At 66.6% G+C, this 54185-nt stretch carries 59 protein-coding genes (2 of these 59 cut by a window edge); 31 read left to right on the forward strand and 28 right to left on the reverse strand.

The window, feature by feature from the left end:
• Together ACP69V_RS14350 and ACP69V_RS14355 are read right to left on the reverse strand one after the other, a co-directional pair.
• On the reverse strand, nucleotides 1-943 hold the beginning of the coding sequence (locus ACP69V_RS14350) for a transglycosylase domain-containing protein (RefSeq protein WP_426024461.1). Its footprint begins 1154 nt before the window's first position; the window shows 943 of its 2097 coding nt (coding positions 1-943); its start codon is at nucleotides 941-943; the stop codon falls past the left edge of the window.
• Between the two features lie 106 nt (nucleotides 944-1049).
• Complete coding sequence (locus ACP69V_RS14355) at nucleotides 1050-2000, reverse strand: alpha/beta fold hydrolase (protein ID WP_426024462.1); 951 nt, start codon at nucleotides 1998-2000, stop codon at nucleotides 1050-1052.
• Between the two features lie 152 nt (nucleotides 2001-2152).
• Between ACP69V_RS14355 and ACP69V_RS14360 the strand changes: the two genes are divergently transcribed.
• Nucleotides 2153-3247, forward strand: coding sequence for a Rieske 2Fe-2S domain-containing protein (locus tag ACP69V_RS14360; protein WP_426024463.1), 1095 nt, complete (start codon nucleotides 2153-2155; stop codon nucleotides 3245-3247).
• A 158-nt stretch (nucleotides 3248-3405) separates the two neighbouring features.
• Here ACP69V_RS14360 and ACP69V_RS14365 read toward each other — a convergent pair whose 3' ends face one another.
• Complete coding sequence (locus tag ACP69V_RS14365) at nucleotides 3406-4422, reverse strand: adenosine kinase (RefSeq protein WP_426024464.1); 1017 nt, start codon at nucleotides 4420-4422, stop codon at nucleotides 3406-3408.
• 92 nt (nucleotides 4423-4514) lie between these two features.
• Here ACP69V_RS14365 and ACP69V_RS14370 point away from each other — a divergent pair, with 92 nt between their 5' ends.
• The gene (locus ACP69V_RS14370) at nucleotides 4515-5381 is read left to right on the forward strand and encodes an ATP-grasp domain-containing protein (RefSeq protein WP_426024465.1); all 867 of its coding nucleotides are present in this window, start codon (nucleotides 4515-4517) and stop codon (nucleotides 5379-5381) included.
• Here the strand turns inward: ACP69V_RS14370 and ACP69V_RS14375 are convergent.
• Nucleotides 5378-6850, reverse strand: a complete 1473-nt coding sequence (locus ACP69V_RS14375; RefSeq protein ID WP_426024466.1) for a methyl-accepting chemotaxis protein — start codon at nucleotides 6848-6850, stop codon at nucleotides 5378-5380. The genes ACP69V_RS14370 and ACP69V_RS14375 overlap by 4 nt on opposite strands.
• A gap of 147 nt (nucleotides 6851-6997) precedes the next feature.
• Here ACP69V_RS14375 and ACP69V_RS14380 point away from each other — a divergent pair, with 147 nt between their 5' ends.
• Nucleotides 6998-7465: a MarR family winged helix-turn-helix transcriptional regulator gene (locus ACP69V_RS14380; RefSeq protein ID WP_426024467.1), complete on the forward strand. Its 468-nt coding sequence runs from the start codon at nucleotides 6998-7000 to the stop codon at nucleotides 7463-7465.
• Nucleotides 7466-7502: 37 nt separating this feature from the next.
• On the opposite strand, the gene nth is transcribed toward ACP69V_RS14380, so the two are convergent.
• The gene (gene nth, locus ACP69V_RS14385) at nucleotides 7503-8246 is read right to left on the reverse strand and encodes an endonuclease III (protein WP_426024468.1); all 744 of its coding nucleotides are present in this window, start codon (nucleotides 8244-8246) and stop codon (nucleotides 7503-7505) included.
• A complete protein-coding gene (locus tag ACP69V_RS14390; protein WP_426024469.1) occupies nucleotides 8243-9544 on the reverse strand; it encodes a flavin monoamine oxidase family protein in 1302 nt (433 codons plus the stop codon). The genes nth and ACP69V_RS14390 overlap by 4 nt, the downstream gene beginning before the upstream one ends.
• A gap of 134 nt (nucleotides 9545-9678) precedes the next feature.
• Between ACP69V_RS14390 and ACP69V_RS14395 the strand changes: the two genes are divergently transcribed.
• The 5 genes from ACP69V_RS14395 (at nucleotide 9679) to ACP69V_RS14415 (ending at nucleotide 14315) form a co-directional block, all read left to right on the forward strand.
• Complete coding sequence (locus ACP69V_RS14395) at nucleotides 9679-10785, forward strand: HlyD family secretion protein (RefSeq protein ID WP_426024470.1); 1107 nt, start codon at nucleotides 9679-9681, stop codon at nucleotides 10783-10785.
• Nucleotides 10782-12404 (forward strand): DHA2 family efflux MFS transporter permease subunit, encoded by a 1623-nt coding sequence (locus ACP69V_RS14400; protein WP_426024471.1) that lies wholly within the window; start codon nucleotides 10782-10784, stop codon nucleotides 12402-12404. The genes ACP69V_RS14395 and ACP69V_RS14400 overlap by 4 nt, the downstream gene beginning before the upstream one ends.
• The gene (locus ACP69V_RS14405; protein WP_426024472.1) at nucleotides 12404-13024 is read left to right on the forward strand and encodes a TetR/AcrR family transcriptional regulator; all 621 of its coding nucleotides are present in this window, start codon (nucleotides 12404-12406) and stop codon (nucleotides 13022-13024) included. The genes ACP69V_RS14400 and ACP69V_RS14405 overlap by 1 nt, the downstream gene beginning before the upstream one ends.
• 50 nt (nucleotides 13025-13074) lie before the next feature.
• Nucleotides 13075-13848: a creatininase family protein gene (locus tag ACP69V_RS14410; RefSeq protein WP_426024473.1), complete on the forward strand. Its 774-nt coding sequence runs from the start codon at nucleotides 13075-13077 to the stop codon at nucleotides 13846-13848.
• 68 nt (nucleotides 13849-13916) lie between these two features.
• Nucleotides 13917-14315 (forward strand): phasin family protein, encoded by a 399-nt coding sequence (locus tag ACP69V_RS14415; protein WP_426024474.1) that lies wholly within the window; start codon nucleotides 13917-13919, stop codon nucleotides 14313-14315.
• Between the two features lie 68 nt (nucleotides 14316-14383).
• Here the strand turns inward: ACP69V_RS14415 and ACP69V_RS14420 are convergent, their stop codons facing one another.
• The 3 genes from ACP69V_RS14420 to ftsY form a co-directional block, all read right to left on the reverse strand.
• Complete coding sequence (locus tag ACP69V_RS14420) at nucleotides 14384-14998, reverse strand: MarR family winged helix-turn-helix transcriptional regulator (RefSeq protein WP_426024475.1); 615 nt, start codon at nucleotides 14996-14998, stop codon at nucleotides 14384-14386.
• Between the two features lie 95 nt (nucleotides 14999-15093).
• The gene (locus ACP69V_RS14425; RefSeq protein ID WP_426024476.1) at nucleotides 15094-15714 is read right to left on the reverse strand and encodes an inner membrane-spanning protein YciB; all 621 of its coding nucleotides are present in this window, start codon (nucleotides 15712-15714) and stop codon (nucleotides 15094-15096) included.
• Nucleotide 15715: 1 nt separating this feature from the next.
• Nucleotides 15716-16651, reverse strand: a complete 936-nt coding sequence (gene ftsY, locus ACP69V_RS14430; protein WP_426024477.1) for a signal recognition particle-docking protein FtsY — start codon at nucleotides 16649-16651, stop codon at nucleotides 15716-15718.
• 502 nt (nucleotides 16652-17153) lie between these two features.
• On the opposite strand from ftsY, the gene ACP69V_RS14435 reads away from it, so the two are divergent.
• Entirely contained in the window at nucleotides 17154-17366 is a 213-nt protein-coding gene (locus ACP69V_RS14435) for a ParD-like family protein (protein WP_372691386.1), read from the forward strand.
• Nucleotides 17363-18130, forward strand: a complete 768-nt coding sequence (map, locus tag ACP69V_RS14440) for a type I methionyl aminopeptidase (RefSeq protein WP_426024478.1) — start codon at nucleotides 17363-17365, stop codon at nucleotides 18128-18130. Before ACP69V_RS14435 ends, map begins: the two co-directional genes overlap by 4 nt.
• 164 nt (nucleotides 18131-18294) lie before the next feature.
• Here map and pelA read toward each other — a convergent pair whose 3' ends face one another.
• Entirely contained in the window at nucleotides 18295-19593 is a 1299-nt protein-coding gene (pelA, locus tag ACP69V_RS14445) for a pectate lyase (protein WP_426024479.1), read from the reverse strand.
• Nucleotides 19594-19814: 221 nt separating this feature from the next.
• Between pelA and ACP69V_RS14450 the strand changes: the two genes are divergently transcribed.
• From ACP69V_RS14450 to ACP69V_RS14465, 4 genes are all read left to right on the forward strand, one after another.
• Nucleotides 19815-21857, forward strand: a complete 2043-nt coding sequence (locus ACP69V_RS14450) for an NAD(+) synthase (protein ID WP_426024480.1) — start codon at nucleotides 19815-19817, stop codon at nucleotides 21855-21857.
• Nucleotides 21858-22067: 210 nt separating this feature from the next.
• On the forward strand, nucleotides 22068-22292 hold the full coding sequence (locus tag ACP69V_RS14455; protein ID WP_159846931.1) for an alkylphosphonate utilization protein: 225 nt from the start codon (nucleotides 22068-22070) through the stop codon (nucleotides 22290-22292).
• A gap of 45 nt (nucleotides 22293-22337) precedes the next feature.
• A complete protein-coding gene (locus tag ACP69V_RS14460) occupies nucleotides 22338-23459 on the forward strand; it encodes a CobW family GTP-binding protein (protein ID WP_426024481.1) in 1122 nt (373 codons plus the stop codon).
• 148 nt (nucleotides 23460-23607) lie between these two features.
• On the forward strand, nucleotides 23608-23943 hold the full coding sequence (locus ACP69V_RS14465; RefSeq protein ID WP_426024715.1) for an endonuclease domain-containing protein: 336 nt from the start codon (nucleotides 23608-23610) through the stop codon (nucleotides 23941-23943).
• A gap of 1 nt (nucleotide 23944) precedes the next feature.
• Here ACP69V_RS14465 and ACP69V_RS14470 read toward each other — a convergent pair whose 3' ends face one another.
• The 3 genes from ACP69V_RS14470 to ACP69V_RS14480 are packed head-to-tail and all read right to left on the reverse strand — an operon-like array spanning nucleotide 23945 to nucleotide 26703.
• On the reverse strand, nucleotides 23945-24985 hold the full coding sequence (locus ACP69V_RS14470; RefSeq protein WP_426024482.1) for a 1,9-bis(guanidino)-5-aza-nonane synthase: 1041 nt from the start codon (nucleotides 24983-24985) through the stop codon (nucleotides 23945-23947).
• 41 nt (nucleotides 24986-25026) lie between these two features.
• Nucleotides 25027-25401, reverse strand: a complete 375-nt coding sequence (locus ACP69V_RS14475) for a four helix bundle protein (RefSeq protein WP_426024483.1) — start codon at nucleotides 25399-25401, stop codon at nucleotides 25027-25029.
• A 36-nt stretch (nucleotides 25402-25437) separates the two neighbouring features.
• Complete coding sequence (locus ACP69V_RS14480; protein WP_426024484.1) at nucleotides 25438-26703, reverse strand: type III PLP-dependent enzyme; 1266 nt, start codon at nucleotides 26701-26703, stop codon at nucleotides 25438-25440.
• 241 nt (nucleotides 26704-26944) lie between these two features.
• On the opposite strand from ACP69V_RS14480, the gene ACP69V_RS14485 reads away from it, so the two are divergent.
• The 8 genes from ACP69V_RS14485 to ACP69V_RS14520 all read left to right on the forward strand — a co-directional run bounded on the left by ACP69V_RS14485 (nucleotide 26945) and on the right by ACP69V_RS14520 (nucleotide 35327).
• A complete protein-coding gene (locus ACP69V_RS14485) occupies nucleotides 26945-28174 on the forward strand; it encodes a DUF2254 domain-containing protein (protein WP_426024485.1) in 1230 nt (409 codons plus the stop codon).
• Between the two features lie 107 nt (nucleotides 28175-28281).
• Nucleotides 28282-29091 carry a phosphonate ABC transporter ATP-binding protein gene (phnC, locus tag ACP69V_RS14490; protein ID WP_135194523.1) on the forward strand — a complete coding sequence of 270 codons (810 nt, stop codon included), beginning with the start codon at nucleotides 28282-28284 and terminating at the stop codon, nucleotides 29089-29091.
• Nucleotides 29088-30101, forward strand: a complete 1014-nt coding sequence (gene phnD, locus ACP69V_RS14495; protein ID WP_426024486.1) for a phosphate/phosphite/phosphonate ABC transporter substrate-binding protein — start codon at nucleotides 29088-29090, stop codon at nucleotides 30099-30101. The genes phnC and phnD overlap by 4 nt, the downstream gene beginning before the upstream one ends.
• A complete protein-coding gene (phnE, locus tag ACP69V_RS14500) occupies nucleotides 30098-30910 on the forward strand; it encodes a phosphonate ABC transporter, permease protein PhnE (protein WP_409716790.1) in 813 nt (270 codons plus the stop codon). The genes phnD and phnE overlap by 4 nt, the downstream gene beginning before the upstream one ends.
• A gap of 78 nt (nucleotides 30911-30988) precedes the next feature.
• Nucleotides 30989-32059, forward strand: coding sequence for a substrate-binding domain-containing protein (locus tag ACP69V_RS14505; RefSeq protein ID WP_346494539.1), 1071 nt, complete (start codon nucleotides 30989-30991; stop codon nucleotides 32057-32059).
• Nucleotides 32060-32142: 83 nt separating this feature from the next.
• Nucleotides 32143-33021, forward strand: a complete 879-nt coding sequence (gene galU, locus ACP69V_RS14510; RefSeq protein WP_135194519.1) for a UTP--glucose-1-phosphate uridylyltransferase GalU — start codon at nucleotides 32143-32145, stop codon at nucleotides 33019-33021.
• A 266-nt stretch (nucleotides 33022-33287) separates the two neighbouring features.
• Entirely contained in the window at nucleotides 33288-34085 is a 798-nt protein-coding gene (locus ACP69V_RS14515; RefSeq protein WP_409716945.1) for an enoyl-ACP reductase FabI, read from the forward strand.
• Nucleotides 34086-34142: 57 nt separating this feature from the next.
• Complete coding sequence (locus tag ACP69V_RS14520) at nucleotides 34143-35327, forward strand: benzoate/H(+) symporter BenE family transporter (protein WP_426024487.1); 1185 nt, start codon at nucleotides 34143-34145, stop codon at nucleotides 35325-35327.
• Nucleotides 35328-35375: 48 nt separating this feature from the next.
• Here ACP69V_RS14520 and ACP69V_RS14525 read toward each other — a convergent pair whose 3' ends face one another.
• On the reverse strand, nucleotides 35376-35771 hold the full coding sequence (locus tag ACP69V_RS14525) for a DUF3597 family protein (protein ID WP_426024488.1): 396 nt from the start codon (nucleotides 35769-35771) through the stop codon (nucleotides 35376-35378).
• A gap of 51 nt (nucleotides 35772-35822) precedes the next feature.
• Nucleotides 35823-36539 (reverse strand): glutathione S-transferase N-terminal domain-containing protein, encoded by a 717-nt coding sequence (locus tag ACP69V_RS14530; RefSeq protein WP_426024489.1) that lies wholly within the window; start codon nucleotides 36537-36539, stop codon nucleotides 35823-35825.
• Nucleotides 36540-36697: 158 nt separating this feature from the next.
• Between ACP69V_RS14530 and ACP69V_RS14535 the strand changes: the two genes are divergently transcribed.
• On the forward strand, nucleotides 36698-36871 hold the full coding sequence (locus ACP69V_RS14535; RefSeq protein WP_426020544.1) for a YegP family protein: 174 nt from the start codon (nucleotides 36698-36700) through the stop codon (nucleotides 36869-36871).
• On the opposite strand, the gene rimM is transcribed toward ACP69V_RS14535, so the two are convergent.
• From rimM to ffh, 3 genes are all read right to left on the reverse strand, one after another.
• Nucleotides 36868-37395 (reverse strand): ribosome maturation factor RimM, encoded by a 528-nt coding sequence (gene rimM / locus ACP69V_RS14540; RefSeq protein WP_426024490.1) that lies wholly within the window; start codon nucleotides 37393-37395, stop codon nucleotides 36868-36870. The genes ACP69V_RS14535 and rimM overlap by 4 nt on opposite strands.
• Nucleotides 37396-37464: 69 nt before the next feature.
• Nucleotides 37465-38007, reverse strand: coding sequence for a 30S ribosomal protein S16 (rpsP, locus tag ACP69V_RS14545; protein ID WP_426024491.1), 543 nt, complete (start codon nucleotides 38005-38007; stop codon nucleotides 37465-37467).
• 24 nt (nucleotides 38008-38031) lie between these two features.
• Nucleotides 38032-39573: a signal recognition particle protein gene (gene ffh, locus ACP69V_RS14550; RefSeq protein ID WP_426024492.1), complete on the reverse strand. Its 1542-nt coding sequence runs from the start codon at nucleotides 39571-39573 to the stop codon at nucleotides 38032-38034.
• A 390-nt stretch (nucleotides 39574-39963) separates the two neighbouring features.
• On the opposite strand from ffh, the gene ACP69V_RS14555 reads away from it, so the two are divergent.
• From ACP69V_RS14555 to ACP69V_RS14570, 4 genes are all read left to right on the forward strand, one after another.
• Nucleotides 39964-41169, forward strand: a complete 1206-nt coding sequence (locus ACP69V_RS14555) for a saccharopine dehydrogenase family protein (protein ID WP_426024493.1) — start codon at nucleotides 39964-39966, stop codon at nucleotides 41167-41169.
• Between the two features lie 10 nt (nucleotides 41170-41179).
• Nucleotides 41180-42358 carry a carboxynorspermidine decarboxylase gene (locus tag ACP69V_RS14560; protein ID WP_426024494.1) on the forward strand — a complete coding sequence of 393 codons (1179 nt, stop codon included), beginning with the start codon at nucleotides 41180-41182 and terminating at the stop codon, nucleotides 42356-42358.
• A 249-nt stretch (nucleotides 42359-42607) separates the two neighbouring features.
• Nucleotides 42608-42973, forward strand: a complete 366-nt coding sequence (locus tag ACP69V_RS14565) for a hypothetical protein (RefSeq protein ID WP_426024495.1) — start codon at nucleotides 42608-42610, stop codon at nucleotides 42971-42973.
• Entirely contained in the window at nucleotides 42970-43653 is a 684-nt protein-coding gene (locus tag ACP69V_RS14570; protein WP_426024496.1) for a hypothetical protein, read from the forward strand. The genes ACP69V_RS14565 and ACP69V_RS14570 overlap by 4 nt, the downstream gene beginning before the upstream one ends.
• A 49-nt stretch (nucleotides 43654-43702) precedes the next feature.
• Here ACP69V_RS14570 and ACP69V_RS14575 read toward each other — a convergent pair whose 3' ends face one another.
• The 7 genes from ACP69V_RS14575 to ACP69V_RS14605 all read right to left on the reverse strand — a co-directional run bounded on the left by ACP69V_RS14575 (nucleotide 43703) and on the right by ACP69V_RS14605 (nucleotide 49485).
• Nucleotides 43703-45079, reverse strand: coding sequence for a S41 family peptidase (locus ACP69V_RS14575; RefSeq protein WP_426024497.1), 1377 nt, complete (start codon nucleotides 45077-45079; stop codon nucleotides 43703-43705).
• A gap of 139 nt (nucleotides 45080-45218) precedes the next feature.
• Nucleotides 45219-46298: a murein hydrolase activator EnvC family protein gene (locus ACP69V_RS14580; RefSeq protein ID WP_426024498.1), complete on the reverse strand. Its 1080-nt coding sequence runs from the start codon at nucleotides 46296-46298 to the stop codon at nucleotides 45219-45221.
• A gap of 1 nt (nucleotide 46299) precedes the next feature.
• On the reverse strand, nucleotides 46300-46764 hold the full coding sequence (gene rlmH, locus ACP69V_RS14585; protein ID WP_135194509.1) for a 23S rRNA (pseudouridine(1915)-N(3))-methyltransferase RlmH: 465 nt from the start codon (nucleotides 46762-46764) through the stop codon (nucleotides 46300-46302).
• Between the two features lie 4 nt (nucleotides 46765-46768).
• Nucleotides 46769-47203, reverse strand: a complete 435-nt coding sequence (rsfS, locus tag ACP69V_RS14590; protein ID WP_135194508.1) for a ribosome silencing factor — start codon at nucleotides 47201-47203, stop codon at nucleotides 46769-46771.
• 144 nt (nucleotides 47204-47347) lie between these two features.
• The gene (locus ACP69V_RS14595) at nucleotides 47348-48013 is read right to left on the reverse strand and encodes a nicotinate-nucleotide adenylyltransferase (RefSeq protein ID WP_426024499.1); all 666 of its coding nucleotides are present in this window, start codon (nucleotides 48011-48013) and stop codon (nucleotides 47348-47350) included.
• 78 nt (nucleotides 48014-48091) lie between these two features.
• On the reverse strand, nucleotides 48092-48979 hold the full coding sequence (locus ACP69V_RS14600; RefSeq protein WP_426024500.1) for an alpha/beta fold hydrolase: 888 nt from the start codon (nucleotides 48977-48979) through the stop codon (nucleotides 48092-48094).
• A gap of 17 nt (nucleotides 48980-48996) precedes the next feature.
• Nucleotides 48997-49485, reverse strand: a complete 489-nt coding sequence (locus ACP69V_RS14605; protein WP_135194507.1) for a Fur family transcriptional regulator — start codon at nucleotides 49483-49485, stop codon at nucleotides 48997-48999.
• Nucleotides 49486-49602: 117 nt separating this feature from the next.
• Here ACP69V_RS14605 and ACP69V_RS14610 point away from each other — a divergent pair, with 117 nt between their 5' ends.
• Nucleotides 49603-50385: a SapC family protein gene (locus tag ACP69V_RS14610; protein ID WP_426024501.1), complete on the forward strand. Its 783-nt coding sequence runs from the start codon at nucleotides 49603-49605 to the stop codon at nucleotides 50383-50385.
• Nucleotides 50386-50445: 60 nt separating this feature from the next.
• Here ACP69V_RS14610 and ACP69V_RS14615 read toward each other — a convergent pair whose 3' ends face one another.
• From ACP69V_RS14615 to ACP69V_RS14625, 3 genes are all read right to left on the reverse strand, one after another.
• Entirely contained in the window at nucleotides 50446-50853 is a 408-nt protein-coding gene (locus tag ACP69V_RS14615; protein WP_135194505.1) for an acyl dehydratase, read from the reverse strand.
• Nucleotides 50854-50876: 23 nt separating this feature from the next.
• On the reverse strand, nucleotides 50877-51908 hold the full coding sequence (locus ACP69V_RS14620) for an NADP-dependent oxidoreductase (RefSeq protein ID WP_426024502.1): 1032 nt from the start codon (nucleotides 51906-51908) through the stop codon (nucleotides 50877-50879).
• Between the two features lie 305 nt (nucleotides 51909-52213).
• The gene (locus ACP69V_RS14625) at nucleotides 52214-53008 is read right to left on the reverse strand and encodes a response regulator (protein ID WP_135194503.1); all 795 of its coding nucleotides are present in this window, start codon (nucleotides 53006-53008) and stop codon (nucleotides 52214-52216) included.
• 198 nt (nucleotides 53009-53206) lie between these two features.
• Between ACP69V_RS14625 and ACP69V_RS14630 the strand changes: the two genes are divergently transcribed.
• From ACP69V_RS14630 to ACP69V_RS14640, 3 genes are all read left to right on the forward strand, one after another.
• Nucleotides 53207-53410: a NepR family anti-sigma factor gene (locus ACP69V_RS14630; protein WP_135194502.1), complete on the forward strand. Its 204-nt coding sequence runs from the start codon at nucleotides 53207-53209 to the stop codon at nucleotides 53408-53410.
• A complete protein-coding gene (locus ACP69V_RS14635) occupies nucleotides 53407-54018 on the forward strand; it encodes a sigma-70 family RNA polymerase sigma factor (RefSeq protein WP_135194501.1) in 612 nt (203 codons plus the stop codon). The genes ACP69V_RS14630 and ACP69V_RS14635 overlap by 4 nt, the downstream gene beginning before the upstream one ends.
• Nucleotides 54019-54120: 102 nt before the next feature.
• Nucleotides 54121-54185 carry the start of a sensor histidine kinase gene (locus ACP69V_RS14640; RefSeq protein WP_426024503.1) on the forward strand. The gene runs 1636 nt beyond the window's last position, so 65 of the gene's 1701 nt are visible here — the first part of the coding sequence; it begins with the start codon at nucleotides 54121-54123; its stop codon lies beyond the right edge, outside the window.

Below are 54185 nucleotides of genomic sequence, written 5' to 3' on the forward strand. Positions count from 1 at the left end.
ACCGCTCGGCTGAGGTCTGCAGCGTCAGGTCCAGCGTCGTCTCGACCACCATGTCCTCGGTCGGTTCGCCGACCAGGCTGCGGATCGACTTGTCCAGCCAGTCGATGAAATACTGGGCGTGCTGGGTCGCAAGCGTCCGCGAGACGATGACCGGCTGGGTCACGGCCTGTTCGCGTTGGGCGGCGGTGATGACGCCGGACTCTTCCATCTCGTTCAGGACGACGGTGGCGCGGGCGGCGGCGCGCTCGCTCTCGGACACCGGGGAATAGCGCGACGGCGCCTTCAGCAGGCCGGCCAGCAGCGCGGCCTCGCCCACGGTCAGGTTCTTGGCCGACTTGTCGAAATAGCGTTGCGACGCCGCCTCGATCCCATAGGCGCCGGCGCCGAAATAGACCCGGTTCAGATACAGGGCCAGGATCTCCTGCTTGGAGAATTTCATCTCCAGCCAGACGGCCAGCATCAGCTCCTGCACCTTGCGGCGCATGTTCTGGTCGGGCGTCAGGAACAGGTTCTTGGCCAGTTGCTGCGTCAGGGTCGAACCGCCCTGAACCACGCGGCCGGCGCGCATGTTCGTCACCATGGCGCGGGCCATGCCGATCGGGTCGAAACCAGGGTGATTGTAGAAGCGACGGTCCTCGATGGCGATGAAGGCCGCCGGCACATAGTCGGGCAGGCTGTCGAGATCGGCGGGCGGCGCCATCTGCGTCCCGCGCGTGGCGATCAGGGCGCCGTTGCGGTCCAGATAGGTGATCGAGGGCTGGCGATCGACCTGGTACAGGCTCGACGTGTCCGGCAGACCGCGCGCGAAGACGGCGAAGAAGACGACCAGGAAGATCAGCCCCCAGACCGCCAGCACCGCGCTCCAGTAGAACAGCCGTTGCCAGGCCGACCGGCGGGGCCTGCCCTGCGCCTGTTGTCCGCCCCCGTTACCTGGACCCGCCATGACTATCCTTCAGATGCCGCTCTGGGCGGGTTTTCGTTCAGAGGCTGTGTATCGCGTATGAACGACCGCCGAAACGGTCCCACCGACTTCACGGGATCGTGAGCGGCTATTTCGCCGAAAGAAAGGCGTCCAGGTCGGCGTAGAAGGCCTGCGGCTGGTCGAACATGATGAAGTGGGCGCTGTCGTCGATGCGCTTCAGTTCGACGCCTTTCAGATTGGCGAACGAGGCCTGATAAATGGCGTCGGTGATCTGGGGCGTCATGCGCGCATCGTTGAACTTGACGTACAGCACCTCGGTCGGGGCGGTGATCTTCGACAGTTCGGGACGCAGGTCGGTGGCGACCAGTTCGCGGAAGGCGGCGGCGGAGACCTTCTGGTCGCTGGTCCGCATGTCCTCCAGCGCCTCTGCGCGGCGGCTTTCGGTGTTGATCATGCCGTTGATGCTGGTCGTGGCCTGGGCGACATAGGTCTCGCGCGGGCTGTTCGCCTGTGCGGCCCATATCTGGTCGGCGACCGGGGTCACGCTCTCGGCCGTCGCGCCGGGCGCTGCGAACATCGCCCCCATGAAGGGGATCATGTCCACGACCATCAGCTTGCCCACGCTGTCGGGATGGCGTGCGGCCAGCATCAGGCCGATCGTCCCGCCCATCGAATGTCCGACCACGGCCGGCTTGATCAGCCCGTTCTCGCGAATGTAGCGGGCGATTTCCTCGGCGACTGGCGCCGCCACGGGACTGGGCGTCGCGCCCTGGGCGTTGCCCTCGGCCGGCGCGCCGGCGAAGCCCTGGACGTGGATGCGGTGAACGCGCCAGCCCACGCCGTCCTGCGCCGTCAGATGATCCACCGTCCCCTGCCAGATCTCGGGCGAGGAGCTGAGGCCGGGGATCAGGATGATATCGCGCCCGTCGGTGTCGCCATCGACGCGGACATGGATCCGGTCGGAGGCGAAAGCCGCATGGCTGTGGCCATGTTCGGGGTGCGTCCCGTGGCCGTCCTGGGCCGAGACGATAGCCGGCGCGCCCAACATGGCGGCGGCGATGGCGAGGATGCGGAACATGGCGAAACTCCCTTGGACGACCTGAGCGGCGTTCTTCGGACAAGACATAACCTCGCCGAGACAGACAGGGGAAGGGTCTATGGCGGCGACGCCCGCGCTGTTAAACAGCGCAGATGACCGCCGCTCCCGTTCAGCCTACTCAAGCCCCCTCTATGGCCGAAGCCGCCCCGTCCAAGGCGGGCGTCAGTCCGTTCGGCAAGGGGTTCGTCACAGACGCCTGGTATTTCGTCGCCCTTGGCCGCGACGTCGCGGCCGCCAGCCTGAAACGCTACGAGATCATGGGCGAGCCGGTGCTGGTCGGCCGCACCCGCGCGGGCCAGGTCTATGCGATGCGCGACATCTGTCCCCACCGCGCGGCGCCCCTGTCGGCGGGGAAACTGGTCGACAAGCCCGGCGAGGGCGAGACGGTCGAATGCCCCTATCACGGCTGGCGGTTCCGCACTGACGGGGTCTGCGCCGCCATTCCGTCCCTGGTCGAGGATCAGGCGTTCGAGGCGAACCGTATCCGCGTGCGGTCCTATCCGGTGCGCGAGAGCCAGGGAATCGTCTTCGTCTGGATGGCGTCGGACGCGCGCAATCCGATGGCGCCGGACCACGAGCCGCCGGTCTTCCCCGGCGTGGTCGGCGGCGAGGCCAAACTGGTCGAGGCGATGGATTTCGACAGCCATATCGACCACGCCGTCGTCGGCCTGATGGACCCGGCCCACGGCCCCTACGTCCACCAGCAATGGTGGTGGCGGTCAGAGCATTCGATGCACGAGAAGGCCAAGGCGTTCGCGCCGACCGAGTTCGGCTGGGCCATGGTGCGCCATGCGCCGTCGTCGAACAGCCGCCTCTACAAGATCCTGGGCGGAGCGCCGGCGACCGAGATCACCTTCCGCCTGCCCGGCTTCCGCTGGGAGCATATTCAGGTGGGCGAAAAACAGGTCCTGGCCCTGACCTGTTTGACGCCGATCACGGACACCAAGACCCGGATCACCCAGATCTTCTGGTCCGACCACTGGGTGTTCGACCTGGCCAAACCCTTCCTGCGGATGGGGGTGGTGGCCTTCCTGAAACAGGATGGCGGCATGGTGAACCTGCAGAACGAGGGCTTGCGCTACGACCCCGCCCTGATCTGGATCGACGACGCCGACAGACAGGCGAAATGGTACCAGCAGCTGAAACGCGAATGGGCCAAGAGCCGCGCCGAGGGGCGGGCGTTCCAGAACCCGATCCAGCCGGTGACGCTGAGGTGGAAGAGCTGAAAGCCATGTCCTTCTCCCCTCGGGGGAGAAGGTGGCCGAGCGTAGCGAGGTCGGATGAGGGGGCTGGTTCCGCAGCCCGGATCTAACCATCACGAGGCGGATAGATACCCCTCATCCGAGGCCTTCGGCCCCACCTTCTCCCCCAAGGGGAGAAGGGGTTAAATCTTCAACCCGGCGTCACCGGCCAGATCGGCCAGTTTCACCATCGGGCGCGGGCCCCAGTGGGCGATGACTTCGGACGCGGCCAGCGAGCCCAGCTTGCCCGCCTCTTCCAGCGTCAGGCCGCGCGCGACGCCCAGCAGGAAGCCAGCGGCGTACTGGTCGCCGGCGCCGGTGGTGTCGATCACCTTGGCGACGGGATAGGCGGCGACCACGACGCGCTCGTCGCCCTTGATCACCACCGAGCCGTGTTCGCCGCGCGTCACGGCGGCGATCTCGACGATGGCGGCCAGTTTGGCGGCGGCGGCGTCGAAGTCATCGGTCTCGAACAGGGCGCCCAGCTCCGCCTCATTGGCCAGGACGATATCAGCCGACTGTTCGATGAAGCTCAGCAGCTCGGCGCGCCAGCGGGCGACGACGAAGGTGTCGGACAGGGTGATGGCGACCTTGCGGCCCGCCTTGTGGGCGGCGGCAGCGGCGCGTTCGAAGGCGGCGCGGGCCGGGGCCGGGTCGAACAGATAGCCTTCCAGATAGACGATCTGGCTGGCGCCGATCAGGGCCTCGTCGATGTCGTCGGCGTACAGCTGGTTGGCGGCGCCCAGGAAGGTGGCCATGGTGCGCGCCCCGTCCGACAGGACGTTGATCAGGCAGCGGCCGGTGCCGAAGCCGCGCTCGGCCCCGCCGGTCAGGACCGGGGTGTCGAAGTGGACGCCCGCTGCGCGGATGTCGTGGCTGAACACCTCGCCCAGCGTATCGTCGGCGACCTTGCCGATATAGGCCGCGCGACCGCCGAACGAGCCGACGCCCGCCACGGTGTTGCCGGCCGATCCGCCCGAGGCCTCGACGCCCGGCGCCATGGCGTCATACAGGGCGGCGCTGCGCTCGGCGTCGACCAGCTGCATGGAGTTGGGGGCCAGGTCCTGGGCCGTCAGGAAGGCGGCGTCGCAGGGGCTGAGGACATCGACGATGGCGTTGCCGACGGCGCAGACGTCATATTGGGCGGTGTTCTGGGTCATGGTCGCGCCTTAGCGGTTGCAGGCTCCGACGTCACCCGAAAACATATAAGGAAGCCCTTATATGCGTCGGCGGGTTGCGATAGGCAGGCGTCATGACCCAGATCGCCGTCCTGACCCCCGATCCGTCCGACCGCACCTATATCGGCCGCTGGCCGGAGGTGCTGGAGCGGCTGAAGGCGACGCTGGAAAGCACAGGCGCGACGGTTTCACCGACGCCCTGGACCGATCACGTGGAGGACGCCTCCGGTCTGGCGGCCTATGACCTGATCCTGCCGGTCATCGCCTGGGGCTATCACCGCGACCACGCCCGCTGGCTGAAGGCCTGCGCGACCTGGACCGAGGCGGGCCTGCCGGTAGCGAATCCGGCCTCGGTGCTGGGCTGGAACTCGGACAAGGCCTATCTGGCGCGACTGGCCGACAAGGGGGTGCCGATACCGCCGACCCGATGGAGCGACGGCATGACCCAGACCGAGCTAGACGCCGCCTTCGCCGAGACCGGCGCGCCGGTGCTGATCGTCAAGCCGACCGTGTCGGCCGGGGCGTTTCGCACCCTGCGCCTGACGCCGGGCGAGGTTCTGACCGATGCGCCGGAGGGCGCGGCGATGATCCAACCCTATCTGAGATCGATCGAGACCGAGGGCGAGACCTCGCTGCTGTTCTTCGGCGGCCGGTTCAGCCACGCCGTCAACAAGCGGCCCGTGCCCGGCGATTTCCGCATCCAGATGCAGTTCGGCGGCCTCTATACGGCCGTGACGCCGGACGACGACGCCATGACCCTGGCGCAGCAGGTGCTGGCCGCCATCGACGAGCCTCTGCTGTACGCCCGCATCGACCTGGCGCGCGACGACGCCGGGGCCTGGGTGCTGATGGAGGCCGAACTGATCGAGCCCGACTTCTATCTGGACCACGACCCGGCGAACGGCGCCGGCTTCGCCCGCGCCGTTCAGGACCGGGTCTAGAAGCTTTCCCAGTCGCCGCCTGCGCCGCCGACGACCAGGCGCGGTCTGGCGGGCGCGGTCCTGGCGAAGGCCTCGATACGGGCCTGGGCCTGGCGGATCGGCGCCGGCGCCGCGCCCTCGCTGACCTGGAACCGGCCCACGAGCTGCGCCATGTCGGCCGCCTCGCGGTTCAGGTTCAGGCTGGCGGCGGTCGATTGCTCGACCATCGCCGCGTTCTGTTGTGTGACCTGGTCCATCTCGTTGACGGCCGTATTGACCTCGGCCAGGGCCAGAGCTTGCTCCTGGGTCGAGGCGCGGATCTCGCCCATCAGATGGGTGATGTCGTTGATGCGCTGAGCGATGCCGGAAAGGGCTTCACCGGACTGGCGCACCAGGGAGACGCCGTCCTTGACCTGCGCCCCGCTGGCGGAAATCAGGGTCTTGATCTCTCGCGCCGAGTCCGCCGAGCGCTGGGCCAGGGCCCGCACTTCCGAGGCCACGACCGCAAAGCCGCGACCAGCCTCACCGGCTCGGGCCGCTTCAACGCCCGCGTTCAGGGCCAGCAGATTGGTCTGGAAAGCGATCTCGTCGATGACGCCGATGATCTGGCTGATCTGGGTCGAGGACGCCTCGATCTCGCCCATCGCCGTAATGGCGCGCTGGACGACGCCGCCGCCGGTTTCGGCCTGGGCGCGCGTCTGGGTCACGACCGTGTCGGCGGCCTGGGCGTTATCGGCCGCCTTGCGGACGGTGGCGGTGATTTCATCCAGGGCGGCGGCTGTCTCTTCCAGCGTCGCGGCCTGGCGTTCGGTGCGGCGCGACAGGTCCTCGGCGGCGCTGCTGATCTCGCCGGCGCCGGACTGCATCGAACCCGCGTTGCTGCGAATGACGGCGACGGCTTGGTCCAGGGCGCCCATGGCGCGATTGAAGTCTTCGCGCAGTACGGCGTAATCGCCAGGAAAGGCCTCGTCGATACGATAGGACAGGTCGCCCGCCGCAAGGGCAGACAGGCCTTGTCCCGTGGCCTTGACGATCAGGGCCTGCACCTGAGCCGCCATTTGCTCCGCCTCGACGCGACGCTGACGCTCCGCCTCGACCGCCGTCACGTCAATGGCGAACTTGACGACCTTGTAGGGTTTTCCATCGACATCCATGATGGGGTTGTAGCTGGCTTCGATCACCGCGCGGGCGCCGCCCTTGCCGTAGCGGACGAACTTGCCGGCGACGAACTCGCCGGCGTTCAGCCTGCGCCACAGGTCGGCGTAGTCTGGCGAGGCCGCCTCGGCAGGGTCCACGAAGATCCGGTGATGCCGACCCTGAACCTCGTCCAGGCCATAGCCGACAACGGCGAGGAAGTTGGGATTGGCCGTGACGATCGTGCCATCCAGCTCGAATTCGATCACCGCCTGGACGCGCCCAAGGGCCGCGACCATCTCGCGCATTTCCTGAAGCTCTTCCGCGTCGCGGCGTCTTTGGCGGTTGCCGAACATCTGCAGGTTCCTTCTGAACAAGGTCGCCGGCAGTAGGGCTATCTACCTAACAAATGATTATATCAGAGTTGGTATATTTTTGAGTTTCGATGGAACCGATCGCCTCGGTTCTTTTTGGCCCGTGCGAAGCGTGTTCTAAAGACTGTCATGGCTTCCCACTCACGCGCCGAGGGACGTATTCCCGACCTGGAGATCGACGCCCAGTTGTGCCTGGCTCTGCAAACGAGCAGCAGTCTGGTGACGCGTCTTTATCGGCGCCTGCTGGACCCCTTGGGCCTGACCCATCCGCAATACCTCATCCTTCTTGCCCTATGGGAGACGGAAGGTCCCGTGACCATGGGCGAGGTCGGCCGCCGCACCCACATGGAAACGGGCGCCCTGACCCCCCAGGTCAAGAAGATGGAGGCCGCCGGACTGCTGGACCGTCAGCGGGACGAAAGGGACGAGCGCAAGGTCTGGGTCCAGCCCACCGCTGCGGCCTGGGGTCTGAGGCCGCAGGTTCTGGACGTTCGACGCGAGGTCGTGGACCGTCTGCCGCTTTCCGAGCCGCAGATCGCCCAACTGCGCGATCTTCTTCAGAAGATGATCGCCGATCTGGAAGCGAGCGAGACCTGAGCGAGCCGCCCTTGGCTTTTCGGCCGCACGCTGGCCTCTAGGCCACCTCGCCCAACGCCATCAGCCCCGCACGCGACGGACACAGGTCGGCGATGAGGCAGGACAGGCATTTGGGCTTCTTCGCCGTGCAGGTGTAGCGGCCGTGCAGGATCAGCCAGTGGTGCGCCTTGGGCAGCCAGTCTTCCGGCACGACCTTGAACAGTTGGGCCTCCACCTTGTCCGGCGTTGCGGCGTTGGCCAGGCCCAGCCGGTGCGAGACACGGAACACATGGGTGTCCACGGCGATGGCCGCCTCGATCCCCAGTTCGTTCAGCACCACCGACGCCGTCTTGCGCCCCACGCCGGGCAGGGCCTGAAGATCGGCGCGGTTCAGCGGGACCTCGCCCCCATGCTGCTCCAGCACGATGCGGCTCAGGGCGATCACGTTCCTGGCCTTGCCGCGATAAAGGCCGATCGAGGCGATGTAGGGAACAAGCCCCTCTTCCCCCAGGGCCAGCATCTTTTCCGGGGTGTCGGCGACCTTGAACAGCCGATCGGTCGCCTTGTTCACCGATACGTCCGTGGCCTGGGCCGACAGTGCGACGGCGACGACCAGGGTGTAGGGATTGGAGAAGTTCAGCTCTGTCTTGGGGTCGGGCATGACGCCGGACAGGCGTTCGAAGATGGTCTCGACCCGGTCTTCGTCCGGCGGCCAGCGCAGCACGGGAATGGCCGCGCCGGTCATGATGGACGGGCGTTTCGCGGGCTTTGCAGCAGGCTTCCTGGCCTTGGCGGGCTTCATGCCTCGCTGTCGCCGTCGTCGCGACGCGGGTCAAGACCCAGGGTGATCAGGGCCGCATAGGCCGCCCGCCGCCCCTCCATCCAAGCGCCGTGCGCCGTACCGTAATAGACCGGGGCCGTGGCCTCGCCGGCCAGGAAGATCCTGTCCTCGACCGCAGTGCGGAGTTTCGCCCGGTCCGCTGCATGGCCCGGCAGAGCGTGGGAATAGGCGCCGCGCGACCAGGGATCGACACCCCATCCGCTGACCGCGACCGCCTCCAGCCGTCTGCGCATGTCCGAGCCCAGGGCCGCGACCAGTTCGGACAGGGCGAAGTCGAACAGGGCGGCCGGGCCTTGCGCCTCCAGCCCCCACGCCAGGTCGGCGCCGAAATAGGCCTCGATCATCGGCCGCCCGAACGGCCGCAGGTGATAGCCGCCGGTCTCGGCGGTGTCCGTCCGCGTCCACAACTGGGTGTCGGGCTGGAAATCGCCCGCGCCGCGCACCGTCATATGCACCTTGGACGCCAGGCCCAGGGGCACGCCCGCCGTCGCCTCCAGCAGGGCGGGAACCGGCGGGTCGATGCGGACGGTCTCGCTGGCGATCAGACTGTTGGGCACGGTCAGGATCACGATTCGCGCGGTCAGTTCGCCGCGACTGGTCTCCAGCCGCAGCAGGGGGCCCGAACGGTCGATCCGCCGCACGGCGCAGTCCGTCACCGTGACCGACAACATGGCTTCGCCCAGCCGCGCGATCAGTCGGCCATAACCCTCGCGCACCCGCCAGTTCACGCCGGTGTCGCCATAGGCGTCATAGTCCAGGCTGGAAACCTCGGCGAAACGCGCGCCGTTCAGGGCGCCGGAGATGGCGTCCATCCGGGCGTTCCAGCGGCTGTCGGGATCGAAGAAGTCGGAGGCCGGCCGATCTTCGCCCCGCGCGGCCGCCTCGGTCACGCGCTGATCGAAGGCGGCGAAGGCCTCGCCGAACACGTCCTGATCCGCACGCGTCATCTCGTGATCGAAGGCCTGGGTGCGCCACGGCGGCGGGGTCTGGTCCAGCGTCAGCCCCTCGGCCTCGACCCGGCCGGCCAGGACATTGTCGTCGGCCGAGTGCAGCCAGCCACAGCCCATGTCCAGGCCCTCGCCCTCGGTCCTGATCGTCCAGGCGCGCCCGCCGATCCGCTCGCGGGCCTCCAGCACCAAGATCGACAAGCCCGGCCGCATGAGGTGGCGCGCGGCGGCGATCCCGGCCGCGCCGGCCCCGATCACGACGACATCGACCTGGGACGGAAGGGGATTCGAGGCCTTGGGAAAATCGGTCATGCGGCGGGAAAGATACACGAAATCCCCCGCCGCCGTGGAAGCGTTCGAACATTCACACGATTGGACATTGATTTTTGGACGGCGGGGTCCATTTTAGCGCCGCTTCAAAACGTCGCACCCTCCCCGGATGTCCAATGTCGCCTGAACTCAAGAAACGCCTGCCGCTGTTCGCGGCGGTCATCGTCGGCCTCGCCCTGATCGTGGGGGGCGTCATCTGGTGGGTGAACGGCCAGCGGTGGGAGACCACCGACAACGCCTTCGTCCAGGCGGACACGACCCTGGTCAGCCCGCAACTGTCCGGGCGCGTGACCGAGGTTCTGGTCGGCGACAACCAACGGGTCGAGGCGGGACAGATTCTGGTCAAGCTGGACGATTCCGACCAGAAGGCCGAACTGGCCCAGGCCGAAGCCAATCTGGCCGCCGCCATCGCGGCCGTCGGCCATGTCGACGCCCAGGCCGAGCAGGAACAGGCGACCATCGCCGCCCGCGCCGCCTCCGTCGCCCAGGCGAACGCCCAGGCCGGCCTGGCCCGCGCCGAGGTCGATCGCTACGGCAAGCTGGCCGAACAGGGCTGGGTGTCGCAGCAGCGGATCCAGACCGAGCGCGCCTCGGCCGCCACCGCGACCGCCGGGGTGCAGCAGGCCCAGGCCGCCCTGGTCGCCGAACAACGCACCGCAGGCGTGCTGGGCTCGACCCGCCAGCAGAGCGTCGCCGCCGTCGAACAGGCCCGTGCCGTCGTCGATCAGGCCCGCATCGCCCTGGAGCGCACCGTCATCCGCGCCCCCGCCGCCGGCGTGGTCGGCGCCCGAAGCGTCCGCGCCGGCCAGTACGTCAATGCGGGGACCCAGTTGCTGTCGATCGTGCCCCTGACCCAGACCTATATCGTCGCCAACTTCAAGGAGACGCAGCTGGACAAGGTGCGTCTGGGCCAGACCGTCGAGATTTCGGCCGACGCCTTCCCCGGCCGCAAGATCGAGGGCCGGGTCGACAGCTTCGCCCCCGCCACCGGCTCGGAGTTCGCCCTGATCCCGGTCGAGAACGCCACTGGCAACTTCACCAAAATCACCCAGCGCGTGCCTGTGCGGATCGTGGTCAGCGGCGCCGACCGCAGTCTGGCGCTGCGTCCCGGCCTGTCGGTGGACGTCAAGATCGACCTGAAGAGCCAGGGCGGCCAGAGCTTCGGCGAAGCCGTGATCGGGGCCGCCCCCTCATCCACCGCTCCGGGAGCCGCAGGCCAGTGACCGCCGCCGTCCCCGCCGCAGATGGCGGGGCCCCTGCCGCGGTTTCCGCTGCGGGTGGGGGCCCCGTCGCCGGCCATCCCGAGATCAACTGGACCATGCTGCTGCTCGGCTTCGCCGGCATGGTGGTGGGCCAGTTCATGGCCATCCTGGACATCCAGATCGTCGCCGCCTCCCTGCCCCAGATCCAGGCCGGCGTCGGCGCCTCGGCCGACGAAATCAGCTGGATCCAGACGGCCTATCTGATCCCCGAGGTGGTGATGATCCCGCTGTCGGGCTTTCTGTCGCGGCTGTGGGGGACGCAGCGGCTGTTCCTGGCCTCGTGCGCCGGCTTCGTGCTGATGAGCATCGCGACCGGCCTGTCGTCGTCCATCGACATGATGATCCTGTTCCGCGCCATTCAGGGCTTCGTCGGCGGGGCCATGATCCCGACCGTCTTCGCCGTCGCCTTCACCGCCTTCCCGCCGGACAAGCGGGTCACGGCCAGCGTGGTCATGGGCCTGATCGTCACCCTGGCGCCGACCGTCGGCCCGACGCTGGGCGGACACCTGACCGAGTGGCTGAGCTGGCGCTGGCTGTTCTTCATCAATGTCGGTCCCGGCCTGCTGGTGCTATTCCTGGTCGGGCGTTACGGCAACTTCGACAAGGGTGATCCGACGCTGGCGAAAGGGTTCGACTGGTTGGGCCTGGGCTTCATGGCCGCCTTCCTGATGTCGATGCAGTTCGTGCTGGAAGAAGGGGCCAAGAACGACTGGTTCGACGACACCCATATCCTGCTGCTGGCGGTGGTCGCGGCCGTCGCCGGGCCGGTGTTCATCTGGCGGTCCCTGACCTATCGCCAGCCGATCGTGGAGTTGCGCGCGTTCGGCAACCGCAACTTCCTGGTCGGCTTCATCATGACCTTCATCGTCGGTTTCGCCCTGTTCGGCGGCACCTTCCTGTTGCCGTTGTTCCTGGGCCGGGTGCTGCACTATTCCTCGTCCGAGGTGGGCACCACCATGGTTGTCTCGGGCCTGGCCATGTTCGCCACCGCTCCGTTTGCCGGGCGACTGGTGCGCAAGATGGATGCGCGCATCCTGATGTTCGGCGGCTTCATGCTGTGCGCCTGGGGCATGTGGGAGGCGCGGGTCGTCACCCAGAACTGGGGCTTCTGGGAGTTCGCCTCCGTCCAGGCTTTCCGGGGCGTGGGCGTCATGCTGGCCATGATCGCCTCGCAACAGGTGACGATGGCGACCCTGCCGCCGCACATGGTCAAGAACGCCTCGGGCCTGGTGAACTTGGCGCGCAACGTCGGCGGCGCCTTCGGCCTGGCGATCCTGAACACCAGCCTGACCACCAACACCGCCCTGCACATGGCCGAATTGACCAGCGCCATCAGTGAAGGCGATCAGGCGATGCGGCAGATGCTGGCGGGAATGGCCTTGCGCTTCTCCGGCTCCATCGACCCGGCCGCCTCGGCGATGAAGGCCGTCTATGGCATTCTGCAACGGCAGGCGACGACTATGGCGTTCGGCGACGCCTTCGCCCTGTTGGGCATCCTCTGCGCCGGTGCGGCCTTCGTCACCCTGGCGGCCCAGCCGGTGAAGACCCAGGCGGGCGCGCCGCCCTCGGACGTCCACTGATGGCGCGCCGTCGCGGGCAGGTCGATGAAAAGAAGAGCGAGGCGATCCTGGACGCCGCCGCGACCCTGTTCGCCGACAAGGGGCTGCAGGCCAAGATGGACGAGATCGCCAAACTGGCCGGCGTCTCCAAACAGACGGTCTACAACCGCTTCGCCTCCAAGCTGGAGATCGCCCAAGCCCTGGCGAGCAAGCGCGTCGAGGACATCATCGCCCCCCTGCGCGGGACCGGCGATCCGCAGACGGTGCTGGAGACCCTGGCCCTGACCCTGCTGAACCGGGTGTGCAGCGCCGACAAGGTGGGCTCGATGCGGGGCGTGGCCCTGGTGTCCGTCGAGGCGCCCGAGATCGCCCACGCCATCTATGAGGCCGGGCCGCGTCGCAGCCTGAAGGAAGTGTCGCTGTGGCTGGCGGAACAGTCACGGCTGGGCCGTCTGACCGTCGCCGATCCCGACGAGGCGGCCGAGATGTTCTCAGGGTTGGTGCTGGGCCACGGCCACCTGCGCGCCATGCTGGACGTGCCGCAACTGGCCCCCGAGAAGCGCGCGGCGCGGGCCAGGGAGGCGGCCCGTATCTTCGTGGTCGCCCATGCTCCGCGTCCGTCCATGGCGAAGACTTCTTGACCCCGCCGCGCTAGAAGCGCTGGTGTTTTCCTAGCCTGAGAGTAGTCGCCATGCTGATCCATCTGTCGTCCTGGCCCGAGATCGACGCCCGGCTGAACGACAGCGGTCCCCTGTCGAAGACGGTCGTCGTGCCCATCGGCTCCAACGAGCAGCACGGGCCGACGGGCCTTCTGGGCACCGACTGGCTGTGCCCCGAGATCATCGCCCATGCGGCCGAGAAGACCGATGGCGGCCTGATCGTGGCCCCGACCTTCAACATCGGCATGGCCCAGCACCATCTGGCCTTCGCCGGCACCATATCCCTGCGTCCCTCGACCTTCATGGCCGCGATCACCGACTGGGTGTCGTCGCTGAGCCGGCACGGGTTCGAGCGTATCTATTTCCTGAACGGACACGGCGGCAATGTCGCCACCATCGAGGCGACCATCTCGGAGATCTATTCCGAGTGGAGCTTCGTCGAGGATCAACCGCCATTTATTCTGAAGCTGAAGAACTGGTGGGATCTGCCGGGCGTGCATGGCCTGTGCAACCGCCTGTTTCCCACCGGCCACGGGATGCACGCCACTCCGTCCGAGATCGCCGTGACCCAGGCCGCCTATCCCGATCGGATCAAGACCGCCGACTACAGCCCACAGATCGCGCCCAACGGCCCGATCCGCGACGCCCTGGACTATCGCGCCCGCTTTCCCGACGGCCGTATCGGCTCGGACCCGGCCCAGGCCAGTCCTGAGAAGGGCCAGCAGATCATCGATGCGGCGATCCCCGCCCTGTTGAGCGACATCGCGGCCTTCGCCGCAGAGACCCAACCTGGAGGTCCTCACTGACCCGCAAGTCCCCCACCGCCGCCAACGCCGCCATCGTCGGCGCCGAACTTCTGGCCGCCTCGGCCGAGGTGATCGCCGCCCGCACCGGCCTGATGGCCCAGGGCCTGACCAGCGCCAAAGGTCAGGACCTGAAAGAGCTGTCGCTGATGAGTTCGGAGAAAACCGAGGCCCTGTCCGCCTCGGCCGACGCCATGGCCGCCAGCGCCGGGGCCATAGGCCAGCGGCTGGGACGCGCGGCGATGGACGAGGGCGCGCATGCCCTGCGGGCGGCGGCGGCGGTCACCCAGGCGCGCACCCCGGCCAAGGCGGCCGAGGCCCAGTTCAGCTATGCGATGGGCTGGTGGAGCCGGGCGGCGGCCCAGGCCATGACCCTGAACGGCGAACTGATGAAGGCCCAGGCCGAAGCCCTGGCCCCCATCCACAAGACGGCGACGGCCAATGCGAAACGGCTGCGGCGCAAGCCTTAGTCTCTTCTACAGTCGTCATCCTCGCCCTTGTGCCTAGGATGACGGCGGAGGTGGTGGAGAACTTTGTCTCAGGCCGTCTCGACGATCTTGAGCTTGGGCTTCTTGACCTTGGCGGGCTTGGTCGGGCGGTCGGCCTTCTTGGCGGCTTTCTCGGCCTTCTTGGCTTCTTTCTCGACCGCCTTCAGCGCCTTCTTGGCGGCCTTGGCCTCGGCCTTGGCGGCGTCGGGAGCGGCGTCGGCGGCGGCGGCCAGCTCGGCTAACTGAGCCAGGAAGGTTTCGCGCTGGCCCTTGGGCAGCAGGGCCATGATCCGCTTGTCGGCGGCCTCGACCAGCGGGCGGGCGGCCTCCAGACGGGCGGCCCCTTCCGTGGACAGACGGACCGCCTTGGCGCGGGCGTCCAGCGTCGAACGCTCCCGCTCCAGCAGGCCCTTGGCTGTCATGCGGGTGACCAGGTCGGCCAGGGTCGAGCGGTCGATGCCGGTCATGCGCACCAGCTCGGTCTGGGTCAGGCCGGCCTTGATCGACACCGCCTCCAGCACAGCGAACTGGCGCTGGGTCAGGCCGTCGGCGCCGGTTTCCTCGGCATAGATGTCGAGCGCCAGTTGCAGCGCGCGGTGCATCAGGTGGCTGGGCGAGGTCGCCAACGGCCCGACCTTCCTTGCCGCTTTTCCAGCCTTCACCATCGCGCCGCTCCCCTTAAGTTTCGTCCGAACACGTATCAGCTATGCTTTACGATTTGACGGGAAAAGCGCGTCGGTTCCGTGACAGTTCGCCAGAACTACAGCCCCGTATCGGGCGAGACGGGGGCCGGCTCCTCGTCCTTGATCATGTGTTTCATGATGAAGAAGACCTGCCAGACGCCGAAGACGGCCGAGGCGATCCATAGGCCGCCGCGGAAGGCGACCCATGTGTCGTCCGACTGGGTGCGCCAGACGATCTCGTTGACGATGCACACGGCCGCGAAATACAGGCCGTAGCGCAGGGTCAGGCCGCGCCAGCCCAGATCGGTGATCTTGATCGCGTCGCCCAGCAGATATTTGAACGGGTATCGACCCATCGGCAGCGAACCCAGCAGCACGATCGCCAGAAGACCGTTCTGGATCGACAGCTTGATCTTCAACAGGTTCGGGTCGTGGAAGACGATGGTCAGCACGCCGAAAATCAGGGCGAAGCCGCCCGTCAGCAGGGGCAGGGGCGCCAGGCGCCGTTCCACCGCATAGCCGACGATCAGCGCGATGGCCGAGGCGCCCACCAGCACCCAGGTCGCCTGAACCAGCGCCTCCTGCCCGTCCAGGCCGCGCGCGAAGCGGTTGACGGCGTAGGCGGCCATGAAGGCGACCAGGGCGCCGAAGTCGACGGCCTGGCGGATGTTGGAACCCTTGCGCGGCGTCTCGGTCATGTCAGTCTTCCAATCCCACCAGCGAGCGGGAGAAGGCGCGCGCGTCGAACGGTTGCAGGTCCTCGACGCTCTCGCCCACGCCGATCAGCATCAGGGGGGCGTCCGACGCCTGGGCCACGGGCACCAGAACACCGCCACGCGCCGTCCCGTCCAGCTTGGTCATGACGATGCCCGTGACGAAGGCGGTGCGGCCGAAGATCTGTTCCTGGGCCAGGGCGTTCCTGCCCACCGTGGCGTCCAGCACCAGCAGGGTGTCGTGCGGCGCCTCGGGATCGATCTTCTTAAGCACCCGCACGATCTTGAGCAGTTCGTCCATCAGGGCGGACTTGTTCTGAAGCCGGCCGGCGGTGTCGATCAGGACGACGTCGAAGCCTTCCGCCTTGGCCTTGGTATAGGCGTCGAAGGCCAGGCCGGCGGCGTCGGCGCCGTCGCGGCGGCTCTCGAAATGGGCCCCGGCGCGTTCGGACCAGACCTTGAGCTGTTCGCGGGCGGCGGCGCGGAAGGTGTCGCCGGCGACGATCATCACCTTGGCGCCCTTGCCCGTCAGGTCGGCGGCGATCTTGCCCAGGGTGGTGGTCTTGCCCGAGCCGTTCACCCCCACGAACAGGACGACATAGGGTTTGGGGCCGGACAAAGGATCGAAGGTCGCCTGGCGCGGCGACAGTTCGGCGGCGACGGCCTCGGCCAGCGCCTCCTTGACCTCATGTTCCTGGGCGTCCTTGCCGAACTTGAGCGTGCGGAAGCGTTCGACGATGCGAGCGGAGGCGGCGGGGCCGAGGTCGCTTTCCAGCAGATGCTCTTCCAGCTGCTCCAGCGAGGCCTCCGACAGAGGTTCCTTGACGAAGGTGGCGACGACCTGATCGGTCATCTGTTTGGAGGAGCGCGAGAGCCCAGCGGACAGGCGCTGGAACCAGCCCTTTTTCGGCGTGTCGGTCATGGGATGGCTTTAGCGGGGGCGAAGGCGAACGTCATCCGCATTCGCGAGCGGCGCGTGAGCGGTTTCAGACGGCAGGTGAGAAAAACACCGTCTAATTCGTCTAATTCGTCTGAAATCGGGGGCTCCTCGTCAGCGTGAGTGCGGTCGCTAGGATTATAGGCGTGATGGAAACGGAGGATGGCAGAAGGCGTCAAAAAATCGGTAGTCCATTGAAATCATTATTTCATACCAGCGTCATTGCGATGGACAGCCCCCCTTTTCGTCATCCTCCGGCAAGCCGCTCGCGGCGCAGACCGGAGGACCCAGCGGCGCCAAAGGCGATGTGTCTGCCGCAACATGTTGGAAGGCGAGCCCGCGACAGGTTCGCGCTCACGCGCGCCGCTGGGTCCCCCGGCTCCGCTGCGCGGCCCGGAGGATGACGAAACGAGGACGTGCTTTCTTGCCTCTCCGTTCAGCTCGAAATATATATTATGCATACGTTTCATATATCGCGAGACCACCAGTGGGCATCGTCAACATCGAGGACGAGCTGCACGAGCAGCTGCGTCGGGCCGCGAAGGCGTCCTATCGCTCCATCAACGCCCAGGCGGCGTTCTGGATCAGGATCGGCATGCTGTGCGAGACCCATCCGGGCGTGACGTTTCAGGAGTTGGTGGCGCGCGAGCTGAGGGCGGCAGGCGTAGATTCACCAGTGCTGACGGACGCCGCCGCGTGATCAAAACACCGGCCGAGATCGAGCTGATGGCCGAGGCGGGGCGGCTGCTGGCCTGCGTCTTCACCCATCTGGACGCGATGACGCTGCAGGGCCTGAGCACGCTGGAGATCAACGACCGGGTCGAGGCCTTCATCGTGGACGAGTTGAAGGCGCGACCGGCCAGCAAGGGCCAGTACGGCTATGGCTTCGTGCTGAACAGTTCGCGGAACCAGGTCGTCTGCCACGGCGTGCCCTCGGCGGACGAGGTGCTGAAAGACGGCGACATCGTCAATCTGGACATCACCCTGGAGAAGGACGGCTTCATCGCCGATTCCTCCAAGACCTATCTGATCGGATCGGTCGGGCCGCAGGCGCGACGGCTGGTCCGCACCACCTATGAGGCGATGTGGAAGGGCATCCAGGCCGTGCGGCCGGGCGCCAGGCTAGGCGACATCGGTTTCGCCATCGAGAAGCACGCCCGCAAGGCCGGCTATTCCGTGGTGCGCGACTATTGCGGCCACGGCATCGGGCGCGAGATGCACGAAGACCCACAGGTCCTGCATTTCGGCAAGGCGGGAACCGGCGCGACCCTGCGCGAAGGCATGACCTTCACCATCGAACCGATGCTGAACCAGGGCGTCCGCACGGTCCGCACCGAGGACGACGGCTGGACCGTGGTCACCGACGACGGAAAACTGTCGGCCCAGTTCGAACACACGGTGGCGGTGACGAAGGACGGCGTGCGGGTGCTGACCCTGCGGCCGGACGAGAAGCGGGCGGGGTGAACTTTGCGCTCTGTCTCCTCCCCGTTTTGCGGGGAGGTGGCGCGGCGCGGCTTCGCGCCGTGACGGAGGGGTTCTGCGCCGCATCCCAGGCGTCTGTGGGACTTCAAGAGCCCCTCCACCGCTTCGCGGTCCCCCTCCCCACAAGTGGGGAGGAGACGACAGATTTATCGCGCCACCGACCACGTCGCATAGGCATTCAGCGCCGTCTGAGGCTGGGCGAGCCACCAGGAATAGCCGTTGCGGCGGCCGACGGAGATGCCGTTGACGTCGTCGTGGATGGTCTGGTCCTTGTCGCCGAAGATCGGGCGGCCGGTGACCAGGTCGTAGTTGCGCGACCAGATCGGGCCGGCGCCGGGCTTGTCGATCAGTTTGCGGCCATCGTCGGTCATCTCGAACGACTTGTCGTAGGTGCGGTTCGCTTCCAGCCAGGCGACGCCGCCCCGGATGGCGGCCTGAACTTCAGGCGAGGGATCGGGTTCGCCCATCAGGAAGATCAGGATGTCGGTCGTTTCGCCGCTGGCGATGGAGCGGGGTTCGTAGTTGCGGGCGCTGGTGGGAACGAGACGCATCGGCTCGACCTGTTGCGGCCAGCCCAACAGGCGGTCGCCCTGTTTCACTTGCGCGGCCAAGGTGACGTCGATGGCCTTGCTGGTCGCCTCGCCGGCGCGGACCTTCAGTTCGGCGGGGACGAAGTCGAAGCCCTCCGCACCCTTGGACACATCGCGCAGGATCATGGCCGCCTCGGCCACCGCATTGTCGTTGAAGGTGATGGAATCGTGGAAACCGCCCTCCAGCGGCCAGATCTGGGGCCAGCCGCCGTTCGGATACTGGGCGTTCAGCAGATAATTGACGCCCTTGATCACGCTGGCGCGCCAGGCGTCGCCCTGGGCGCCCGGCGTCCGGGCCGCGACCTTGGCCAGATAGCGCATCTCGGTCCAGGTGGAGTTGTTGTCCAGGGTGCCGACGAAGGTCCAGAACCGGTCTGCGGGGGCGTCGAAGTTGGACGGGTTCTGCTCCATCGTCTCGGCGTCATTGGAGAAGCGTTGGCCCGGCAGGCGGGCGATGGAGCGGTCCTGATTCTTGCTCCAGCCGCCGGCGGGGGTCTGGAAGGTGACGATGGCGTCGGCGACGGCGCGGGCTTCGGCCGTGCCGTACCAGGCGGCGGGGCGATCCAGCGGCATGTGCGAACTGTTGCCGCGAATGGCCAGAGGCGGCGGGGGCGGGGTCGCGCCGGCCGGCAGTTCGGCGGCAAGCGCCGCCCGATCCGCCAGATACTGGGCCTGCGACCGGGCCAGATAGTCGGCCCAGGCGCCGCGCTCCGCATCCGGCAGGGCGCCGATCCGGTCGATGGTCAGGCCCACCGCCGGGGTGTTGGCGCGAATGACCTCGGCCTGGGCCGCGCCGACGGTGAGACCGGCGGCGAGAACGAGGGTCAGGATCGAGGCGGCGAGGGCGTGTCTCATGGTGCGTTTCCTGGATGTGGTCCGGCCTCTGCGCCAGTCCCATTATTTGCCACGCACTCTACATATTGAAACCCGCTACGCAAGGCGACGATGTCGGGTTTGATCGAACCTCCATCCCGCCTGCATGATCGCGCCGGTCGAGCGAGGGATTCTCGCCCTTCGTCTTTCCGGCCTATATGAAGGGCGACGACCGGCGCACGCCGGATGAAACGGACGTTCCGATGGTAGACGCCACCTCCTTCTTCTCGCCCAAGACCCACGGCTTCGTGCGCGTGGCGGCGGCGACGCCGATCACCCACGTGGGTGATCCCAGGGCCAATGCGGAGGAACACGTCGCCCTGATCCGTCAGGCGGGCGAGCAGGGCGTGGACCTGATGGTCTTTCCCGAACTGTCCCTTTCGGCCTACGCCATCGACGACCTGCATATGCAGGCGGCCCTGCTGGACGAGGTCGAGCGTCAGATCGCGGTGATCGCCCAGGCGACCGGCGAGCATGATCTGGCCGCCGTGGTCGGGGCGCCGATCCGCAACGGCGACGCCCTGTACAACTGCGCCGTGGTGATGGGCGCGGGCGAGGTTCTGGGCGTCGTGCCCAAGACCTATCTGCCCAACTACCGCGAATATTACGAGAAGCGCTGGTTCGCCCCGGCCACGGCGCGCGCCGAGGACGTGATCCGGCTGAACGGCGAGACGGTGGATTTCGCGCCCGGCCTGGTGTTCGAGGCGGTCAACCGGCCGGGCTTCGTCTTCGCGGTCGAGATCTGCGAAGACTATTGGGCGCCCCTGCCGCCCTCGACGCGGGCGGCCCTGGCGGGGGCTCGGATCCTGCTGAACCTGTCGGCGTCCAACATCGTGATCGGCAAGGCGGACGAGCGGGCGATGCTGAGCGCCAGCCATTCGGCGCGGACCCTGTCGGCCTATGTCTTCACCGCCTCGGGCTGGGGCGAAAGCACCACCGACCTGGCCTGGGACGGTCAGGCGACCATCCATGAATTGGGATCGAAATTGGCGGAAGGGCAGCGGTTCGCCTTGGAGAGCCATCTGACGCTCGCCGACGTGGACGTGGACCGGATCGGCCTGGACCGGCTGCGCAACGGCACCTTCGCCGAATGTGCGAGGAACGAGGGCGAGCCGGCGACGGTCGTGCCCTTCGTGGCGCGCGAGGACAACGAGGCCAGCGAACTGATCCGGCCCCTGGACCGCTTCCCCTTCGTGCCGGACGACGCCGGGCGGCTGGACCAGGACTGCTATGAGGCGTTCAACATCCAGGTGCAGGGACTGATGCGCCGGATGACGGCGACGGGGGCCGAGCGGCTGGTGATCGGGGTGTCTGGCGGGCTGGATTCGACCCAGGCCCTGCTGGTGGCGTGCCGCGCCTTCGACCGGCTGGAGTTGCCGCGCACGAACATTCTGGCCTTCACCATGCCGGGTTTCGCCACTTCGGACGCGACCAAGTCGAATGCCTGGGCGCTGATGAAGGCGTTGGGCGTCACGGGCGCCGAGATCGACATCCGCCCCGCCGCCGAACAGATGTTCAAGGACATCGGCCACCCCTATGCGGCGGGCGAACCGGTCCACGACATCACCTTCGAGAATGTCCAGGCGGGCCTGCGGACCGATTATCTGTTCCGGCTGGCCAACCAGAACAAGGCCTTCGTTTTGGGGACCGGCGACCTGTCGGAACTGGCCCTGGGCTGGGCCACATACGGCGTCGGCGACCATATGAGCCATTACAACGTCAACGGCGGGGTGGCGAAGACCCTGATCCGCCACCTGATCCGCTGGGTGGCGGCCGGCGACCTGATCGGCGGCGAGGCGCGCGATACCCTGCACGCCATTCTGGACACCGAGATTTCGCCCGAACTGGTCCCGGCCAAGGATGGCGTGATCCAATCGACGGAGGGGACGGTCGGCCCCTATGCGCTGAACGACTTCTTCCTGTTCTACATCAGCCGCTTCGGGCTGAAGCCGTCCAAGGTCGCCTTCCTCGCGCACCAGGCCTGGAGCGACGCCGGCGCCGGACATTGGCCCGCTAACACACCCGAGGACGAAAAGGTCGAATACGATCTGGCGACCATCAAGGCCTGGCTGAGGAAGTTCCTGATCCGTTTCTTCCAGACCGCCCAGTTCAAACGCTCGGCCCTGCCGAACGGCCCGAAGGTGGTGACGGGCGGGTCGCTGTCGCCGCGCGGCGACTGGCGGGCGCCGTCGGACGGGAACGCGCGGGTGTGGCTGGACGAACTGGACGCGAACGTGCCGGACTGAACCGTCTCCTCCCCGCTTTGCGGGGAGGTGGCGCGGCGCCTCTTCGCGCCGTGACGGAGGGGCTGTGTCCGCATCGCTGATGTCCGTGGGGCGTCAGGCAGCCCCTCCACCGCTTCGCGGTCCCCCTCCCCATTTCATGGGGAGGAGACATGGGCGAAATCCGCACGTCGAGTGTGGATATTTGTCGGCCCGGTCGCTAGAAGCTTCGCCATGACCGATGACGTGACCAAGGACTCCAACGGCAACATCCTGGCCGACGGCGACAGCGTGACCCTGATCAAGGATCTGAAGGTCAAGGGGTCGGGCGGCGTGACGCTGAAGCGCGGCACCCTGGTCAAGAACATCCGCCTGACCGGCGACACCGACGAGATCGAGGCCAATGTCGACAAGGTGCGCGGCCTGGTCCTGCGCGTCGAGTTCGTGAAGAAGGCTTAGCGCCCCCTCTTCCCAAGTGAGGCGCCAGCCGCCATCTAGCGGCCTATGACCGACACCCTCGCCGCCCCCGTTTCGACCGCCGCCGTCAGCGGCAAAATCCCCGTCACCGTCCTGACCGGCTATCTCGGCGCCGGCAAGACGACGCTGCTGAACCGGATCCTGACCGAGGATCACGGCAAGCGTTACGCCGTCATCGTCAACGAGTTCGGCGAGATCGGCATCGACAACGACCTGGTCGTCGGCGCCGACGAGGACGTGTTCGAGATGAACAACGGCTGCGTCTGCTGCACGGTGCGCGGCGACCTGATCCGCGTGGTCGCCGGCCTGATGAAGCGCCAGCGCCCCGGCAAGCCCGCCTTCGACGCCATCATCGTCGAAACGACAGGCTTGGCCGACCCCGGGCCGGTGGCCCAGACCTTCTTCGTCGACGAGGACGTCAAGGCCAAGACCCAGTTGGACAGCGTCACCACCCTGGTCGACGCCAAGCACGTGATGGCGCGGCTGGACGATTCAAAGGAGGCCCGCGAACAGGTGGCCTTCGCCGACCGCATCATCCTGAACAAGGTGGATCTGGCGACGCCGGAAGAGCTGGACGCGGTCGAGGCCCGGCTGCGGGCGTTGAACCCGCTGGCCCCCATCGTGCGCGCCGAACGCTCGAACGTGCCGCTGGATCAGGTGCTGGGTCTGCACGCCTTCGATCTGGACCGGATCCTGGAGGTTCGGCCGGACTTCGTGAACCCGCCGCACGGCGCGGACGGCCATGTCCATGACGAGGCCTGCGGTCACGACCACCACGATCATGACCATGATCACGGGCACGATCATCACGATCACGACCATTCACACGGCGCGCGCGGTCATGCTCACCAGGACGACATCAAGGGCATCTCCCTGTCGCTGGACCGGCCGCTGGACGGCGCCAAATTCACCGCCTGGCTGGACCGGCTGCTGGGCGAGCAGGGTCAGAACATCCTGCGCGCCAAGGGCATCATCGACGTTCAGGGCGAGAACCGGCGCCTGGTCTTCCAGGCGGTGCACATGATCCTGGAGGGCGACCTGCAACGCGAATGGGGCGTCGCCGAACGCCGCTGGAGCCGCGCGGTCTTCATCGGTCGGGATCTGGACGAGGCGACGCTGAAGGCTGGCTTTGAAGGTTGCGCGGCCTGAGTTGACCCTTCTCCCCTCGGGGGAGAAGGTGGCCCGTAGGACCGGATGAGGGGGCTGCCGGAAACAGATGTGGCAGTCGCCGCCCAGAACCCGACAGTCACGCCGCCTTCGCGCCGACATGACGGGCGCGGAGGCGATCCTTTGGTCCATGCTGCGTAACCGACAGCTGGATGGATTGAAGTTCAGGCGGCAGGCGCCGGTTGCGGGCGCCATCGCCGACTTCGCCTGTCATGAGATCAGACTGATCGTAGAGCTGGACGGCGGCGTGCATGATCTGCACGAGGCGCGAGACGCTGTGCGGGATGAGCGTCTGCGTATCGCGGGCTATACGGTCCTGCGATTTAGAAACGGGGATTTTTCGAAGAATCCGGCGGTCGTATTGGACGCCATACGTCAGCATGCCGCGATGCGGACACAGCCCCCTCATCCGACCGGCTCCGCCGGCCACCTTCTCCCCCGAGGGGAGAAGGAAACCGACGCCTGATTTATTTGCCGAACAGCTTGTTCCAGCGGCGCTTGTCGCGGTTCTTCCACGACCCGCGGTGGTAGGCGTCGGAGCCGATCAGGGGGACGACGGTGGTGGCTTCGGCGAAGACCATCTGTTCGTGGGTGGTCTGGACCTTGCCCCACGACGCGGCCTCCTTCAGCGTCGAGGACGAGCAGGCGCCGTCGCGGACGTCGGCGACCGTGATCTGGACCGCATAACGGTGCATCTCGGCCTCGACGCCGAGGATTTCGGCGCAGACGACCGTGTCCTGGGCGAAGTTCTTGGGCACGCCGCCGCCGACCATGAACAGGCCGGTGACGCCGGCGGCGATCTTTATGTCGGTCAGTTCGCGGAAGTCGGCGATGGCGTCCAGCATCAGATAGGGCTGGCCGGCGGCGGCGCGTTCCTTCTGGTGCTTGACCAAGCCGAAGCCGGCCGAGGAGTCGACGAAGGCCGGGCAGAAGATCGGCACGCCCTCTTCATAGGCGGTCTGGATCAGCGAGCCGGGCTTCTTGGCGTTGCCCTCGCTCAGCCACTTGCCCATTTCCCAGATGAACTCGCGGCTGGAATAGCCGCGCGGCTCCAGCCGGTTGGCGATCTCCAGGATGGTGTGATCGCAGGCCTGGAGCTCTTCCTCGTCGATATAGGTGTCGTAGATCCGGTCGATGTAGTTTTCGCGCAGGACGTTGTCGTCCACCTCGCCGGCGGCCTGATAGTGTTTGAAGCCCAGGGCCTCGAAGAAATCCATGTCCACGATGGAGGCGCCGGTGGCGACGACGGCGTCCACCATGCCGAACTTCACCATGTCGCGGTACACGTGCATGCAGCCGCCGGCCGAGGTCGAACCGGCCAGGATCAGCCAGGGCGAGCAGTCCTTGTCCTCGATGGCCATGGAGAAGATGTCGGCGGCGCGGGCGGTGTCGCGCGACGAGAAGGACATCTTGCGCATGCTGTCGATGATCGGGCGGGCGTCGAAGGACGTGATGTCCACATGCTCGACCACGTTCTGCAGCAGTTGGGCCTTGGTGTTGGCGGTCATGGGTGACTCGTGAATCGTGATGCGTGAAGGGTGAAGTGCGGTCAGTCTTGCCGCCGTTGCTTCAGTCGCGACGAAAGGGCGGAGAGCATACGCCCGATCCGCTCCATGTCGGCAAGCAAAGGTTGGAGATCATCAGTCGTTAGATAGCCGAGACGCGCGGCGATGAGGAGGTGGGTTTCGACCTCGGCGAGCGACCCGCGCGCGATGCCGAGGAAGTGGACGAACTCACCCGTTCCGTTTCGGCCTGCGCCTTCCGCGATATTGGCGGCCACACTGACGGCTGAACGACGCACCTGACTGATCAGGCCGAACCGCTCGTCAGACGGCCAGGAGACCGAGCAACGATAAACGGCTTCAACCCAATCAAGCGAGAGCTTCCAGACGTCGAGATCGCGGTGGGTTCGCAAGTCGGTCATGGCTGACAATCACGACTCACGATTCACCCCTCACGATCAGCGTCGCGACTTCTTCCTCTGACCGGCCTTACCCTTGGGACGTGACAGACGCACGATCTTGCGGGCGTTCTCTTCCGCCGTGGTGCGCACGGTCGGGATGGAGCGCGGGGCCAGGCCGTAGAGGGAGGCCATCGGGGCGTCCTCGACCATGGCGATGTCGTGTTCGCCATAGCCGTTGAAGCCCGTCGACATGGCGACGCCATAGGCGCCGAGCATGCCGATCTCGATGAAGTCGCCTTCGCGCACATCGGCCGGCAGCCAGAACGGGCCGGGCATGTGGTCGATGGAATCGCAGGTCGGGCCGTAGAACTGGAACGCCTTCAGATCGCTCGCCGCCTCGCCGTCCCGGACCAGCTTGGTCGGGAAGGGCCAGCGCGAGTGGGTCGCGTCGAACAGCGAGCCGTACGACCCGTCGTTAAGATACAGGGCGTCGCCCTTGCGCAGATCGACGCGTGCCAGGATCGACGAGGATTCGGCGACCAGCGCCCGGCCGGGCTCGCACCACAGCTCGGTCGTTTCCGACACCGGCATCTCGTTGAAGCCGCGATGGATGGCGTCGGCGTATTCGCTCATGTCCGGCGGGACCATGCCCGGATAGACCGAGGGGAAGCCGCCGCCGACATCGACGATGTCCACGATGACGCCGGCGCGGCTGATCGAACGCCCGACCTGGGCCATGGCGGCCTGGTAGGCGGTCGGGCGCATGCACTGGCTGCCGACGTGGAAGGAGACGCCCATCAGACCGTCCTTGACCGCCTGGCGCGTGGCCATCAGCAGGGCCGGAGCCTGATCCGCCGAAATGCCGAACTTGCCCGAAAGCGTATAGGCCGCGCCGTCGGCCGAGACGGCCATGCGAACGATCAGGTTCAGGTCATCCGCGCCGCCGGTGGCGTCGAGGATCTTGTTCAGCTCATCGACGCAGTCGAGCGAGAAGGTTCGCACGCCGTGGTCGAAATAGGCCTTGGTGATCGCAGACCGGCTCTTGACCGGGTGCATGAAGGCCAGGCGAACGTCATGGCTGACCGAGCGAACCAGCTCGATCTCGGCGATGGACGCCACGTCGAAACCGCGAACACCGGCCTCGATCAGGGTCTCGACGACCCAACGCGACGGGTTCGCCTTCACCGCATAGAAGACGTCGGCCTTTAGATTATCCTGGAACCAGCGCGCCGCTACGGAAACCGAACGCGGTCGCACGAGGGCGACGGGACGTTCAGGGGACCGCTCACGGACCAGGTCCAGGGGAAGCTGATACGTGCGCAATTCACGTAACCCCCTGCTAATTGTTAAACCCAGACCGGCGTTAGCGGCGCAGAAAGGACCTACGGGGTCCGCCGGAAGCCGCGATATGGGGACTTCGAACTGTCATGTAAAGGGGTTTTTTCGTGGCAGGGCCTGGGTTTGGCCAGGACGGGACTGTCACAAATGTCCGCGCACCCCATGAAACGCCGTCGTGAGGGCAACCTGAGCCGTTCCAACCTCGTTGAGCAGCCGGGAGGCGTGAATGAACCGCTGGATATTCTTGTGGCGCAAGTTGAAACGCCAGCTTTGGGTGCGCGCGACGGCCTATGCGGGCGTCGGGGTGGCTGCGGCGCTGCTGGCGGTCTTTCTGGCGCCGTGGGTTCCCGCCGAGATGGCCGAGCGACTGGGCGGCCAGTCGGTGGAGTCGATACTGACGATCCTGGCGTCCAGCCTGCTGGGCGTGGCGACGTTCTCGGTCGGCGCCATGGTCACGGCCTATACCTCGGTCTCGTCAGCGGCCAGTCCGCGGGTCGCCGCCCTGGTGACCAGCGACGAGGAAACGCAGAAGTCCCTGGCCACCTTCGTCGGCGCCTTTCTTTACGCCATCGTCGCGGTGACGGCGATCAACGCCCATTATTACGGTCAGAACGGCCGAGCCATCCTGTTCCTGGTCAGCCTGGCCATGGTGGGGCTGGTGGCGTTTCGCCTGCTGGCCTGGATCAACAGGCTGTCGAGCCTGGCCCGGGTGGGGCACATGATCGATCTGGTGGAGGGCTATGCGCTGGACGCCCTGACCCAGCGCCGAGACCTTCCGCTTCTTGGAGGCAGGCGCGGACAGCTTTCAGGTGGAGCCGAGGTGAAGGCCCACGCCACCGGCTACGTCCAGAACGTCGATCCCGCTCGTCTTCAGGCGATGGCCGAGGCGCGCGACTGCGAAGTCGAGGTGATCGCCGCACCGGGCGCACTCGTTCGGCGTGGGGGTGTCCTGGCTCGGATCAGCCTGCCGGCCTGCGACGACAGTGCTCAGGATGATTTTCGATCAGCGTTCGCGATCGGGAATTCGCGCTCATACGATCAGGATCCGCGCTTCGGCCTGATCGTGCTGGGTGAAATCGCAGCCAAAGCCCTGTCGCCTGGTGTGAACGATCCTGGAACCGCGATTCAGGTCATATCCAGCGGCGTACGCCTGATCGACATCTGGGCGAACGATGTCGCGACAGCCAGGGATGAGCCCCTGCGCGACCGGCTGTTCGTGCCGGATATCGCCGATGCGGACCTTTTGGACGACATATTCGGCCCCATAGCGCGTTACGGAGCCGGCGACGTGGCGGTTTCGGTGCGATTGCAAAAGAGCCTCAGGGCCTTGGCGACGACACCGGCTCTGGCGCCCGTGATAGAGGCCCTCGCGCGCGAAGCGCTGGAACGCTCCCGCGCGGCCTTGCCGATCGCAGCCGATGTCGCAAGGGTCGAGGCCGCGGCGGAAGGCCGCTGAATGGGTCGGCTATGGACGAGGTCGCACGCCGTGTGCGATTAAGGCCTTGCCTAGACGCCTTTGTCGCGTCATGCGGCGCCCCTTCGCCACAGCCTCCTAGCGAGTTCATGAGTTCATCCGCAGCCGCCGTCTCCCCCGGGCTCGTCCTGGCGCGCGACGTGTCGAAGACCTTCGGATCGCGAAAGGCGCTGGACGGCGTCTCGATTTCCGTCGCCTCCGGCGAAATGGTCGCTCTGATCGGTCCGTCCGGTTCGGGCAAGTCCACCCTGCTCCGCTCCATCACCGGCCTGCAGTCGATCGACGCGGGCGCGGGCACGATCCAGGTGTTCGGCGAGACCGTGCAGAAGGACGGTCGGGTCACGGGTTCCGTGCGCAAGGCGCGCGGCAAGCTGGGCATGATCTTCCAGCAGTTCAACCTGGTCGGCCGCCTCAGCCTGTTCTCCAACGTCATGCTGGGCGCGCTGGGGCGCCTGCCCGCGTGGAAGGGCCTGCTGGGCGCCTGGCCCCAGGCGGACAAGGACAAGGCCATGGCGGCCCTGCACCGCGTCGGCGTGTCCGACTATGCGGCCCAACGCGCCAACACCCTGTCGGGCGGTCAACAGCAGCGCGGCGCCATCGCCCGCGCCATCGTGCAGGGCGCCAAGGCCATCCTGGCCGATGAACCCGTCGCCTCGCTGGACCCGGTGTCCGCGCGCAAGGTGATGGAACTGCTGGTCGAGCTGAACAGGCGCGACGGCATGGGCGTCATCGTCACCCTGCACCAGGTCGACTACGCCATCCGCTACTGCGACCGCGTCATCGCCCTGCAGGGCGGCAAGATCGTCTATGACGGTCCGTCAACGGCGCTGGATCAACAGCGTCTGATCGAAATCTACGGTCCCGAGTTCGAGGACGCGTTCTGGGAGACCAAGGCATGAGCCTGTCCCGTATTTCCCCCACTCGCCGTCTGATCGCGGCGGCCGGCGCAGCCGTGATGATCCTGGGCCTGGCGGCCTGTGGCGGCGGTGAGGACCAGAAGGCCGGCGGCGTGCCGACCGAGATCACCTTCTCGATCCTGTCGGCCGAAGGTCAGGCCTCCGCCGGTCCCCTGTGGCAGCCGCTGCTGGACGATATGTCCAAGGCCGTCGGCGTGCCGGTCAAACCCTATTTCGGCTCGAACTATACGGTTCTGGTCGAGGCCATGCGCGGCAACCACACCCAGGTCGGATGGTTCTCGGCCAAGCCCGAGGTCGAGGCCATCGACCGCGCCAAGGCCGAGGTCATCGCCCGCACCGTCAACCGCGAAGGCCTGGACAGCTATCAATCGACCCTGATCGTCAAGAAGGGCTCGGGCATCACGCTGGACAAAGTCATGGCGTGCGGCAAGCAGTACAACTTCGGCATCGGCGACGCCCAGTCGACGTCGGGCACCCTGGCCCCGCTGACCTTCCTGTTCAATCCGCGCGGCGTCGTCCCGGCCCAGTGCTTCAAGACCGTGCGCTCGGCCAACCACCAGGCCAACGCCTTCGGCGTCGCCACCGGCGTGATCGACGTGGCGACCTCCAACAGCGTCAACACCATCTTCATGCGCAAGGAAAACCCGCAGCTGGCCGGCCAGATCGAGGAAATCTGGACCTCGCCCCCCATCCCCGAGAGCGGCATCGTCGTGCGCGAGGACCTGGACCCGGCGCTGAAGGAAAAGATCCGCAGCTTCTTCCTGACCTATGGCCAGGGCGAAGGCGCCGAGGCCGAGCGTCAACGCGCGGTTCTGGCGGACCTGGAGTATTCCCGCTTCACCGCCGCCGACGACACCTATCTGGATCCGATCCGCGAGATGATCGCCGACCAGAAACTGGGCGATGCGCGCGCCAAGGGCGACACCGGCGCCGTCGCGGCCGCCGAGCGCGAGCTTCAACGCCTGCGCAGCCTGCGTGAGGTCCGGCCTTGACCGCAGTCGCGTCCCCCGCCGTCTCCATTCCGGCGGCGCCCAAGAAATCCACCCTGGCGTGGGTCGCCGACATCCTGGTGTGGGGCGGCGTCGCCGCGGTCCTGCTCTACAGCATCGACGCCGTCGATCTGGGCAATCTGCCGCGCCTGTTCGCCGGCAACGACAGCACCCAGCTGTTCGTCCATGACCTGCTGCGTCCCGACTTCAGCGACTGGAAGATGTTCGTCGCCAAGATGTGGGAGACGGTTCAGATCGCGCTTTGGGGCACCTTCCTGGCCGTTCTTCTGGGGATTCCGTTGGGTCTGGCGGCGGCGCGCAACATCGCCCCCGTGTGGGTCGTGACGCCGGTGCGTTGGGTGATGAACCTGCTGCGTTCGGTGCCCGACCTGGTGATCGGCCTGCTGTTCGTGACCGCCGTTGGCCTGGGGCCGCTAGCCGGCGTCCTGGCCATCACCCTGAATACGGCCGGCGTCCTGGCCAAGCTGTTCTCGGAAGCCGTCGAATCGATCGACAAGGGTCCGGTCGAGGGCGTGCGCGCCACCGGCGCGGGCAAGCTGCACGAGATCGTCTGGGGCGTGTTGCCGCAGGTCGCGCCGCTGTGGACCTCGTTCGCCCTGTACCGCTTCGAATCGAACAGCCGTTCGGCGACGGTTCTGGGTCTGATCGGCGCCGGCGGCATCGGTCAGGTGCTGTTCGACAGCATGAACGCCTTCGATTTCCGCGCCGTCTCGGCCATCGTGATCGTCGTGGTCGTCGCGGTGACCCTGATCGACACCCTGTCGCAGGTCATGCGCCGCCGCCTGCTGTAGCGGCGAGCCGTCCTTCGTCGGACTGTCACAATCCTCTGCTCTAAGCATCGCGAAATCGATGCTCAGGGAGAGCTCAGGATGATCCGCACACTGAAACTGGCGGCTTCGGCCGCCGCCCTTCTGGCCCTGGCGGCCTGTGGCGACAACGGCGGGGGCGGCTCGGCCTCGGGCACGCGCGCCGGCATCTGGTCGGCCGGGTCGTCCACCGTCTTCCCCTTCGCCACCCGCGTGGCCGAGACCTTCGCGCGCGCCTCCAACGGCGCGGCGCCCCGCGTCGAATCGCTGGGCACAGGCGGCGGCATCCAGGCCTTCTGCCAAGGCGTCGGCCCGACCACCCCGGACATCGCCAACGCCTCGCGTCAGATGAAACAGTCCGAGTTCGACCTGTGCGCCAAGAACGGCGTCACCGAGATCGTCGAGATCAAGATCGGCTTCGACGGCATCGTCATCGCCACGGCCCGCAACGGCAACAGCTTCAACTTCGAACTGAACGACATCTACGAAGGCCTGGCCAAGGAAGTTCCGGGGCCGAACGGCACGTTCGTGACAAACCCCGCCACGACCTGGAACCAGGTCAACGCCGGCCTGCCGAACCAGCGCATCCAGGTCTATGGCCCGCCGCCCACCTCGGGCACGCGCGACGCCTTCCTGGAGCTGGGCATGACGCCGGGCGCCAAGCTGGTTCCGGCCGCTGCTGCGGTCGAAGCCTCCGACGCGGATCGTTTCGAAGCCCTGGCTCACACCCTGCGTGAGGACGGCGCCTGGATCGATTCCGGCGAGAACGACAACGCCATCGTCCAGACCCTGACCCGCACGCCGGGCTCGCTGGGCGTGTTCGGCTATTCCTTCTTGGAACAGAACCTGGACACGGTGAAGGCCGAGACCATCGACGGCGTCACACCCAATGCAGACACCATCGCCAGCGGCGCCTACCCGCTGTCGCGCAGCCTCTTCATCTATGTGAAGAAGGCCCACATCGGCGTGATCCCCGGCCTGCAGCAATATGTGCAGGAGTTCCTGTCGGAAGGTTCGGCCGGCAAGGGCGGCTATCTGGCCGACCGCGGCCTGATCCCGCTGCCGGAAGATCAACTGCTGGCCCAGCGCGCGACCATCGCCGCCATGACCCCGATGACGCGCCCCGCCAAGTAAGGCGGAACCCGACCGCCGTCCCGCCCCTTCTTTCGCCGGTCCGCACCGGGTAGAAGGGGCGGGATAGCTGTCAGGATATGTTTATGACCACCACACCCGCGCGCCTGCGCAAGGCCGTATTGCCCGTCGCGGGCCTCGGCACCCGCGTCCTCCCCGGCACCAAGACCACGCCCAAGGAACTGCTGAACGTCGTCGATCGGCCGATCCTGTCCTACATCGTCGAAGAGGCGCGCGAGGCGGGGATCGAGCACATCGTCTTCGTCACCGGCCGCTCCAAGGGCGCCATCGAGGACTATTTCGATCACCAGATCGAGCTAGAAGCCCAGCTCCTGGCCAAGGGCAAGATCGAAATCCTTGAGATGATGAACGCCGAACTGGCGTCCGCCGGCGAGATGAGCTTCACCCGCCAGATGCAGCCCAAGGGCCTGGGCCACGCCGTCTGGTGCGCGCGCGACATCATCGGCCATGAGCCGTTCGCCGTCATCCTGCCCGATGTGATCGTTGACTCGCAGCCCGGCGCCCTGAAGCAGCTGGCCGAGGTCTATGCCGAGACCGGCGGCAACATCATCGGCGTGGAATCGGTCGATATCGAACAGGCCCACAAATACGGCATCGTCGATCCCGTCGGCCGCCAGGGCAACCGGATCGAGATGAAGGGGATGGTCGAAAAGCCCGCCCCCGGCACGGCGCCGTCCAACCTGTCGATCTCGGGCCGCTATATCCTTCAGCCGGAAATCTTCGACCTCCTGGCGACCCAGGAACGCGGGGCCGGCAACGAGATCCAGCTGACAGACGCCATGGCGCGGCTGATGCAGCACCAGGCCTTCACAGCGGTCGAATACGCCGGCGTGACCCACGACTGCGGCGACAAGATCGGCCTGCTGAAAGCCAACGTCGCCCTGGCGCTGAAACGGCCCGACCTGGGCGACGCCGCCCGCGCGGCGATCTCAGGCCTGCTGTAAAATCAGCATAACGCCTCTCCCTCCCCCTGCGGGGGAGGGTCGTCGCGCAGCGACGGGGTGGGGGCGGCCAGGCAAGGCCGCACTGATCTGAGTTTGCCCCTGCGAGATCGACGAGGTTTCGCCCTGCCCTCCCCACCCGATCTCGCCTGCGGCTCGACCACCCTCCCCCGCGGGGGAGGGAGAGGCGTTGAGCCAGCCTCTCCACCCTGCTAACCCTCCGGCAAATCATCAGGAGACGAACCATGGCCACTTCCGAAGGCTGGGACATGCCGACCGGCGACCTCATGAAGGGCAAGAAGGGCCTGATCATGGGCGTGGCGAACTCCAGTTCCATCGCCTGGGGCATCGCCTCGCAGCTGGCGGCGCAGGGCGCGGAACTGGCCTTCACCTATATGGGCGAAAGCCTGGAGCGCCGCGTGCGCCCGCTGGCCGAAAGCGTCGGCGCCAAGCTGCTGATCCCGGCCGACGTCACCGACGACGCCTCGATGGACGCCGCCTTCGCCGAGCTGGAAAAGACCTTCGGCACCATCGACTTCGTCGTCCATTCGGTGGCCTTCGCCAACAAGGACGAGCTGAAGGGCAGCTTCGTGGACAACACCACGCGCGACAGCTTCCTCTTGGCCATGAACATCTCGGCCTTCAGCTTCGTGGACGTGGCCAAGCGCGCATCGAAGCTGATGCCGAACGGCGGGTCGATGATCACCCTCACCTACCTCGGCTCCGAACGGGTCATTCCGAACTACAACACCATGGGCGTGGCCAAGGCGGCTCTGGAGGCGGCGACCCGCTATATCGCGCGCGACCTGGGCCCCAAGAACATCCGCGTCAACGCCATCTCGGCCGGGGCCATGCGCACCCTGTCGCTGGCCGGCATCTCGGGCGGGCGCGGCCTGCACTCAAAGTCGGCCCAGTTCTCGCTGATCAAGGAAGAGACCTCAATGGAGGGCGTCGCCGGCGCGGCCCTGTGGCTGTGCTCGGACCTGGGCCGTTCGACCACGGGCGAGGTCGTCCACGTCGATGCGGGCTTCCACGCCGTGGGCCTGCCAGACGACATGGAAGGTTGATCGGCGCGGCCTGATCAGGCCCTTCCGGCCTTCACGGTGACGGTTTAAGGCCGGGGCATGACTGCTTCGGCCTTTTCCATGCGGGCCCTGCCCGCTTCCGCCTTTTCGTCCGCCGCCGTGGCGACACTGATCGGGTTCGGCGGGACCGTGGCTCTGGTCGTGCAGGCGGGCCAGGCGCTGGGCGCGGACGCCGGTCAGATCGGATCGATGGTGACGGCCCTGTGCCTGGGTATCGGCGTCCCGGGCGCGCTGCTGAGCTGGCGGTTGAGGATCCCCGTCGTCCTGGCCTGGTCGACGCCGGGGGCGGCCCTGCTGGCGGCCTCGACCCTGGGCCTGTCATGGCCGACGGCCATCGGCGCCTTCGTCTTCGCCGCCCTGCTGATGATCCTGACCGGCCTGATCCCGGCCCTGGGGCGGTTAGCGGCGCGGATACCGGCGGCCATCGCTTCGGCCATGCTGGCGGGCGTGCTGCTGCCCTTCGTGTTGAGACTGTTCAAGGTCGTGCCTGACGAAGCCGTTCTGGTCGTCGGACTGGTCACGCTGTTTCTGGTATCGCGACGCCTGTGGCCGACCTGGGCGCTGCCAGCCGTGCTGGCGGCCGCCTTCGCCGTCCTGGCGATCCGGGGACAGTTGGCCCTGCCCGCCGGGACGGGCCTATTCGGCCATCTGGAGCCCGTGGTTCCCGTGTTCGACTGGAAGGCAGCGGTCAGCCTGGGCTTTCCGTTGTTCCTGGTGACGCTGGCGGCGCAGAACCTGCCGGGGCTGGTCGTGTTGCAGAGCGCCGGCTATCCTCCGCCCGCCAACCGGCTGATCCTGTCCACCGGCGTCGCCAGCCTGCTGATCGCCCCGCTCGGTGGGCATGGGGTCAATCTGGCGGCGATCACGGCGGCGATCTGCACCGGGCAGGACGCCCATCCCGATCCCGCGCGACGCTGGGTCGTGGGCGTGATTTATGGCGGCTTCTATCTGGTCGTGGCGCTGTTCGCCGCACCGCTGGCCGGACTGTTCATCGCCATGCCGCCGGTTGTTTTGGCGGCCGTAACGGGGCTGGCTCTGATCGCACCGCTGACGGGCGCCCTGCAAGGGATGATGGCCGAAACGACGTCACGCGAGGCGGCCGTGTTGACGTTCGCCGCCACAGCCTCGGGACTAGCCTTGTTCGGCGTGGGATCGGCCTTCTGGGGTCTGGTCGTCGGCTTTGCGGCCCTGGCTGCCGGACGCTGGATCAGACCGCCGGCCTGATCCAGCGCACCGTTTCAGCCTATCGCGCTTCGCGCTGCTTGAGACGCCTTAGTCGCGCAGCGACGCGGGAACGTGGCCGCCGTTTTCGGCGAGCTTGGTCCAGACCGCCTTGGACAGGGCGATGTTCTGTTCGGCCGAGCCGTGCTCGCCAGCATGGACGTTCAGCTCTTCCGCCAGTTCCTTGCGGGCCGCCAGGCTGGAATCCAGGTCCAGCAGCTTCAGCAGATCGACGATCGACGTGCGCCAGTTGCCGCCGCCGCCCTTGGACGCCGCCAGATCGCTGAGCACCGCCTCGACATCGACGGGCGGCAGGGCAGGTGCAGCGGTGGGCGTCGGTGCAGTGCTGGGCGTCGGAACGCTGGCGGTCGGCGTCGGCGCTGGTGCGGGGGCCGCCTTGGGCTTGTGACCCGTGATCTTGTTCCAGATCGAAGAAAAGATACCCATCCGTCGCGCTCCTGTTTGTGTCGTCAGATAATGCCCACCGGGCACGACGGTTCAGTGACGCGCCGGAATCTCCAGTCCGCGCTGCACGGCGGGGCGCGCCAGACCCCTCTCCAGCCAGGCGGCGACGCGCGGGAAGTCCGCAAAGCCGACGATCTCGCCCGCCTCGTAAAAGCCGATCAGGTTGCGAACCCAGCCCAATGTGGCGACGTCGGCGATGGAGTAGTCCCCGACGATCCAGTCTCGGGGCTCTCCTCCTTCATTGGCAAGCCTTGTCTCCAGCACGCCCAGCAGGCGGCGGCTTTCGGCGACGTAGCGGTCGCGCGGGCGCTTGTCCTCATAGTCCTTGCCGGCGAAGCGGTGGAAGAAGCCAAGCTGGCCGAACATCGGGCCGATGGCGCCCATCTGGAACATGACCCACTGGATCGTCTCGTACCGGGTCGTGGGGTCGGCTGAGAGCAGCTTGCCGGTCTTTTCGGCCAGATAGATCAGGATGGCGCCGGATTCGAACAGGGCCAGGGGCTTTCCGCCCGGCCCGTTCGGATCGAGGATGGCGGGGATCTTGCCGTTGGGGTTCAGGGACAGAAACTCCGGCCCCCAGGTCTCGTTCTTGGTGATGTCGACCAGGTGCGGCTCATAGGCCAGGCCGACCTCCTCCAGCATGATCGAGACCTTCACGCCGTTGGGCGTCGGCAGGGAATAGAGCTGGATGCGGTCGGGATGCTGGGCCGGCCAGCGCTGGGTGATCGGGAAGGCGGACAGGTCGGTCATGGGCGGGCCTCGGCGAGTTGAGGCCTGTATGTTGGAGCCTTCGGCGACGTTCGCAACAGTCGCCGGCGCCATTTGATCGCGGGCTTGTGTCTGGAACCGTACGGGAGACGATGCCAGCTTGGCCGTGACCGATCAGCGGTTGCAAACGGAGACGCCCGATGGCGCACAAGTTCGAAGTCTATCAGGACAAGGCCGGCGAATACCGCGTCCGCTTCAAGTTCAACTCCGAAGTCATCTTCTCGACCGAGGGCTATTCCGACAAGTCGGGCGCCAAGCGGGCGATCGAGTCGATCAAGAAGCACGTCGGCGACGCGCCGGTGGAAGACGCCTAGTCCGGCTCGCGCTCGCCCACCTCGGTCGGCGGCGCGGCCAGCAGCCAGCCGTCGGTTAAGTGCAGTTCGGGTGTCGCCTCCTTGGTGAAGGGCAGATACCAGGTCGGGCCGCCGGTTGCGGGGGCGATCTCCAGCATGTCGTCGGCGCCGAAATTCTGGACCGACTTGACCGTGCCTATGACGGCGCCCGTCGTGTCGCGGACCTCGATCCCCAGCAGGTCGGCGAGGTAGAATTCGTCCTCGTCCGGTTCAGGGAAACGGTCGCGGGGGACGTGCAGTTTCAGACCGCGCAGGGCGTCGGCCTGTTCCTTGGTCGTGATCTCCTTGGCCCGGCCGACGACGCCGTTCTTGTCGGGCCGCGTCGAGGTCAGGGTCAGGGCGACCGTGCCGTCGGCGCGCAGCAGCGGGCCATAGGCGGTCAGGGCCAGCGGATCGGCGGTGAAGGCGGTCACCCGCACCTCGCCCCGCACCCCGAAAGCGCCGCCGATCTGGCCGACGAGGATCAATCTGCTGTCCGTGGTCATGGTCGTCCTTAGCCCATGAAAAAGGCGGCGTCCAAAGACGCCGCCTCGATCATCTTCAAACCGAAAGGCTTAGCCTTCGGCCTTTTCTTCGGTCGCTTCTTCAGCAGCCGGAGCGTCTTCGGCGGCGGCTTCAGCGGCAGGCGCTTCTTCAACCGGGGCTTCTTCGACAGCCGGAGCGGCGGCAGCGGCAGCGGCTTCTTCCTTGGCGCGGGCAGCGGCTTCAGCAGCTTCGACCTTGGCGGCGGCTTCGGCTTCCAGGCGGTCGGCTTCGCGCTGGGCGCGTTCGGCGGCGCGCTCTTGCGCCTTCTTGCCGGGCTGGGCCTTGTTCGGGTTGTTGGACTGGGTCCACTTGACCTTCTGGCCCAGGGTCTCGTCCTGCGACAGGAAGCGGGCGACGCGGTCGGTCGGCTGGGCGCCCTTGCCGAGCCATTCGGCGATACGCTCGACCTTCAGGGCGACGCGCGGGGTGGCGCCGTCCTTGGGCAGCATCGGGTTGTAGCTGCCGACCTTCTCGATGAACTTGCCGTCGCGCGGCGAGTGCGAGTCGGCGACGACGATGTGATAGTAGGGGCGCTTCTTGGCGCCGCCGCGGGCCAGACGAATCTTCAGCATTTCAGGTCTCTTTCTAGGAAGTCGTTATTTCTTGGGAGGGAAGCCCGGCAGGCCAGGCAAGCCTCCCGGAAGTTGTCCGCCACCCAATCCGGCGAGCCGGTCCTGGATGGCTTTCAGTTCGTCGGCGCTGGCTTCCGGCGTCTTGCCGCCGCCCAGGGCCTTCAATCGGTTCAGATCCGGGCCGCCGCCCCCCATTCCGGGGATGCCGCCACCGCCGCCGAGACCGCCCAGCATGGCGGCCATCTGCTGCATCTTCTTGGGTCCGCCGCGCGCCATCGACTTGACCACGTCGGCCATCTGGCGGTGCTGTTTCAGGACCCGGTTCACGTCCTGCACGTCCACGCCGGCGCCGGCGGCGATGCGCTTCTTGCGGCTGGCGTTCAGCAGATCCGGCTTCTTGCGCTCGGCCTTGGTCATCGAGGAGATGATGGCTTCCTGGCGCAGGATCATGCGGTCGTCGATGCCGCTTTCGGCCATCTGGCCCTTCATCTTGGCCACGCCGGGCAGCATGCCCATGATGCCCTGAAGCCCGCCCATGCGCTTCATCTGCTGCAGCTGGCCGGCCAGGTCGTCCAGGTCGAACTGACCCTTGGCCAGCTTGCGGGCCATCTTCTCGGCCTTGGCCTGGTCCAGGTCCTGCGACGCCTTCTCGACCAGGGCGACGATATCGCCCTGGCCCAGGATGCGGCCGGCGACGCGGCGGGCGTCGAACACGTCCAGCGCATCGACCTTTTCGCCGGCGCCCAGATATTTGATCGGCAAGCCGGTGACGGCCCGCATCGACAGCATGGCGCCGCCGCGACCGTCGCCGTCGGCGCGGGTCAGGACGAGGCCGGTCAGGGGCAGGCGGGCGTGGAAGGCGGCGGCGGTGCGCACGGCGTCCTGGCCGGTCAGGCTGTCGGCGACCAGAAGGGTCTCGATGGGCTTGGCGATCTCGGCGACCTCGGCCACCTCGTTCATCAGCCCCTCGTCCAGGGTGATGCGGCCGGCGGTGTCGAGGATCAGGACGTCGAAGCCCTGAAGCTTGGCCGACTGCAGCGCCCGACGCGTGATCTGGACGGCGCTCTCGCCCGCCACGATGGGCAGGACGGCGACGTCGATCTGTTTGCCCAGCTGGGCCAGCTGTTCCATCGCGGCCGGACGACGGGTGTCCAGCGAGGCCATCATGACCTTCTTGCGATCGAACTTGGTCAGGCGCAGCGCCAGCTTGGCCGAGGTCGTGGTCTTGCCCGACCCCTGCAGGCCGGCCATCAGCACCACGGCGGGCGGATTGGCGTTGGTGTTGAGCGGGACCGGCTCTTCGCCGCCCAGCATCTCGATCAGGCCGTCATAGACGATCTTGACCACCTGATCGGCCGGCCTGACCGAACGGATGACCTCTTCGCCGGTGGCGCGTTCGGTGGCGAAGGCGATGAATTCCTTGACGACCGGCAGGGCGACGTCGGCCTCAAGCAGGGCCACGCGCACTTCGCGCATCGCCTCGGCGACGTCCTTTTCGGACAGGGCGCCGCGCCCGGTGATCCGGTCGAAGACGCCTGTCAGCCGCTCGTTCAGAGCCTCGAACATTCACTACCTCGTAGCGACGGGTGAAACGGCTCCATACGACAACGACCTCTGGCGACGATCACGTCGGCAGAGGGTTCTCGCCATCCTCGTTCTCTTTTTTGGGCTATCGGCCTTGCGGCCTACTTGAGCCCGAATGGGCTGTGCTCAAGCAGCGCGAAGCGCGGTAGCACGACAAAAGAGCTGTCGTGATGGTGGAGACGCAGGTTCACTTGCGTCGGAAGCGGCGGCTTATGAAGGAAAACAAGGCGGAAGGCAACCGGAGCGAGTCGGTCACGCTTTAATCCTGATCTTCGTCACGGCATTTAGCGGATTGTCATCATCGTGCTAAGAGCCCCGCCCTTTATAGGGGCGGCGATGTCGCCAACGTTTTTGACTTCAGGAGAAGCACGCATGAGCAAGGTGCTGGTTATCGGCGCAGGCGGCGTCAGTTCGGTCGCGGTCCACAAGATGGCGATGAATGCGGACATCTTCTCGCATATCACCCTGGCGAGCCGCACCAAGTCCAAGTGCGACGCCATCGCCGAATCCGTGAAGTCGCGTTTTGGCGTCACCATCGACACGGCCAAGATCGACGCCGACGATGTTGCGGCGACCACCGCCCTGATCAAACAGGTGCAGCCCGAACTGGTCGTGAACCTGGCCCTGCCCTACCAGGACCTGGCCATCATGGACGCCTGTCTGGCCGCCGGCGTGAACTATCTCGACACCGCCAACTACGAGCCGCGCGACGAGGCCAAGTTCGAATACAAGTGGCAGTGGGCCTATCAGGAGCGGTTCGAGAAAGCCGGTCTGATGGCGCTGCTGGGCTCCGGCTTCGATCCCGGCGTGACCTCGGTCTTCGCGACCTACACCAAGAAGCACCTGCTGGATTCCATCGAGACGCTGGACATCCTGGACTGCAACGGCGGCGACACGGGCCTGCCGTTCGCGACCAACTTCAACCCCGAGATCAACCTGCGCGAAGTGACCGCCCCGTCGCGTCACTGGGAAAACGGCCAGTGGGTCGAGGGTCCGGCGCTGAGCCACAAACAGGCCTTCGACTTCGAGGGCGTGGGTCAGAAGAACATGTACCTCATGTACCATGAGGAGCTGGAATCGCTTGCGAAATTCTACCCCGAGATCAAGCGCATCCGGTTCTGGATGACCTTCGGCGACAGCTATCTGAAGCACCTCGAAGTGCTGGAAAACATCGGCATGACCTCCATCGAGCCGATGATGTTCCAGGGCCGCGAGATCATTCCGATCGAGTTCCTGAAGGCCCTGCTGCCCGAACCGTCGTCGCTGGGTCCGATCACCAAGGGCAAGACCAACATCGGCACCATCGCCACGGGCGTGAAGGACGGGGCCAAGAAGACGGTCTACGTCAACAACATCTGCGACCACCAGGAAGCCTATGCCGAGACCGGCAACCAGGCCGTCAGCTACACCACCGGCGTCCCCGCCATGATCGGCGCGGCCCTGATGCTGACCGGCCAGTGGAAGGGCGCGGGCGTGTTCAACATGGAACAGCTGGATCCCGATCCCTTCATGGACATGCTGAACAAGCACGGCCTGCCGTGGAAGGTTCAGGACCTGGACGCCCCTCTCGACTTCTAAGGCTCAGACCATGGCCATGCAAACCCAAGCCGGCGGACCGGGCGCCTTCGCCCGGTTCGATCTGAACCGCGTCCCCTCGCCCGCCTTCGTGGTCGATGAGGCGGCGGTGCGTCGCAACCTGTCGGTCCTTCAGGACGTCAGGACGCGCGGAAACGCGCGGGTTCTGCTGGCCCTGAAGGCCTTCTCCATGTGGTCGCTGGCCGACGTGATCGGCGAATACCTCGATGGGGTCTGCGCCTCAGGTCTGTGGGAGGCGCGGCTGGCGCGCGAGTTCTACAAGGGCGAGTTGACGACCTATTCACCGGCCTACACGGCGCAGGACCTGCCCGAGATCCTGCGTCTGTCGGACCACGTCATCTTCAACAACCCGGCCCAGATCGCCCGCTTCGCCGACCTGATCGCCCAGGCGCGCGCCGACGGCGAGGTGTTCGAGATCGGCCTGCGGCTGAACCCCGAACACTCCGAAGGCGAGGTCGCCAAATACGACCCCGCCCAGCCCTGTTCGCGGCTGGGCTTTCCGGTGTCGCAACTGACGCCCGAGCATCTGTCCGGCGTCGACGGCCTGCACATTCACGCCCTGTGCGAGCAGGACTTCCAGCCGCTGTCGCGCATCTGGGCGGCCGTGGAGCCGAAGCTGGCGCCCCTACTGGACGGGATCAAATGGCTGAACCTGGGCGGGGGGCACCATATCACCCGAGCCGACTATCAGACCGAAGATCTGATCGCCTTCGTGCGCGATCTGCAGGACAGGCACGGGGTTCAGGTCTATCTGGAGCCGGGCGAGGCTGTGGCGCTGGACGCCGGCATCCTGATCGGCGAGGTGCTGGACGTCTTCGACAACGGCATGCCCATCGGCATCACCGACATCTCCGCCACCTGCCATATGCCGGATGTGATCGAGGCGCCCTATCGCCCCGCGCTGCTGGACGAGCCGGAGCATGGGGTGACGGTGCGGCTGGGCGGGCCGTCATGCCTGGCCGGCGACATCATCGGCGACTACGTCTTCGCCGAACGGCCGACGCCCGGAACGCGGATCGCATTTCTGGACCAGGCCCACTATTCGATGGTGAAGACCAACACCTTCAATGGCGTGCCGCTGCCGTCCATCGTGCTGTGGAACTCGCAGACGGACGCGCTGACGACAGTGCGCGAGTTCGACTATTCCGCCTTCCGCGACCGACTGTCGTAGGCGCAAGAAAAACAGCAATGGCTGACAGCGTCGGTTTCCGGAGTTGTGACGAAGTTGACCACTGGAATAGGGAACAAGCGCTGATGCAGCCGAGCATGGCGCGAGCGGTGGAGGCTGCGGGAGCGAAAGATGAACCGAAAAAAGAATTCTGTTTGCCGGGGCCGCGCTGGCCTGCAGGCTTGGTCGCAGAGGCTTTGCGTCGCTCTAGGGATTGCATCGCTCGCCGCCTGTACAACGACCGAGAACGCCATGGCGGACCTGTTCATCAGCGAGACGCAACTTCCAGTCGAGGTCCGAAGCCATGAGACCCTCTCGACCGAGGAGTTGATGGTCTTTGGCGACCCTGGTGTAAAAGAGTTCGAGATCGCAAGGCGCTTTGAGGCAGGGAGAGCAGGCTTTCCGAAGTCGGACGCCTGCGCATTGACCTTCTTTGAGGTGTCTGGACGGACACGCACCGTCATCCGAGAAGATCGTCTAGCTGGGGGTGCGGGGCAGCCCATCACCTATCTCGGCTTTCCCCAAGCGCGCGCAGCGGCTCGCCGACTTAAGGGGCAAGGGGTCGTTCCAGCAATCTTGGAAACGGCCTGTTTGTCTCAGGTGGATCGATCTGCATGACGATTGCGACATCACTTTTGGCAATCGCGATGCTTAGCGGTAGCGTACCGCCCGCCTCGATTGAGGAGGGGTGGAAAAGCTGCGAACGCGACGGTCGGACGCAACAGTTTGCCCCAGTAGATCATGTCACACGATTGCTCGTGATGGAGAGTGATGGGCAAGCCGTCGGTACGCCTGCGGCCAGAGGTCTTCTGCCTATCAAAATCACGCACGAGCATGTCGCTTACATGCAGGCTCTAAACCTAGACAGTATCGATATCCTCTTGGATGGAAAGCCCTCTTTCACGCCCGGATTCGGCGTGGCGGAGGGTGGCAGATATCGGCTGACTCAAGAGAATCTCCACCATCCGAGGTGCGCCCCCTATCTTGATGCGATCGCTAAGCTTCGCGAGGTGGGATTCGATGATACGGAGAAAATTGACTTGGTCCCGGCCGACCAATGTCTGGTTCTGACGAAGGTCGATCAAGATTTCTCAGTGTATTCTCATTTCGTCGTAAGTTTTACTGACGACGCTGCAACGACAGCGGGCTTCTTTCTACGGAGAACGCAGTTGCGGACGAGCCAAGGCGATGTCGCCGTCCAAGCATCGCTCTACGTGTTTGAGCCACCGCGGGCACCGACGTGTCCAGAGAACCTCAACGCGCCCAACCTCGCCAAATTTCTCTCGGATGTGGACTGACCCCTGTTCCGACTGACACGGGGGCGGGGTCGCGCCGCCCCTTCCCGTCCTATTCTTCCTTCGGCTCGTCCGCCGCCGGCTCGGCGTCGGGCTTGGGCGTCGAACCCGGCTCGGTGACGACGACGCCTTCGGGCGCAGCCGACAGTTTCGTCAGGTCGCCGCCGGCGCGCAGCACGTCCAGCGCCCGTTCCAGCTGATAGTCCTTTTCCTTGTCGAAGCTTTCGCCGGGGGCTTCACGCGGCGTGTGCGGTCCCTTGCGCTCGGCGCCGATGGAGGCGTCCAGCGCCGTGGCGTAGGCGGCTTCGGAATAGATGAAGCTGGAGCGCGAGACGATGCGGGCCTCGGCTTCCGAACGGGCCACCTCCAGGTCCGGCTCGATGCCGATCTTCTGGATCGAGGCGCCCGACGGGGTGTAGTAGCGCGCGGTCGTGATCGACAGGGCGCCGTCCTGGCCCTGACGCAGCGGGATCACCGTCTGGACGGACCCCTTGCCGAAGCTGGTCAGGCCGACGACGGTCGCGCGCTGGTGATCCTTCAGGGCGCCGGCGACGATCTCGGACGCGGAGGCCGAGCCATAGTTGACCAGCACCACCAGCGGCAGGCCGCCTGTTATGTCGCCGGGCTTGGCCGAATAGCGCTGGATCTGCTCGGGCGTGCGGCCGCGCTGGCTGACGATCTCGCCGCGCTCCATGAAGGCGTCGGACACGTCGATGGCGGCGTTCAGCAAACCACCGCCATTGTTGCGCAGGTCCAGGACATAGCCCTTCACGGCTGGCTTCTCGGCCTTGATCTTGGCGATGGCCTCGTTCAGCTCGCGGCCGGTGTTTTCGTTGAAGGTCGAGACGCGCAGATAGCCGAAGTCGCCCTCGACCCGGCCGGTGACCGACTGGACCTTGATGACCTCGCGGGTCAGGACGACCTCCAGCGGGTCCTCGCCGTCGCGCAGGAAGGTGACCTTGACGCTGGTGCCGACCTCGCCGCGCAGCTTTTCCGACACCTGGCTGACCGTCAGGCCGGCCGCGTTCTGGCCCTCGATCGACGAGATGACGTCGCCCGCCTGGACGCCGGCCTTGGCGGCGGGGCTGTCGTCCATCGGCGAGATGACCTTCACCATGCCGCCGTCGGCGCTGATGGTCAGGCCGACGCCCGAATACTGGCCCTCGGTGCGCTCGCGCAGCTCGTCGTAGTTGGAGGGCGGCAGATAGTTGGAGTGCGGGTCCAGCGCCGTCATCATGCCGGCCAGCGCGGCCTCGATCAGCTTCTTGTTGTCGACCGGCACGACATAGGCCTGCTCGACGATGCCCACGACGTCGCCGAACAGCTCCAGCATGCGGAAGGTTTCGTTGCGGGGGGTCTGGCTGCTGACAGCAGCGGCGGATCCGCCGAGCACCAGAGCGGCGCAGCCGACGAGGAGCAGTTTACGCATTCGGTCTCTTTCGGTCGGGCCGATCATTCAAGGCGCCCGTGGGAAGGGTAAGGCGGTGCAGACACGACCAAATCGTGGCGACGCAGCGTTCCGCCGATAAAATCAGCGTCAGACGAGAATGCAAAGGACTATTGCAGGTTCACTGCAACCACGGCCCCGGATCGATGGGCCGTTCGTCGCGACGCAGCTCGAAATAGATGTCGCCGTCCGGGCCGCTGCGGCCCAGGGTCTGGCCGTCCGACACGCGGGCGTCCGATCCCACATCCACGCTGTCCAAGCCGGCGATGACCGCGCGCCAGCCGGGGCCGAGGTCCAGCACCACCACATTGCCCCATCCCGTCAGAGGCCCGGCATAGGCGACCTTGGCTTCGGCGGGGGCCGTCACGGCCGCCCGGTCGGCGCGCCAGCGCCAGCCGGAGGTTCCCGCGCCCCAGGTCTGGCTGGGCGCGCCGCGGATAGGCGAGCTGAGGCGGGCGCGGCCGGCGGGCAGGCGGGCCGTAGGGGTTTCCGCCGCCTGGGTCGCGGGCACAGCCCCGCCCAGTTCGCGGATGCGGCGTTCCAGCACGGCGGAGGCGCGTTCGGCGGCGCGGGCCTCGGCGTTCAAGACGGCGGTCAGGGCGGTCTTGCGCGACGTCAGACCCTCGATCTCGCCCCGCCGGTCGCCCTGTTCGCTCTCGGTCGTCAGCAGCCGTTCGGAGGACAGGACGGCGAGGCGGCGGATGCGCATGATCTCGGCCTGACGCGCGCCCAGGGCCTTGGCGCGGTTTTCCAGGTCCGGCGTCATCGCCTTGAGCAGGATGGAGGCGCGCACCGTGTCGATGGCCTTGTCGGCCGGCACCAGCAGGGGCGGCGGCGGGCGGCGGCTCATCATCTGCAACGCGCTGAGCAGACGGCCCTGGGCGCCGCGTTCGCGGGCCAGGTCGGTGACCAGTTCGGCCTCACGTTCGGTCAGTTGCTGCAGGCGGGCGCGCTGATCGTCGATCTGGCGGTCGTCAGTCTGCTCATCCGCGCGCAGGGAGGCCAGGCGGCGCTCCAGCTGGGCCAGTTCGGACTTGGCGGCGTCGGCGTCGGCGCGCAGGCGGCGCGCCCGCACCGTCTCGTCGCGATATTCGGCCTGGATGCGCGACAGCTCGCTTTCGGGCGCCTGACGGCTCATCGCCGGAACGGCGCAGACGAAACCCGCTATCAGGGCGAAGGAAAGGGTGGCGGCGCGACGCATGTCAGTCGCGATGATAGGGCGATCCGGCCAGGATGGTCACGGCCCGATAGAGTTGTTCCGCCAGCATGGCGCGGGCCAGGGCGTGGGGCCAGGTCTGCGGACCGAAGGCCAGGGTCGAGGACGCGGCGGCGCGCACGCTCTCGTCCAACCCGTCCGCCCCGCCGATGGCGAAGACCAGGCGGCGTTCGCCCTGGTCGCGCAGCTTGGCGATGTGGTCGGCGAAGGCGCGCGAGGAATAGGTCCGGCCGCGTTCATCGCAGGCGATCAGGTGCGATCCTTCTGCGGCCGCGAGGATCAGCTCGGCCTCCGGCGCCTTGCCAGGCTTGCGGGCTTCAAGGTCGATCAGTTCGAGGGGACCGAGGCCAAGCGCGCGTCCCGACAGGGTGGCGCGCTTGGCGTAGTCGTCGGCGAGCGTCGCCTCAGGCCCCCGGCCCGGTCGGCCGATGGCGACGATGCTCAACTTCACGGTCTTAGTCGCGGACCATGCGGTGGGCGGAATCGACGGCCCAGATCTTCTCGATATTGTAGAAGGTGCGCACTTCCGGGCGGAACAGATGCACGATCACGTCGCCGGCGTCGATCAGGACCCAGTCGCAATGCGGCAGGCCCTCGACCTTGGCCTTGCCCAGACCGTTTTCCTTCAGCGTACGCAACAGGTGGTCGGCGATGGCGCCGACGTGACGGTGCGAACGCCCGGACGCCACGATCATGGTGTCGGCCATGGCGCTTTTGCCCTTGAGGTCGATCAGGACCATGTCCTGGGCCTTGTCCTCGTCGAGACGGCTCAGAATGGCTTCTTCGAGCGGCGTGGAGCCGACGGGACGAGGAGCGGAATCGTCGAAACCGCGCGGCGCGGCGTCGAAATCAGATTCATCTTCGGTATGGAGAGGTTCGATAGGGTCCATCTCGTGCGCCGTATTCGAAACGGCGGCGTCTTGCGTATCATACGCGGGCGAGGGGGTCAGCGGAGAGCTCCGGGAGCGATGACTAAAGAAGCCCTCTAGCACGGATGGGCCGCAACGTGAACCGGCGCCCGAATCATCGGGCGATCACGAGACCGCGCGTCGCCCCGTCGAGGTCCTGATCGCGGTCGAGGACAGGGGATTGAGCGGCGCCGTCAAATAGGTCCAGGCGGGCGCTTCAAGGGTCGGCAACAGGCCGGCCTGCTGGGCCGGAATGCGGAAACCGGCGAAACGGGCGGCGGCCGGCGCCGTGCGGCTGTCCAGCAGCGAACCGGGCCGGGCGATTACCGCCACGGGCATCAGCCGCATGATGTCGGTCCAGCCTCTCCAGCGATGGAAGCTGGCCAGATTGTCCGACCCCATCAGCCAGACGAAATGCACGCCGGGATGCCGCGCGACCAGCAGGCGCAGGGTGTCCACGGTCCAGGCGACGCCGGCGCGGGTCTCGAAGTCCGAGACGATCATCGAGGGACCGCGCGCGTGCCGGCGCGCCGAGGCCATACGCTCGTCCAGCGGCGCGCTGTGGCGCGCGTCCTTCAAGGGGTTCTGCGGCGAGACCAGCCAGACGACGCGATCCAGGTCCAGGCGACGCATGGCGGTCTCGGCGACATGGGCGTGGCCGTCATGGGCGGGGTTGAAGGAGCCGCCGAACAGGCCGACCTTCATGCCCGGCGCCAGGGTCAGGCCATCGCGCAGCGCCCCGGATCGGGGGCCGGCGCCTTTGGGCGCGGGACCGGCGTGGAAGAAGGACAAGCGGCGTCTCGGGCGGCGGGAGTTTTGCTCAGCGGCGCCCTTATAGCGCGGGTGTTTGTTCAGCCTACAGAAATCGTTTCAGACGGCGGCGTCGAACAGGGCGTCGCGGGCGATATCGGCGTGGGTCATGGGAAACAGGTGTCCGCCGCCGGACACGACCTCGACCGTGACGTTGGGCAGTCCCCGAGGCGCGATCGGCACATGGGTCAGGGCACCGTGCTCGGCCTTCAGGATGCGCACCGGCCCGGGGTAGCGCCGCATCGCCCGCCAGGGATCATTCGCCTGGGCCGAATAGTTGGCCGCCTCCCAAGCCGGCGTGGCGGTCAGGTTGAAGCCGCCCTCCCCCTCGCCATTTTGCTCAGTCAGGCCTTCCGACAAATAGTCGGCCAGAACCATGTCGGGCCAACCCTTGAAGGCGCCGCGCCCGCGATAGGCGGCCATGGCCTGCTCGCGACTGTCGAACAGGCTGCGGCGGCGAAGCGTCGTCTTGGCGATTGGGATCGCGCCCATCAGCCGGTGGGCGAAGGGCAGGTTGAAGGCGAAGACCGCCGACTTTTTCCAGATCACCGGATCGAACAACACCAGGCTGGACACGCGATCCGGCTTCACGGCGGCGGCCATCAGAGACGCCGTGCCGCCCATCGAATGGCCGGCCATCACCACCGGCGGGCCGTCGATGGCTTTCACCAGGGCCAGAAGATCGTCGCGATGATCCAGCCAACTGGTCTTGGGCCGGGTGAAGACCGGCAGGGCCGAGCGGCCATGACCGCGAAGATCCGGCGCCCAGATACGTAAGGAGGCCGACAGCGGCGACAGCAGGCTGCGATAGGTGGCGGCGTTGAAGCCGTTGGCGTGGGAGAAGATCAGATCGACCGGGCGTTTGGGATCGCCGAAATCCAGCACCGCCATCTCGCCGGCGCCCCAGCGGTTGTCGATGGGGACCGACAGGCGCCGAGGGGGAGACATCAGCGCCGCATCCATGATTACGCCGCCTCGCGGCACGCGGCGCAACGGCCGTGCGCCTCGATGGTCGTGCGGGCGATGGCGTAGCCGGCGGCGGCGGCGGCGGCGTTCATCGCGCTCTGATCCGGGCCGCTGACCTCGCGCGTCGCGCCGCAGCAGTCGCAGATCAAAAAGGCGGCGGCATGGGCGGCGTCGCCGTCGTCGGTGCACGCGACATAGGCGCTGATGGAGGCGATGCGGTGGGCCATGCCCAGCCGCTCCAGGAACTCCAGCGCGCGATAGACGGTCGGAGGCTTGGCGGCCTGACCATCTTCGCCAAAGCGAGCGATCAGGTCGTAGGCCTTCACCGGCTCGCCCGTTTCCAGCAACAGGGCCAGAACCCGGCGGCGCTGGGCGGTCATGCGCTCGCCCCGCTGAACCGCGCGCGCCTCGGCTGCCGCCAGAGCGCGATCCAGCGCGCCGCCGTTCAGGCCGGAATGGTCGTGATCGTGATCGCAGGCGGAACCCATGCGCCACAGCTAATGGCTGGCGACCGGTATCGCAACTGAAGCATCGCGGGTTTGCCGGGTGGGCAGGGTTGGGCTAGAAGGCCCGCCTCATATCTCCAATCAGAGCGCCCTCGCTTCATGACCGACACGAACAACTCGCCGCTCGAAGGCAACGTCCTCTTCTACGTCAACCCCGAGCCGCTCGATCAGAGCGTACACGGCGGCCTGGGCGTCAATCCGAGCGACAAGCCCTACGCCTTCGTGGCGCAGACCAATGTCGTGCCGCTGACGGTGACCGAGTTCTCGGCAGCCGCCCTGTCCTATCCGATCATCTTCACCGGCGAGAACCGCCAGCCCGTCGTGGTCATGGGTCTGCGTCAGGGCGAGAACCTGTTCGTCGCCGACGACGGCGAGTTCCGCGGCGATGCCTATGTGCCGGCCTATGTGCGCCGCTATCCGTTCGTCTTCGCCGACGACAAGCAGAACCAGCGCCTGATCCTGTGCATCGACCGCGGCGCCTCGATCGTCGCCGAGGGCGGCCAGAACCCGCTGTTCGTCGATGGCCAGCCCAGCGACTACACCAGTATGGCGATGGAGTTCTGCAACAACTTCGAGCAGGAGCGCCAACGCACCGACGGCTTCATGAAGCTGATCAACGATCTGGACCTGCTGGACATTCGCGAGGCTAATTTCACCCCCCGCAACGCCGACGGCACGCCGGGCCAACCGCAGAAGCTGGCTGAATATTACGCCGTTTCGGAAGACAAGCTGCGCGCCCTGCCCGCCGAAAAGCTGGTCGAGCTGCGCGACAACGGCGCCCTGGGCCAGATCTACGCCCACATGGTGTCGCTGGTCGGTTGGGACCGCCTGATCGCCCTGGCCTTCCTGCGCCAGGCTCAGGTTCCGACTTCGGTCAACTAAGCCCCGGCCTTTAAAGACCGACAGACGCCCCGCCGGTTCTCCGGCGGGGCGTTTTTCGTTTCAGCGACGCGAGAACAGGGCCCGCGTCAGACACGAGAAGACCAGCCTGCCGGACTCGTCCAGCAGGTCGTGCGAGGCGATGACGATGCCCTTTTCGTCACCGACCGGGTCCTTGCCCATCACCGTCATCCGCCCGCGCAGAAGTTCGCCGGCGGGCGGATTGCGCATATAGCGCAGGCCGTCGACGGCCAGGACCTTGGTCTGGGCCCAGCCGCCTGATTTGTCCGCCGCCAGACGGCTCCACAGCACATAGACCATGGCGTCCGGCGCGCCGTAGGCGACGTCCCACCCCGGCGAGAACCGCTCGATGAAGACGTCCAGCGCCGCCTGATCGACGGCGCAGGCGCCCAGCGGCACGACCTGACCCACTTCCAGGTCTTCGAAATGGACGTGCAGCGGATCGCTCATGGGTGGGACTTTCCGTATCGGCTTCAGGCGGGTTCTTCGGAAACGCGAACCAGCAGCTTGCCGTCGTGATCGCCGGTGAACAAGCGGTTCAGAGAATCCACGGCGCCGTCCAGGCCGTCGTCGACGTGAACCTTCCACTTGACCCGACCGTCCGCCAGCCACGGCCCCATCTCGGCGACCATCTCGCGGGCGCGCGGGGCATAGTCGAGGACGAGGAAACCCTGGACCTGAAGACGGTGGGTGATGATGCGCGCGAAGTTCGGCGACGGCGGCGCCTTGGTCGCATTATAGGAGGACACTAGGCCGCAGACCGCCATGCGGCCGTGAACCTTCAGCCGGTTGAACACGGCGATCATGATGTCGCCGCCGACGTTCTCGAAGTTCAGGTCGATGCCGTCCGGCGCCAGACGGTCCAGCGCCTCGCCGACATCCTCGTTCTTGTAATCGATGGCGGCGTCGAACCCGAGTTCGTCGGTCAGCCAGGCGCATTTCTCGGGCCCGCCGGCGATGCCGATGACGCGGCAGCCGCGCTGTTTGGCGATCTGACCGGCGATGGAGCCGACGGCGCCGGCCGCCGCCGAGATGACGATGGTCTCGCCTTCCTTGGCCTTCAGCACGTCGGTGACGCCGAAATAGGCGGTCAGGCCGGTCATGCCGAGCACCGACATATTGGCCGTCAGCGGCAGGCCCGGCGCGCGGTGAACGGGGCGCAAGCCACCTTCAGGCACCACGGCGTAGTCGGCCCAGCCGCCCGAGGTCGGCATGACCACATCGCCGGACTTGAAGCGGCTGGACCGCGACGCCTCGACCACGCCCAGTGTCAGGCCGCGCATGACCTCGCCCAAGCCCACCGGCGGCAGATAGCCTTCGGAATCGTTCATCCAGGTCCGGTTGGTCGGGTCCAGCGACAGATAGACGGTGCGGACCAGCACTTCGTTTTCCTTCAGGTCGGGGATCGCCGTCTCGACCAGTTCGAGGTCGCCCTGCTGGATCAGGCCCTTGGGCCGCTGACGCAGCACCCATTGACGGTTGGTCTTGCCACTTGCCGAAGCCATACGCGTCTCTCCGTGCGTTTTCTTTGACCACCACCTTGGCCCCAGCGGGCCCGGCGGTCGAGCCATGACAAAGAAAAAAGCGGCCCTTGCGGACCGCTTTGAAGTGGCATCATCGAGAATGAGGCGCGGAGGCGGCATGATCGGCTATCGCTGATCAAGTCGGGGGGCGTCGCCGCCTCCGCATGCCGGTAACGGCGAGGCGGAACACCGGTTCCCGATGGTGGCGACTTTTCTGTCGGCGCAAAAGAAAAGGCCCCGTCGCGGATGCGAACGGGGCCTTTCCGTCTGAAAGATGGGCTGCGGCCTTACGCCGCTTCCTTCTGGCGCGAAGGATGGAAGAACAGCGCCTGGCTGATCGCCGCCTTCACCGTTTCCGGCTGGAACGGTTTGGTGATCAGGAAGGTGGGCTCGGGCCGCTCGCCGGTCAGCAGGCGTTCCGGGAAGGCGGTGATGAAGATCACCGGAACGTCCATGGTCTTCAGGATGTCCTTCACCGCGTCGATGCCCGAAGAACCGTCGGCCAGCTGGATGTCGGCCAGGACCAGACCCGGCTTGTGACGGGCGACGGCGTCGATGGCTTCGTCATGCGTCGTGGCGGTGCCGGTGACGCGGTGACCCAGTTCCTTGACCAGGCTCTGGATGTCGGCCGAGATGATGGCCTCGTCCTCGATCACCAGCACGTCGGTCGCCAGTTCGGCGTCGATATCGGACTGGGCGTCGGCGATCAGGCGTTCGACGTCGCGCGGATCAGCCGACAGGATCTGGGCGGCTTCCGAAGGGGTGAAGCCTTCGAGCGCAGTCAGCAGGAAGGCCTGGCGCGAGCGCGGGGCGATACGCAGGAGACGCTGCGACGCATCGGTACCCGTCGTCTCAAGCGTGCCGGTTTCTAGCTGGGCGCCGGTCGACGACCAGATGGCGTGGAAGACGTGATAAAGGGCAACGCGCGGCGTCATATCGGCCGACAGCTGCTGCTCGCCGGCCGCCAGGGCTTCGAGCGCGACGCGGACGTAGTTGTCCCCGGTGGATTGGTCGCCGGTCAACGCACGGGCGTAACGGCGCACATAAGGCAGGTGCGGCGCAAGTCTGGCCAGAAGGCTCATTCAGATAGTCCCCGACAAATCTTCGCCGTCCCGGCAAGGGAAAGCGATACAGCGGGTCTGAACGTATCATACGCACCACGGTTCCGCAGTTTCGATGAAGCTTGAGCTTAAAATCGATGCGGCATAGGAACCCTCGCGGGGTGATGACGTTATCGGCGGGCATCTCCGCGATGAACGTTGGGTGGGCGTACTCTGTCTATGATTGATTCTACCGACTCCTCGCGCCCTAAGGGCGCCGATACGAAGGGGGAGGCGGGGCTTGAAGAAGCTCGGCTTCGCCAGCAGGCCATCGGCGTGAAGCTGCGGCATATGTTCGACGAAGTCGTCAACGAACCCGTTCCCGACGAGTTTCTGGACATCCTGAAACGCGCCGATGCGAAGGCTGCGGATGGCGCCGCATGAGTACGTCTCGCCTGGGGGCCGCCCCCAAGCCTGCGTCGGCTGACGACGAAGGCTTCAAACGCGAACTGGTGGTGCTGATACCGCATCTGCGCGCCTTCGCCCGCACCCTGACCGGTGATCCGACCGCCGCCGACGACCTGGCGCAGGACGCCATGATGAAGGCGTGGGACGCGCGCGCCTCCTATCAGATGGGCACGAACATGAAGGCCTGGACCTTCATGATCCTGCGCAACCAATTCTATTCCGAGAAGCGGCGCTCGTGGCGTCAGTCGCAGCTGGACCAGGAAGCCGCCGAGCGGACCCTGGTCGCCGTGGACGATCCCGAGGCGCCCGTCGCCCTGGACGAGCTGCGTCAGGCGCTGAAGACCCTGCCCGAAGAACAGCGCGAAGCGCTGATCCTGGTTGGCGCCGGCGGCTTTGCCTATGAAGAAGCGGCCGAGATCTGCGGCTGCGCGGTCGGCACGGTGAAAAGCCGCGTCAGCCGGGCGCGCCGAGCGCTTGCGGCCACGTTGGAAAAAGGCGGCTATGGCCGCGACGGCAAGGCGGCGGGCGACGCCATGCGCTCGATCCTGGGCGAGGCCGACAGGCTGGCCGGCGCCCGGAGCTGACCTGCGGTGAATGAGACGACCAGAGACGCCTCAAGGCCGCGCCTCGGTCGTACGTGGAATACTGACCGGTTTCAGGGCATTCGCTTTCGACTGGGCGCGGCCATGGCCATGGCCCTGCTGCCGATCTTCGTCCTCAGCCTGATACAGACCCAGGCGAACTTCGGCCG

Source organism: Brevundimonas sp. PWP3-1b1 (genome assembly GCF_049896065.1).
GTDB classification, from domain to species: Bacteria; Pseudomonadota; Alphaproteobacteria; order Caulobacterales; family Caulobacteraceae; genus Brevundimonas; species Brevundimonas intermedia_B.

What these genes read in the sequence shown, in the direction of transcription:
- ACP69V_RS14355 (WP_426024462.1), bottom strand. Translation starts at nt 2,000, where the DNA reads ATGTTCCGCATCCTCGCCATCGCCGCCGCCATGTTGGGCGCGCCGGCT.
- ACP69V_RS14360 (WP_426024463.1), top strand. Translation starts at nt 2,153, where the DNA reads ATGGCCGAAGCCGCCCCGTCCAAGGCGGGCGTCAGTCCGTTCGGCAAG.
- ACP69V_RS14365 (WP_426024464.1), bottom strand. Translation starts at nt 4,422, where the DNA reads ATGACCCAGAACACCGCCCAATATGACGTCTGCGCCGTCGGCAACGCC.
- ACP69V_RS14370 (WP_426024465.1), top strand. Translation starts at nt 4,515, where the DNA reads ATGACCCAGATCGCCGTCCTGACCCCCGATCCGTCCGACCGCACCTAT.
- ACP69V_RS14375 (WP_426024466.1), bottom strand. Translation starts at nt 6,850, where the DNA reads ATGTTCGGCAACCGCCAAAGACGCCGCGACGCGGAAGAGCTTCAGGAA.
- ACP69V_RS14380 (WP_426024467.1), top strand. Translation starts at nt 6,998, where the DNA reads ATGGCTTCCCACTCACGCGCCGAGGGACGTATTCCCGACCTGGAGATC.
- nth (WP_426024468.1), bottom strand. Translation starts at nt 8,246, where the DNA reads ATGAAGCCCGCCAAGGCCAGGAAGCCTGCTGCAAAGCCCGCGAAACGC.
- ACP69V_RS14390 (WP_426024469.1), bottom strand. Translation starts at nt 9,544, where the DNA reads ATGACCGATTTTCCCAAGGCCTCGAATCCCCTTCCGTCCCAGGTCGAT.
- ACP69V_RS14395 (WP_426024470.1), top strand. Translation starts at nt 9,679, where the DNA reads ATGTCGCCTGAACTCAAGAAACGCCTGCCGCTGTTCGCGGCGGTCATC.
- ACP69V_RS14405 (WP_426024472.1), top strand. Translation starts at nt 12,404, where the DNA reads ATGGCGCGCCGTCGCGGGCAGGTCGATGAAAAGAAGAGCGAGGCGATC.
- ACP69V_RS14410 (WP_426024473.1), top strand. Translation starts at nt 13,075, where the DNA reads ATGCTGATCCATCTGTCGTCCTGGCCCGAGATCGACGCCCGGCTGAAC.
- ACP69V_RS14420 (WP_426024475.1), bottom strand. Translation starts at nt 14,998, where the DNA reads ATGGTGAAGGCTGGAAAAGCGGCAAGGAAGGTCGGGCCGTTGGCGACC.
- ACP69V_RS14425 (WP_426024476.1), bottom strand. Translation starts at nt 15,714, where the DNA reads ATGACCGAGACGCCGCGCAAGGGTTCCAACATCCGCCAGGCCGTCGAC.
- ftsY (WP_426024477.1), bottom strand. Translation starts at nt 16,651, where the DNA reads ATGACCGACACGCCGAAAAAGGGCTGGTTCCAGCGCCTGTCCGCTGGG.
- pelA (WP_426024479.1), bottom strand. Translation starts at nt 19,593, where the DNA reads ATGAGACACGCCCTCGCCGCCTCGATCCTGACCCTCGTTCTCGCCGCC.
- ACP69V_RS14450 (WP_426024480.1), top strand. Translation starts at nt 19,815, where the DNA reads ATGGTAGACGCCACCTCCTTCTTCTCGCCCAAGACCCACGGCTTCGTG.
- ACP69V_RS14455 (WP_159846931.1), top strand. Translation starts at nt 22,068, where the DNA reads ATGACCGATGACGTGACCAAGGACTCCAACGGCAACATCCTGGCCGAC.
- ACP69V_RS14460 (WP_426024481.1), top strand. Translation starts at nt 22,338, where the DNA reads ATGACCGACACCCTCGCCGCCCCCGTTTCGACCGCCGCCGTCAGCGGC.
- ACP69V_RS14465 (WP_426024715.1), top strand. Translation starts at nt 23,608, where the DNA reads ATGCTGCGTAACCGACAGCTGGATGGATTGAAGTTCAGGCGGCAGGCG.
- ACP69V_RS14470 (WP_426024482.1), bottom strand. Translation starts at nt 24,985, where the DNA reads ATGACCGCCAACACCAAGGCCCAACTGCTGCAGAACGTGGTCGAGCAT.
- ACP69V_RS14475 (WP_426024483.1), bottom strand. Translation starts at nt 25,401, where the DNA reads ATGACCGACTTGCGAACCCACCGCGATCTCGACGTCTGGAAGCTCTCG.
- ACP69V_RS14485 (WP_426024485.1), top strand. Translation starts at nt 26,945, where the DNA reads ATGAACCGCTGGATATTCTTGTGGCGCAAGTTGAAACGCCAGCTTTGG.
- phnC (WP_135194523.1), top strand. Translation starts at nt 28,282, where the DNA reads ATGAGTTCATCCGCAGCCGCCGTCTCCCCCGGGCTCGTCCTGGCGCGC.
- phnD (WP_426024486.1), top strand. Translation starts at nt 29,088, where the DNA reads ATGAGCCTGTCCCGTATTTCCCCCACTCGCCGTCTGATCGCGGCGGCC.
- ACP69V_RS14505 (WP_346494539.1), top strand. Translation starts at nt 30,989, where the DNA reads ATGATCCGCACACTGAAACTGGCGGCTTCGGCCGCCGCCCTTCTGGCC.
- galU (WP_135194519.1), top strand. Translation starts at nt 32,143, where the DNA reads ATGACCACCACACCCGCGCGCCTGCGCAAGGCCGTATTGCCCGTCGCG.
- ACP69V_RS14515 (WP_409716945.1), top strand. Translation starts at nt 33,288, where the DNA reads ATGCCGACCGGCGACCTCATGAAGGGCAAGAAGGGCCTGATCATGGGC.
- ACP69V_RS14520 (WP_426024487.1), top strand. Translation starts at nt 34,143, where the DNA reads ATGACTGCTTCGGCCTTTTCCATGCGGGCCCTGCCCGCTTCCGCCTTT.
- ACP69V_RS14525 (WP_426024488.1), bottom strand. Translation starts at nt 35,771, where the DNA reads ATGGGTATCTTTTCTTCGATCTGGAACAAGATCACGGGTCACAAGCCC.
- ACP69V_RS14530 (WP_426024489.1), bottom strand. Translation starts at nt 36,539, where the DNA reads ATGACCGACCTGTCCGCCTTCCCGATCACCCAGCGCTGGCCGGCCCAG.
- ACP69V_RS14535 (WP_426020544.1), top strand. Translation starts at nt 36,698, where the DNA reads ATGGCGCACAAGTTCGAAGTCTATCAGGACAAGGCCGGCGAATACCGC.
- rimM (WP_426024490.1), bottom strand. Translation starts at nt 37,395, where the DNA reads ATGACCACGGACAGCAGATTGATCCTCGTCGGCCAGATCGGCGGCGCT.
- rpsP (WP_426024491.1), bottom strand. Translation starts at nt 38,007, where the DNA reads ATGCTGAAGATTCGTCTGGCCCGCGGCGGCGCCAAGAAGCGCCCCTAC.
- ffh (WP_426024492.1), bottom strand. Translation starts at nt 39,573, where the DNA reads ATGTTCGAGGCTCTGAACGAGCGGCTGACAGGCGTCTTCGACCGGATC.
- ACP69V_RS14555 (WP_426024493.1), top strand. Translation starts at nt 39,964, where the DNA reads ATGAGCAAGGTGCTGGTTATCGGCGCAGGCGGCGTCAGTTCGGTCGCG.
- ACP69V_RS14560 (WP_426024494.1), top strand. Translation starts at nt 41,180, where the DNA reads ATGGCCATGCAAACCCAAGCCGGCGGACCGGGCGCCTTCGCCCGGTTC.
- ACP69V_RS14565 (WP_426024495.1), top strand. Translation starts at nt 42,608, where the DNA reads ATGGCGGACCTGTTCATCAGCGAGACGCAACTTCCAGTCGAGGTCCGA.
- ACP69V_RS14570 (WP_426024496.1), top strand. Translation starts at nt 42,970, where the DNA reads ATGACGATTGCGACATCACTTTTGGCAATCGCGATGCTTAGCGGTAGC.
- ACP69V_RS14575 (WP_426024497.1), bottom strand. Translation starts at nt 45,079, where the DNA reads ATGCGTAAACTGCTCCTCGTCGGCTGCGCCGCTCTGGTGCTCGGCGGA.
- ACP69V_RS14580 (WP_426024498.1), bottom strand. Translation starts at nt 46,298, where the DNA reads ATGCGTCGCGCCGCCACCCTTTCCTTCGCCCTGATAGCGGGTTTCGTC.
- rsfS (WP_135194508.1), bottom strand. Translation starts at nt 47,203, where the DNA reads ATGGACCCTATCGAACCTCTCCATACCGAAGATGAATCTGATTTCGAC.
- ACP69V_RS14600 (WP_426024500.1), bottom strand. Translation starts at nt 48,979, where the DNA reads ATGTCTCCCCCTCGGCGCCTGTCGGTCCCCATCGACAACCGCTGGGGC.
- ACP69V_RS14605 (WP_135194507.1), bottom strand. Translation starts at nt 49,485, where the DNA reads ATGGGTTCCGCCTGCGATCACGATCACGACCATTCCGGCCTGAACGGC.
- ACP69V_RS14610 (WP_426024501.1), top strand. Translation starts at nt 49,603, where the DNA reads ATGACCGACACGAACAACTCGCCGCTCGAAGGCAACGTCCTCTTCTAC.
- ACP69V_RS14615 (WP_135194505.1), bottom strand. Translation starts at nt 50,853, where the DNA reads ATGAGCGATCCGCTGCACGTCCATTTCGAAGACCTGGAAGTGGGTCAG.
- ACP69V_RS14620 (WP_426024502.1), bottom strand. Translation starts at nt 51,908, where the DNA reads ATGGCTTCGGCAAGTGGCAAGACCAACCGTCAATGGGTGCTGCGTCAG.
- ACP69V_RS14625 (WP_135194503.1), bottom strand. Translation starts at nt 53,008, where the DNA reads ATGAGCCTTCTGGCCAGACTTGCGCCGCACCTGCCTTATGTGCGCCGT.
- ACP69V_RS14630 (WP_135194502.1), top strand. Translation starts at nt 53,207, where the DNA reads ATGATTGATTCTACCGACTCCTCGCGCCCTAAGGGCGCCGATACGAAG.
- ACP69V_RS14635 (WP_135194501.1), top strand. Translation starts at nt 53,407, where the DNA reads ATGAGTACGTCTCGCCTGGGGGCCGCCCCCAAGCCTGCGTCGGCTGAC.